Raw genomic sequence first — 47,881 nt, 5'->3', positions numbered from 1 at the left:
GCTTTGCCGTGGCGGTGCGGTTCGTGGCGGCCGTGTCCCGGATGGTCGCGGGACCGGTGGGCTTCGCCGTGGCGGTGCGGTTCGTGGCGTCTGCGTCCTCGACGGTCGCGGGACCGGTCGGCCGCACCGTGGGCGTGCGGCCCGTGGCGTCTCCGTCGTCGGCGGCCGGGGGGCCGGACGGCTCCGCCGTGGGCGTGCCGTTCGCGGCGCCCGTGCCCGCACCCGTGCCGGCACCTGCACTCGCACCCGTGCCCGCACCCGTGCCGGTGTCGGCGCCCGTGCCCGTCTCGTCCGTCGGCGGTGGCAGGGTCGCCGGGCCGCCCGTTGCTCCCTCGGCCCACGGGCCCGGCGGCCTCATGCGGCCGCTCCCGGCACCAGGAGGTCGGCCACGTCCAGGACGTGGTGGCCGGACATCGACGGCAGACAGCTGCCGCGGGCCGGGCCGATGGCCGCCGCCCAGTGCGGGGGGATCGCCGAGACGCCCTGGCCGGCGCCGGCCAGGGCGCCCGCCACCGCGGCCGTCGTGTCGGCGTCGCGGCCCATGTTGACGGCCGTGAGGACGGCCTGGACGAAGTCGCCGTCGGCCGCCGCGTACGCGCCGAAGGCGAGGGCGACCGCCTCGGGGGCCAGGTCGGTCCAGGGGTAGCCGCCGATGACGACGGCGGAGCGGACCGCGCGTTCGCCGCGGTGGGCCACCGCGACCGCGCGGCGCAGGGAGCGGGCCGTCCAGGAGTCGTCGGGGATCACGGCCAGGGCGGCGGCGACCACGGCGACCGGCGGCGCTCCCGCCATCGCGGCCGCGACGCCCGCCGCGACCGCCCGGCCGCCGTGGATGCCCTCGCCGTCGTGGCTCACCGAGCCGTCGATCGCCACCAGGCGGGCCGCCTCGGCCGGGCGGCCCGCGGCGAAGACGCCGAAGGGGGCCGCGCGCATCGCGAGGCCGTCGCTCCAGGCGTGCCGGTGCTGGGCGGAGATGGGCGCGGCCAGGCCCCGGCGCAGGTTCTCCAGGGTGCCGCGTTCGCTGAAGCCCGCCCCGCGGAACGGTCCCTCGTCGAGGTCGGCGATCCACCGGTGCCAGGCCGCCTCCACGTCGGCGGGGGTCAGCGCGGAGCCGTGCCGGGCCAGCAGGAGACCCGAGAAGATCGCGTACTCGGTGTCGTCGGTGCCGGCCGGGTGGTCGGCGACGTAGCCCGTGATCCGGCCCCAGCGGGCCCGGATCTCGGAGGGCTTGAGGTTCTCGGCCGGTGCGCCGAGGGCGTCGCCCACGGCCAGGCCGAGCAGCGCGCCGCGGGCCCGGTCGCGCAGGCCGGTGGCGTCCCCCGGCGTGGGGACCGGGGGCATGCAGGCGGTCGATGCCATACGGGGCCTCTCCTCCGGGGGCCGCGCACGGGTGCGGAGCCCTTTGCGGATGTGTCCCACCGTCGGCGGTTGACCTGAGCCTGCGAAGCCTCCATATCACCCGGTCGACATCTGTGCAGCCTCCCGATCGAATGAGCGTGCTCGGGTAAAACCGCAGGTTAGCGGAGCCTTTCCTTGCTGGCGGGAAGGAATGGGCGGGCATAGTCTGGGTGTTGTCAAAGAATGGAATGAGTCCAAAAGGCCTGTCCGGGCGACGTCCGGGCGGCGCGGAGACCCTTGGAGAACAGGCATGGCTCTCATCGAGACCGAGGCGGCGCTGCACGAGGCGCACCGCGACAATCACACCCACCGCGATGTGAACGGCGGTTGGCTGCGGCCGGCCGTCTTCGGCGCGATGGACGGCCTGGTCTCCAACCTCGCTCTGATGACCGGTGTCGCCGGGGGAGCGGTCGAGCGGCAGACCATCGTCCTCACCGGTCTCGCGGGCCTGGCCGCCGGCGCCTTCTCGATGGCCGCCGGAGAGTACACCTCCGTCGCCTCGCAGCGCGAACTCGTCGAGGCGGAACTCGACGTCGAGCGCCGGGAGCTGAGAAAGCACCCGAAGGACGAGGAGGCCGAGCTGGCCGCGCTCTACGAGGCCCGCGGCGTCGAGCCCGCTCTGGCCCGTCAGGTCGCCTCGCAGCTGTCGCGCGATCCCGAGCAGGCGCTGGAGATACACGCCCGCGAGGAGCTGGGCATCGACCCCTCCGACCTGCCCTCGCCGCTGGTGGCCGCGGTGTCCAGCTTCGGCTCCTTCGCGCTGGGCGCGCTGCTGCCCCTCCTGCCCTATCTGCTCGGCGCGACCGTGCTGTGGCCGGCCGTGCTGCTCGCCCTGCTCGGACTGTTCCTGTGCGGTGCCGTGGTGTCCCGGGTGACCGCGCGGACCTGGTGGTACAGCGGGCTGCGCCAGCTCGTCCTCGGTGGTGCGGCGGCCGGTGTGACGTACGCCCTGGGCACTTTCTTCGGAACGGCCGTAGGATAGATCGGCTGCTACTTATGCGATGGGCCGCATAAGTAGCCGTTACTCGCTGGTTTCGAACGCTTAACCACCGGGCATGAGCCGTACGCGCTGCGGGCAATGACGCCCGCGACGCACCCGCTGGGTGGGCTACGACGCCCGCTCCGCCCCCCTGCGGACCGACGGACACCGATCCGACCGAGGGTGTCCGGTCCGGTCCCCACACACTTTTCAGCCGCCCGTGCGGCACCCCGCCGCCACCCCACGGCGTCCGCATGTTGGAACGGAGTATCCGGTTCCCGAGAACCGCTCCATCATGTAACCTGCACGAAATTTTGCGTTACGCAGAGGGCCAACGTCGTCCCTTCGCCAGCAGATATGCCACTTGAGACGACGACGGGAGAGCCGATGCGTACGCCGCGCCAGCCGTCCCAGCATTCCGCGAATGGCCAGAACTGGTCTTTCATGGATGCTCGCCCTGCTGCGCAGGGTATGTACGACCCCCGCAACGAGCACGACGCCTGCGGCGTCGGCTTCGTGGCCAACCTCACCGGCGAGGCGAGCCACACGCTGGTCGAGCAGGCGCTGACCGTTCTGCGCAACCTCGAGCACCGCGGCGCCACCGGCTCCGAGCCGGACTCCGGCGACGGCGCGGGCATCCTCACCCAGGTCCCCGACGCGTTCCTGCGCGAGGTCACCGGGTTCGAGCTGCCCGAGGCCGGCGGTTACGCCGTCGGCATCGCCTTCCTGCCCGAGGACGGCCTCCAGGACGCCATCTCGCGCATCGAGACGATCGCCGCCGAAGAGGGCCTGACGGTCCTCGGCTGGCGCGAGGTCCCGGTCGCCCCCGAACTCCTGGGCGCCACCGCCCGCTCGACGATGCCCGCCTTCCGCCAGGTCTTCGTGACCGACGGCGCCTCGAAGGGCATCGACCTCGACCGCGCCGCGTTCGTGTTGCGCAAGCGCGCCGAGCGCGAGGCGGGCGTCTACTTCCCGTCGCTGTCCGCGCGCACCATCGTCTACAAGGGCATGCTGACCACCGGCCAGCTGGAGCCCTTCTTCCCGGACCTGTCCGACCGCCGCTTCGCCTCGGCCGTGTCGCTCGTCCACTCGCGCTTCTCGACGAACACCTTCCCGTCGTGGCCGCTCGCCCACCCGTACCGCTTCGTCGCGCACAACGGTGAGATCAACACCGTCAAGGGCAACCGCAACTGGATGGCGGCCCGCGAGTCGCAGCTCGTCTCCGACCTCTTCGGGGACCAGGAGCGCATCGACCGCGTCTTCCCCATCTGTACGCCGGACGCCTCCGACTCGGCGTCCTTCGACGAGGTGCTCGAGCTGCTCCACCTCGGTGGCCGCTCGCTGCCGCACTCCGTGCTGATGATGATCCCGGAGGCGTGGGAGAACCACGACTCCATGGACCCGGCCCGCCGCGCCTTCTACCAGTTCCACTCCAACCTGATGGAGCCCTGGGACGGCCCGGCCTGCGTCACCTTCACCGACGGCGTCCAGGTCGGCGCGGTCCTCGACCGCAACGGTCTACGCCCCGGCCGCTACTGGGTCACCGACGACGGCCTCGTCGTCCTCGGCTCCGAGGTCGGCGTCCTCGACATCGACCCGGCGAAGGTCGTCCGCAAGGGCCGCCTCCAGCCCGGCCGGATGTTCCTCGTCGACACCGCCGAGCACCGCATCATCGAGGACGACGAGATCAAGGCCCAGCTCGCCGCCGAGAACCCCTACGCGGAGTGGCTGGAAGCCGGCGAGATCGAGCTGAGCGACCTGCCCGAGCGTGAGCACATCGTGCACACGCACGCCTCGGTCACCCGCCGCCAGCAGACCTTCGGCTACACCGAGGAAGAGCTGCGCATCCTGCTCGCGCCGATGGCCAAGGCCGCCGCCGAGCCGATCGGCTCCATGGGCACCGACTCGCCGATCGCCGCGCTGTCCTCGCGCCCGCGGCTGCTCTTCGACTACTTCACCCAGCTGTTCGCGCAGGTCACCAACCCGCCGCTGGACGCGATCCGCGAGGAACTGGTCACCTCCCTGCGCTCCGCGCTGGGCCCGCAGGGCAACCTGCTCGAGCCGAGCGCCGCGTCCTGCCGCTCCGTCGTGCTGCCCTTCCCGGTGATCGACAACGACGAGCTGGCCAAGCTCATCCACATCAACGCCGACGGCGACATGCCCGGCTTCAAGGCCGCGACCCTGTCCGGCCTCTACCGGGTGCACGGCGGCGGGGACGCGCTGGCCGCGCGGATCGAGGAGATCTGCGTCGAGGCCGACGAGGCCATCGCCAACGGCGCCCGCCTCATCGTCCTGTCGGACCGCCACTCCGACGCCGAGCACGCGCCGATCCCGTCGCTGCTGCTCACCGCGGCCGTCCACCACCACCTCATCCGCACCAAGCAGCGCACCCAGGTGGGCCTGCTGGTCGAGGCCGGCGACGTCCGCGAGGTCCACCACGTCGCCCTGCTGATCGGTTACGGCGCCGCCGCGGTCAACCCGTACCTGGCGATGGAGTCCGTCGAGGACCTGCTGCGCGCGGGCACCTTCCTCGACGGCATGGAGCCCGAGCAGGCGATCCGCAACCTGATCTACGCCCTCGGCAAGGGCGTCCTGAAGGTCATGTCCAAGATGGGCATCTCGACCGTCGCCTCCTACCGCGGCGCCCAGGTGTTCGAGGCCGTCGGTCTCGACGACGCCTTCGTCGCGAAGTACTTCAACGGCACGGCCACCAAGATCGGCGGCGTCGGCATCGACGTCATCGCCAAGGAGGTCGCGGCCCGCCACGCCAAGGGCTACCCGGCCAGCGGCATCGCGCCGGCGCACCGCGCGCTGGACATAGGCGGCGAGTACCAGTGGCGCCGCGAGGGCGAGCCGCACCTGTTCGACCCGGAGACGGTCTTCCGCCTCCAGCACTCGACGCGTGCCAACCGCTACGACATCTTCAAGAAGTACACGGACCGCGTGAACGAGCAGTCCGAGCGCCTCATGACGCTGCGCGGCCTGTTCGGCTTCAGCTCGGGCCGCCAGCCGATCTCCATCGACGAGGTCGAGCCGGTCAGCGAGATCGTCAAGCGCTTCTCCACCGGCGCCATGTCGTACGGCTCCATCTCCAAGGAGGCGCACGAGACCCTCGCCATCGCCATGAACCAGCTGGGCGGCAAGTCCAACACCGGTGAGGGCGGCGAGGACGCGGACCGGCTGTACGACCCGGCGCGCCGTTCGTCGATCAAGCAGGTCGCCTCCGGCCGCTTCGGCGTGACCTCCGAGTACCTGGTCAACGCGGACGACATCCAGATCAAGATGGCGCAGGGCGCCAAGCCCGGCGAGGGCGGCCAGCTGCCCGGCCACAAGGTCTACCCGTGGGTCGCCAAGACGCGTCACTCGACGCCGGGCGTGGGCCTGATCTCCCCGCCGCCGCACCACGACATCTACTCCATCGAGGACCTGGCCCAGCTGATCCACGACCTCAAGAACGCCAACCCGCAGGCCCGCATCCACGTGAAGCTGGTCTCCGAGGTCGGCGTCGGCACGGTCGCGGCCGGCGTGTCCAAGGCCCACGCGGACGTGGTGCTCATCTCCGGCCACGACGGCGGTACCGGCGCCTCCCCGCTGACCTCGCTGAAGCACGCGGGCGGTCCCTGGGAGCTGGGCCTCGCCGAGACCCAGCAGACCCTGCTGCTCAACGGCCTGCGCGACCGGATCGTGGTGCAGACCGACGGGCAGCTGAAGACCGGCCGTGACGTGATCATCGCTGCGCTCCTCGGCGCCGAGGAGTTCGGTTTCGCGACCGCGCCGCTCGTCGTCTCCGGCTGCGTCATGATGCGCGTCTGCCACCTCGACACCTGCCCGGTCGGCATCGCCACCCAGAACCCGGTGCTGCGCGACCGGTTCAACGGCAAGGCCGAGTACGTGGTGAACTTCTTCCAGTTCATCGCGCAGGAGGTCCGCGAGCTCCTCGCCGAGCTGGGCTTCCGCTCGATCGAGGAGGCCGTCGGCCACGCCGAGGTCCTCGACGTCGAGCGTGCCGTCGACCACTGGAAGGCCCAGGGCCTGAACCTGGAGCCGCTGTTCCACGTGCCGTCGCTGCCCGAGGGCGCCTCGCTCCACCAGGTCGTCGAGCAGGACCACGGCCTGGAGAAGGCGCTCGACAACGAGCTGATCAGGCTCGCCGCCGACGCGCTGGCCGCGGACTCCGCGACCGACGCCCAGCCGGTCCGCGCCCAGGTCGCGATCCGCAACATCAACCGCACGGTCGGCACCATGCTCGGCCACGAGGTGACGAAGAAGTTCGGTGGCGCGGGCCTGCCCGACGACACCATCGACATCACCTTCACCGGCTCGGCCGGCCAGTCCTTCGGCGCCTTCCTGCCGCGCGGCGTCACGCTGCGCCTGGAGGGCGACGCCAACGACTACGTCGGCAAGGGCCTCTCCGGCGGCCGGGTCGTCGTCCGCCCGGACCGGGGCGCCGACCACCTCGCCGAGTACTCGGTGATCGCCGGCAACACCATCGCCTACGGCGCGACCGGCGGCGAGCTGTTCCTGCGCGGCCGGACGGGCGAGCGGTTCTGCGTCCGCAACTCCGGCGCGACGGTCGTCTCGGAGGGCGTGGGCGACCACGGCTGCGAGTACATGACCGGCGGTCACGCGGTGGTCCTCGGCGAGACGGGCCGCAACTTCGCGGCCGGCATGTCCGGCGGCGTCGCCTACGTGATCGACCTGAACCGCGACCACGTCAACGTCGGCAACCTCGGCGCGGTCGAGGCGCTCGACGACACGGACAGGGCCTGGCTGCACGACGTGGTGCGCCGCCACGCCGAGGAGACCGGCTCGACGGTCGCCGAGAAGCTGCTCGCCGACTGGTCCACGTCCGTGGAACGCTTCAGCAAGATCATCCCCAGCACGTACAAGGCAGTGCTCGCCGCCAAGGACGCCGCCGAGCGAGACGGTCTCTCCGAGACCGAGATCACCGAGAAGATGATGGAGGCGGCGACCAATGGCTGATCCCAAGGGCTTCCTCAACCACGGCCGCGAGGTCGCCAAGTCCCGCCCCGTCGAGGAGCGCGTCAAGGACTGGAACGAGGTCTACGTCCCCGGCTCGCTGCTGCCGATCATCGGCAAGCAGGCCAGCCGGTGCATGGACTGCGGCATCCCGTTCTGCCACAACGGCTGTCCGCTGGGGAACCTGATCCCCGAGTGGAACGACTTCGCCTACCGCGAGGACTGGTCGGCGGCCTCCGAGCGCCTGCACGCCACGAACAACTTCCCGGAGTTCACGGGCCGGCTGTGCCCCGCTCCGTGCGAGTCGGCGTGTGTGCTCGGCATCAACCAGCCGCCGGTCACCATCAAGAACGTCGAGGTCTCGATCATCGACAAGGCGTGGGAGACCGGTGACGTCGCCCCGCAGATCCCGGAGCGGCTGTCCGGCAAGACGGTCGCGGTCATCGGCTCGGGCCCGGCGGGTCTCGCCGCCGCCCAGCAGCTGACCCGGGCGGGGCACACCGTCGCCGTCTACGAGCGCGCGGACCGCGTCGGAGGCCTCCTGCGGTACGGCATCCCCGAGTTCAAGATGGAGAAGCGGCACATCAACCGCCGTATCGAGCAGATGCGCGCGGAGGGCACCCGCTTCCGTACCGGCATCGAGATCGGCCGCGACCTCAAGGCCACCGACCTGAAGAAGCGGTACGACGCCGTCGTCATCGCCGCCGGCGCCACGACCGCCCGTGACCTCCCGGTCCCCGGCCGTGAACTCAAGGGCGTCTACCAGGCCATGGAGTATCTGCCGTTGGCCAACAAGGTGCAGGAGGGCGACTTCGTGGCGCCCCCCATCTCGGCCGAGGGCAAGCACGTCGTGGTCATCGGCGGTGGCGACACCGGTGCCGACTGCGTGGGCACCGCCCACCGCCAGGGCGCGGCCTCGGTCACCCAGTTGGAGATCATGCCGCGGCCGAACGAGGACCGGAACCCGGTCGCCCAGCCGTGGCCGACGTTCCCGATGCTCTACAAGGTCACCAGCGCGCACGAGGAGGGCGGCGAGCGGGTCTACTCCGTCTCCACCACCCACTTCGAGGGCGACGAGGACGGCAACGTCCAGTGGCTGCACCTCACCGAGGTCGAGTTCGTCGAGGGCAGGCTGACCCAGAAGCCGGGCACGGAGCGCAAGATCCCCGCCCAGCTGGTCACCCTCGCCATGGGCTTCACCGGCACCGACCGGGAGAACGGCCTGGTCGAGCAGTTCGGCCTGGAGCTGGACGAGCGCGGCAACATCGCCCGCGACGCCGACTTCCAGACCAATGTGCCGGGCGTGTACGTCGCCGGTGACGCCGGCCGCGGCCAGTCCCTCATCGTGTGGGCGATCGCGGAGGGCCGCTCGGCCGCCCGCGGCGTCGACCGCTTCCTGACCGGCGTCAGCGACCTGCCGGCCCCGATCCGGCCGACCGACCGTTCCCTGATGGTCTGACGGCCGGTCACCAAGCGTCCCGTACAAAGGCGTACGGGCGGGATGTCCGGGGGCTCGCCCCCGGACACCCCCCGAGACGGCGTCTGCCCCACTGTCCCCGACCGGACGACCGGGCAGGCGCCGCCGCATGTCCCGGTGTGGGAAGGTGTGGCGCATGGTCGCGATCAGTCTCAGCAAGATCCAGGAGACGGCACCCGCGCTGGTCAGCCTGTACAAGAGCGCCGGGGTGTCCCTCACGAAGCACGGCCTGGACGGGCAGCGGGCCGCCGTCTACCTGGTCGTGGACTACTCGGGGTCGATGAAGCCGTACTACGGGGACGGCAGCGTGCAGGCGCTCGCCGACCGGGTCCTCGGTCTGTCGGCGCATCTCGACGACGACGGGCGGGTGCCGGTGGTGTTCTTCTCCACCGACGTGGACGCCGTCACCGACATCGCGCTCGCCGACCACCAGGGGCGGGTGGACCGGATCGTGGCCGGTCTCGGGCACATGGGCAGGACCAGCTATCACCTGGCGATGGACGCGGTCATCGACCACTATCTCGACAGCGGTGCCCGCGAGCCGGCTCTCGTCGTCTTCCAGACCGACGGCGGGCCCATCAACAGACTCGCCGCCGAACGGTATCTGTGCAAGGCGTCGACGCTGCCGCTGTTCTGGCAGTTCGTCGGGTTCGGGGACAAGGACAGCAAGCAGTTCGACTTCCTGCGCAAGCTCGACGACCTGCCCGTGCCCCGGAAGCGGGCCGTCGACAACGCCGGCTTCTTCCACGCGGGCGCCGATCCGCGCGGGATGTCGGACGCCCAGCTGTACGACCGGCTGGTGGGCGAGTTCCCCAAGTGGCTGGTGGCGGCGCGGGCGCAGGGCATCGTGGGCCCGCGCCGCTGATCCGCGCCGCTCATCAGGGCCGCCGAGCCGGGCGGCTGAGATGGACGGCTGAGCTGGGCCGCCGAGTCGGGCGGCTGATCCGCTCCGCGCTCACGCGGACCGCGGAGTCAGGCCGTGGAGAGGACGTCGTCGCGGCACTCCCGCGGGGTGCCCCAGGCGGTCCGCAGGGCACGGGCCCTGGTGAGCCAGAGCGACAGGTCGTACTCCGCGGTGTAGCCGATCGCGCCGTGCAGATGCAGCGCGGTCCGGGCGGTGGTGTACGCCGCCTCGCAGGCCGCGACCTTCGCCGCGGCCACGTCCGCCGGGTCCATGGTGAGGGCGGCGCCGAGGACGAGGGGGCGGGCGAACTCCAGCGCGATCTTCGCGTCGGCCAGCCGGTGCTTCACCGCCTGGAACGACCCGACGGGGACCCCGAACTGGGTGCGCCGGCCGACGTGCGCGACCGTGCGGTCCAGGAGCGCCAGGCCGACGCCGAGGGCCTGGGCCGCGGTGGTGAGACGGGCCAGGGCCGGCGCGTGCGGCGCGGGCGGGGCGAGGAGTTCGCCGCCCGGCAGCAGCGGGGTGAGGCGGCGGGCCGGGTCCAGGGAGCCGCGCACCGGGCCGTGGCCGGGGGCCAGCCGAAGACCGTCGGGGGAGAGGGAGAAGCGGTGCGTGGCCGCGTCGCCGTCCAGCGCGAGGAACCCCTCGCGGCTGAGGGTGGCCGTGCTGCGCCCGGCGGCGATACCGGGCAGGAACCGCTTCGCATGACCGGTGCCCCCCAGCAGCGAGGCCACCGTGACCGTCTCCACCAACGGTCCCGGCACCGCGTGGCGTCCCAACTCGACGAAGGCGACGGCCAGTTCGAGCGGCCGCAGCCCCAGGCCGTCATACTCCTCGGGGACCGCCAGCGCGAACACCCCGGCCTCCGCGACGCGACTCCACAGCGCCCGTCCGCGTCCGTGCTCGCCACGGCTCCAGTCCCGGATCGCGGCGGGGGTGTCGGAGGCGCCGAGCAGAGCGTCCAGCGAGCGGGCGAAGTCCCGCTGTTCGGAGTCGAGGAGGAAGCGCATCAGCGGCGCCCCTTCGGCAGGCCCAGCAGGCGCTCGGCGACGATGTCGCGCTGGATCTCGTTCGTGCCCGCGTAGATCGGGCCGGCCAGCGCGAACACGTACCGCTCGGTCCAGTCCGTGTCCGCGAACTCGCCCTCCTGGCCCAGGAGATCGAGGGCCGTCTCGTGCAGCGCGAGGTCGTAGTCGGACCAGAAGACCTTGTTCAGGCTGGACTCCGGGCCCAGCGGCTCGCCCGTCAGATACCGGGACGCCGCCGCGAAGGTGAACAACTGGTAGGCGCGGGCGCCGATCAGTGCGTCGGCGACCTTCTCCCGCGCCCACTCGGGGCTGCCCCGGTCCCGCCACAGCGCCCGCAGTCGGTCGGCGCTCGCCAGGAAGCGACCGGGGGAGCGGAGCGTGAGCCCCCGCTCGTCGGCCGCCGTCGCCATGGCGATCCGCCAGCCCCGGCCGGGCTCGCCGATCACGTCCTCCTCGGGTACGAAGACCTCGTCCAGGAAGATTTCGGCGAACGCCGGCTTCCCGTCCAGCCGGCCGATCGGACGGACCGTGACACCGGGGGCGCGCAGGTCGAACATGACGTAGGTCAGCCCCTGATGGGGTTTCGGGGCGTCCGGGTCGCTGCGGAACAGGCCGAAGGCGCGGTCGGCGAAGGCCGCCCGTGAGGACCAGGTCTTCTGGCCGCTCAGGAGCCAGCCGCCGTCCGCGCGCACCGCCCTGGACCGCAGGGACGCCAGGTCGGAACCGGCCTCCGGCTCCGACCACGCCTGCGCCCAGACCACCTCGCCGGTGGCCATCGGGGGCAGGACACGGATGCGCTGCTCCTCGGTGCCGTGGGCGAAGAGGGTGGGGGCGAGCAGGCTCACGCCGTTCTGCCCGACGCGGCCGGGGGCGCCCGCCGCGTGGTACTCCTCCTCGAAGACCAGCCGGCCGATCAGACCGGCGTCCCGGCCGCCGTACCGCTGCGGCCAGTCGACCACCGACCAGCGGTCCGCTGCCAGTTCGGCCTCCCACGCGCGGTGCGCGGCGAAACCCTCCGCCGTCTCCAGGGAGGGCGGCGGCACCGCCGGCACGTGTGCCGCGAGCCAGGCGCGGGCGTCGGCCCGGAAGGCCTCCTCGTCGCGCGTGAACCCGAGATCCATGACCCGACCCACCTTCCCTAACAAGTGTTTGGTAGGTTAGCGTGCTGCCATGACAGACGTCGAGAGTCCGTCGTACGTGCCGGGACACGGGCTGCTGCGCGGGCGTACCGCCGTGCTCACCGCCGCGGCCGGCGCGGGCATCGGCGGCGCGACCGCGCGGCGCTTCCTGGAGGAGGGCGCACGCGTCCTGATCAGCGACGCGCACACCCGGCGGCTCAAGGAGCACGAGGCCGCGCTGGCCGCCGAGTTCGGCGCGGCGGCGGTCGCGGCGGTGCCCTGCGACGTCACCGACGAGGACCAGGTGCGCCGGCTGTTCGGCGCGGCCGTCGACGCCCACGGTCGCCTGGACGTCGTCGTCAACAACGCGGGGCTCGGCGGGACCTCGGCGCTCGCCGACATGAGCGACGAGCAGTGGTCCCGGGTGCTGGACGTGACCCTGACGGGGACGTTCCGGTGCGTGCGGGCGGCGCTGCGGCACTTCCGCGACCAGGACGGCGGCGGCGTGATCGTCAACAACGCCTCCGTCCTCGGCTGGCGCGCCCAGGCCGGGCAGGCGCACTACGCCGCCGCCAAGGCCGGTGTGATGGCGCTGACCCGGTGCGCGGCGGTCGAGGCCGTGGCCTACGGGACGCGGGTCAACGCCGTGGCGCCGAGCCTGGCCATCCATCCCCACCTGGCGAAGGTCACGTCCCCGGAACTGCTGGAGGAACTCACCGCCCGCGAGGCCTTCGGGCGGCACGCCGAGCCCTGGGAGGTCGCCAACGCGATCGTCTTCCTCGCCTCCGGCTACTCCTCGTACCTGACCGGCGAGGTCGTGTCGGTCAGCGGACAGCGGGCCTGAGGCGGGGGCGACAATGTGCGCGTGCCTACGAAGAAGAAGTCCCAGGTGACCGCGGCGGAGCCGACCGCGGCCGCCGCCGCGCGCGACCGCCGCGGCGAACTCCTCTCCACCGCCGCCGAGGTCTTCGCCGAGCAGGGCTACAACGCCACCACGGTCCGCAAGATCGCGGACCACGCGGGCCTGCTCGCGGGCAGCCTCTACTACCACTTCGACTCCAAGGAATCGATGCTGGAGGAGATCCTGCGCACCTTCCTCGACGAGCTGTGGGACGGCTACGACACCGTCCTGGCCGCCCGCCTCGGCCCGCGCGAGACCCTCGAAGCCCTGGTCACCGAGTCGTTCCGGGAGATCGACCGGCACCGCGCCGCCGTGGCGATCTACCAGAAGGAGAGCAGGCAACTCGTCGCGCAGGAACGGTTCGCGTTCCTCGCCGAGTCGCAGCGCAGGTTCGAGAAGGCGTGGCTGTCCACGCTGGAGCAGGGGGTCGCCGCCCGGGTCTTCCGGGCCGACCTCGACGTCCGTCTCACCTACCGGTTCGTGCGGGACACGGTGTGGGTCGCCGCCTCCTGGTACCGGCCCGGCGGACAGCACAGCCCGGAGGAGATCGCCCGGCAGTACCTGTCGATGGTGCTGGACGGGATCGCCGTACGCACCTGACCCGCACGCACGCCACCCAACGGGGAGTCTGGGGAGTCGCCATGGCCGAGGCCTACATCGTCGAAGCGGTCCGAACGCCCGTCGGGCGGCGCGGGGGAGGGCTCGCCGGGGTCCACCCGGCCGACCTCGGCGCCCATGTGCTCAAGGAACTCGTCGCGCGCTCCGGCATCGACCCGGCCGCCGTCGAGGACGTCGTGTTCGGCTGTCTGGACGCCGTCGGACCGCAGGCCGGGGACATCGCCCGGACCTGCTGGCTGGCCGCCGGACTGCCCGAGGAGGTGCCGGGCGTGACCGTGGACCGGCAGTGCGGGTCCTCGCAGCAGGCCGTGCACTTCGCCGCGCAGGCCGTGCTGTCCGGCACCCAGGACCTGGTCGTCGCGGGCGGCGTGCAGAACATGTCCCAGATCCCGATCGCCTTCGCCACCCGGCAGGCCGCCGAACCGCTGGGCCTCACCCAGGGCCCCTTCGCCGGCAGCGAGGGCTGGCGCGCCCGCTACGGCGACCGGCCCGTCAACCAGTTCGCCGGCGCCGAGATGATCGCCGCGAAGTGGGGCATCACCCGGCAGGACCAGGAGGAGTTCGCGCTGCGCTCCCACCGGCGGGCGCTGCGGGCGATCGACGAGGGCCGTTTCGTCCGGGAGACCGTCGCCCTCGGCCGGACCACCGTCGACGAGGGGCCGCGCCGGGACACCTCCCTGGAGAAGATGGCCGCGCTGAAGCCCGTCCTCGACGGCGGGACCGTCACCGCCGCCTGCTCCTCGCAGGTCTCCGACGGCGCCGCCGCCCTGCTGCTCGCCTCGGCACACGCCGTCCGCGAGCACGGGCTGCGGCCCCGCGCCCGCGTCCACCACCTCTCGGTGCGCGGCGAGGACCCCATCCGCATGCTGACCGCGCCGATCCCCGCCACCGCGCACGCCCTGAAGAAGACCGGCCTGTCCGTCGACGACCTGGACCTCGTCGAGATCAACGAGGCCTTCGCGCCGGTGGTGCTGGCCTGGCTGAAGGAGACCGGCGCCGACCCCGCCCGGGTCAACGTCAACGGTGGCGCGATCGCCCTCGGCCACCCGCTCGGCGCCACCGGTGCCCGGCTGATGACCACCCTGCTGCACGAACTGGAGCGCACCGGCGGCCGGTTCGGCCTCCAGACCATGTGCGAGGGCGGCGGTCAGGCCAATGTGACGATCATCGAACGGTTGTGAGGGACGGGCCGTGCCATGTCGTGCGGCCCGCAGTCAGGCAGCGTTCAGGGGCGTCCGAAGTTCGAGTGGGTGCCGATTCGGCGCCAGACGACATACGGCCCTCGGTCCTGCGTGGGTGCGCCGTAGGGGAACGTGGCCCTGCCGTCCGGCGCCCAGGACATCTGGAGGAAATCCGTCCTGGCGTCCTGGTGTCCCGTCGCTCCGGTGTCCCGGAGCCCGGTCGTCGTGCAGTCCTACCCGTTCAGGAAGCGAAGGACCTGCCCGGCCTCTCGCATCACGCGCTCCACCAGCTCCGTACAGGAAGGCAGGTCGTCGATCACGCCGGCCACCTGCCCCGAGGCCATCACGGCCAGGTCCGTACGTCCCTCGACCATCGAGGCGCGCAGCAGCATGGGGGTGTTGGCGGCGAGCAGGACCTGGCTCCAGGACAGATCCTTGCCGTGTCTCATGGTGAGGCCCTCGCGGATCATCGCGGGCCAGGTGAGGCCGGACAGCCTCCGCAGGCCGGCGGCTCGGCGGACCGCGCGGGCCAGGGATCTCGTACGGCCCGCTCCCTCCAGGGCGTCGACCAGGTCCGTGCGGAGCATGCGATGAGGCAGTCCGTCCACGGCGGTCGTCACCGTGACGTCCTTGACCGTCGCCGCCAGGTACCGGGCCTTCACGGCGTCCGGCACCGTCGAGTCCGACGTCAGCAGGAACCGGGTGCCCATCGCGATCCCCGACGCGCCGTACGCCAGCGCGGCGACCAGGCCGCGCCCGTCGAAGAAGCCCCCCGCCGCCACGACGGGAATGTCCACGGCGTCCACGACCTGCGGCAACAGCACCGTCGTCGCGACCTCGCCGGTGTGACCACCGCCCTCCCCGCCCTGCACGAGGACGGCGTCCGCACCCCAGGCCGCGACCTTCTCGGCATGCCTGCGGGCCCCCACGGACGGGATCACGACGACGCCCGCCGCCTTCAGCTCCGCGATCAGCCCGGCGGACGGCGCGAGCGCGAAGGACGCGACCCGTACGCCCTCCTCGATCATGATCGCCACCCGCTCACCGGCGTCCGCCGCGTCGGCACGGAGGTTGACGCCGAAGGGCGCGTCCGTGCGGGACCGCACCTCGCGCACCGCCTCGCGCAACTGGTCGAGCGTCATGGTGGCGGACGCCAGGATCCCCAGCGCGCCCGCGTTCGCCGTCGCCGAGACCAGGCGCGGGCCCGCCACCCATCCCATCCCGGTCTGCACGATCGGGTGCCGCACCCCGACCAGCCGGGTCAGCGCCGTCTCCATCAGTGCCCGACCTCACGTGTCCGCGTGTCGGCCGGATCGATCACGTCCCGGATCAGCTCCAGTTCCGGGGCCGTCGGTCGCCGCGTGTACGGCACCTCGTCCGGGACCGTGAGCGTGAACCCGGTCGCCTCCCGCACCTGCGCGACGGTCACGCCGGGGTGCAGGGACGCCAGCCGCATCGACCGGTCCGCGGTGGCGAAGTCGAAGACGCCCAGGTCGGAGACGACGCGCGGGATGCGGTGGTACGGGGCGTCGAGGGCACGGTCGTACCCGACCCCGCAGACCATGTCGACCCGCTCGACGAAGACCCGCCGGGAGTGCCGGGGGACCCAGTAACTGGTCGGGTGATTGAGGGTGTTGACCGGTGCGCCGCGCACACCGAGCAGCTGCCGTCTCGGCTTCTCCCAGTCGCCGATGCAGGAGATGTTCTGGTTGCCGTACCGGTCGATCTGGCTCGCGCCCATCATCACGTGCCGCCGTCCGCCGGTGACCAGCGCCAGGTGCTGCCGGTACGGCAGCCAGCCCTCGACGGCGCCGTCCGGGCCGACCAGGAACGCCTCGCCGTCGGTGAGGAGGAGGTCCGGCGCGAAGGTGCGGCGGGCCAGGCGGGCGCCGATGGCGGGGATCACGCCCATGGGGGAGGCGAGGATCTCACCGGCGTCCCGCCAGGCCTCGGCGCAGGCGATCACGCAGTACTCGGCGCGGGTGACCTCCGTCATGCCCCCTCCCCGACGGCCGACCGCCAGGCCTGCTCGTCACCGGCCAGGTACCGCGCCGCGAACTCGGGCCAGGGCGTGGTCGCGTACATCCTCTGGAAATCCTCGTCCCGTCCGTAGTCGGGCGCGCAGGACGTGAAGTGCGCCCCGTGCGGAGCCTCCACGACACCGGTCACCGTGTGCCGTTTGAGCAGCAGCGTCTGCGGGGGCGCGTCCTTCGTCAGCTCGGCCGTCCCGACGATCCGCTCGCAGGACACGTAGGCCGTGGCCGCCGCCTCGCAGAAGAGGTCGTCGAAGTACGGGTCGGGGCCCAGGTACTGCCCGTTGCCCAGCCGGTCGGCACGGTTGACGTGGACCAGCGCGGCGTCCAGGCGCAGCGCCGGCACCGCCACGAACGTCTCCCCGTCGTCGTAGGGCGAGGTCACCGTCCGCAGCGCGGGGTTGACCCGCATGACGTCCGAGCCGATGCCGGCCCGCACCGGCAGGAAGGGCAGCCGGTGCGCGGCGGCGCGCAGTCCCCACATGAACATCGCCTCGTCGATCTCCGTCAGCTCCACGCCGCCGCGCTCGCGGGCCGCCCGGTAGTGCGGCTCGAGCGGGATCGAGTCGAGGGTGACGAACGGGGCGACCAGCCTGCGGACCCGTCCGGCGGCGACCAGCATGCCGACGTCCGGACCGCCGTACGAGACGATCGTGAGGTCGCCGATCCCTGCCCGGAGCACCGCTCTGACCAGGGCCATCGGCTTGCGGCGCGAGCCCCAGCCGCCGATGCCGAGGGTCATCCCGTCGGCCAGCCGGCCGGCCATCTCGTCGGCGGACATCGTCTTGTCAGCCACCCGCCCCCTCCTTCCCGAACCTGTCACGGACCCGGTCGGCCACCCCGAGCACGCTCGCCTCGAAGGTGAAGCCCTGCTCGAAGCGGTAGCTGCGGCGCACGTCGACCGGGTCGATGCCGTTGATGGCGGCCTTGGCGAGGCGGAGCAGCTCCCCGTCCTTGGCGGCGATCTCGCCCGCCAACTCCAGGGCGCTGGAACGCAGTTCGCCGGCAGGTACGACCCGCCACACCGAGCCGTGCGCGTGCAGCTCGGCCGCGCTCGCCGTGCGGGAGGTGAAGTACAGGGCGCGCATGAGGTGCCGGGGCACCAGCCGGGCGAGATGCGTGGCGGCGCCCAGGGCGCCCCGGTCGAGTTCGGGCAGCCCGAACACGGCGTCCTCGGCCGCCACGATCGCGTCCGCGTTCCCCACCAGGCCGATGCCACCGCCCAGACAGAAGCCCTGCACGGCGGCGACCACGGGCACCTCGCACTCGTACACCGCCGCGAAGGCCTCGAAGCAGCCGCGGTTGGCGGCGACGAGCGCGGCCGCACCGCCCGCCTGGAGTTCCTTGATGTCCACGCCCGCGTTGAAGCCCCGTCCCTCCGCGGCCAGCACCACGCACCGCGCCCGTGGGTCCCGGCCCGCCCCGCGCACGGCGTCGGCCAGCGCGAACCAGCCGTCCGCCGGAAGGGCGTTCACCGGCGGGACGTCGACGGTGACCAACGAAATCCCCTTTTCCGGGGACGAGGTGGAGACACCCATGGAAGCATCAGCTACCTTTCCACCAAACGTTTGTTAGGCGGAAGGTAGCGCGGATGGAGCTGGACGGGAAGGTCGCCGTCGTCACCGGCGGCACCCGCGGCATAGGCGCCGGGATCGCACGCTCCCTCGCGGCCGCGGGGGCCCAGGTCGTCGTCTGCGCCCGTCACCCACCCCGAGTCCCCGTCCCCGGCACGGAGTTCATACCGCTCGACGTGCGCGACGGCGACGCCGTCCACCGCGCCCTCAGCGCCCTGCCCCGACTCGACGTCCTCGTCAACAACGCGGGCGGCGCCCCCCACCGCCCGCTCGCCCGTGCCGACACCGGCCATCACCTGCGCGTCCTGGAACTCAACCTCCTCGCCCCTCTGACGGTGTCCCTCGCCGCCCACGCACACCTGCGCCGCGCCCGCGGCTCGATCGTGATGATCGGCAGCGTCAGCGGGAGCCGCCCCTCGCCCGGCACGGCCGCGTACGGCGCGGCCAAGGCGGGCCTGGAACACCTCGCCCGCTCGATGGCCGCGGAATGGGCGCCGGAGATCCGCGTCAACACCCTCGTCGTCGGCATGGTCCGCACCGACCGCTCCGCCCTGCACTACGGGGACGCCGACGGCATCGCGGCCGTCTCCCGCACCGTCCCGCTCGGACGCCTGGCCGAACCGGCGGACGTCGGCGCCGCGGCCCTCTTCCTCGCCTCCGACGCCGCCGCCTACATCAGCGGGGCGAGCCTCCTCGTCCACGGCGGCGGGGAGCGGCCCGCGTTCCTCGACGCGGCCACGGCCGCACCCGCCGACAAGGAGCCATGACATGAGCGGAATCTGCGCGGGCCGGGTCGTCGTCGTCACCGGCGCCGGCCGGGGCCTCGGCCGCGCCCACGCCCTCGCGTTCGCCGCCGAGGGCGCCCGGATCGTCGTCAACGACCTCGGCGTCGGACTCGACGGCACCCCGGACCCCGGCAGCCCGGCCGCCCGCGTCGTCGACGAGATCCGCGCGGCGGGCGGCCACGCCATCGCCCACGGCGCCGACATCGCCACGAACGAGGGCGCCGCGTCCCTGGTCACGGCGGCCCTGGAGACGTACGGGCGGCTCGACACCCTCGTCAACAACGCCGGTTTCCTGCGCGACCGGATGCTGGTCAACCTCGACGAGGACGACTGGGACGCCGTCGTACGGGTCCACCTCAAGGGCCACTTCCTCCCGCTCCGGCACGCGGCCGCACACTGGCGCGCCGAGGCCGGGGCCGGCCGCACCCCCACCGCCCGGATCGTCAACACGAGCAGCGGGGCAGGCCTGCTGGGCTCGGTCGGACAGGGCAACTACAGCGCCGCCAAGGCCGGCATCGTCGCCCTCACCCTGGTCGCCGCCGCCGAACTCGCCCGCTACGGCGTCCACGTCAACGCCGTCGCCCCCGCCGCCCGCACCCGCATGACGGAACGCGTCTTCGCCACCACCATGGCCGCGCCCGCCACCGGCTTCGACGCGATGGCCCCCGAGAACGTCTCCCCCCTGGTCGTCTGGCTCGGCTCCGCCGCGAGCGACGGCGTCACCGGCCGTGTCTTCGAGGCGGAGGCCGGCCGCATCACCGTCATGGAGGGCTGGCGCCCCGGCCCGACGGCCGACAAAGGGGCCCGGTGGACCCCCGGCGAGGTGGGGGAGGGGGTGCGGAAACTGCTGAGCGAGGCGGAGCGCCCGGGGCGGGTTCACGGAACGTAGGCCGTTCGTCGCGGCGGACCGCGCCGGCACCACCGTCGGGGTCCGGCCCGCCGACCGTGCTTCGCTCCGGGGGCCGGAGGCCTCAGGTGTCACACTCCAGCACCGTCCGGCACAACCCGCACCGCGCCCGCACCCGCCCCCGTACCGGCACCCTGATCCGCTGGAGGCAGGTGGGGCAGGGAAACGTCACCCGCAACGGCCCCCGCGCGTCCGGCACGAAGGCGTACGGAGCACCCGGCGCGGCGGCCGGCGCCGGGGTCTCCTGGGCGTGCCGCCGGTCACGCGCGTAGCGCCGCCGCCCCGCCCACCCCGCGGCCGTCAGCGGCGGCTGCCGCTCGTCCGAGCCGGCCCGCTCCCTGCCCTTCGCGTACGCCGTGTACGCCTGCGCGCTGGTGAACCACGTCGACGGGTCCTCGCCGAAGACCAGCGCCCGCTTGGCCAGCACGTACCCGAACTCCTCCGGCGTCAGATACCCCAGCTTCTGCGAGGAGGAGGCGTCCTCCCGGTAGGCGTCGAGCAGCAGCCACCCGGCGCCCAGATAGGCGGTGGCCGTGTCCGTGAGGATCTCGTTGTCGCGGGTGCCGGGGAACGTCAGATCCACGCGGTGCAGGAAGACATGCGCGATCTCGTGCGCCAGGGCCGCGCCGATGTCCCGCCGATGGGTACGGAACCGGTCGTTCAGCTCGATGAAGTACTCGGGCCCCGCCGTCAGTTCGACGTTGGCCGCGTGCCGCATCTCGCGGAACCCGACGATCATCCGGGCATCCGGCAGCCGGAAGTGCCGCACCAGCTCCCCCGCCACCCGCTGCGCCCCCAGATGCAGGTCGTCGGTGTCGCAGAACGCCACGTCGACGGGGGCGACACTGGTCGCGAACCGGTGGACGGTGTCGTACGACAGCCGTCTGTACAGCGCGGTGACGGCCTCCCGCACCGTGTCCAGGTGTGGATAGCCGTGCTGAACCGGTCCGCCGTTCGCCACGCCCGCACCCCCAAGACGCCGTGCACCCGCTTCCACTGTACGAGGAACCGGTGCCGGCGGGCCCGGCGAGGACCGCCGGGACAGCGCCCCACGAGGCCCCGGCGACGGGGATCACGCGGCCGCCGGCCCTCCGGAGCGACGCACTAGGGTGAACGCTCATGACCACCAGCAACACCGGAACCGGTGACGCCGACCCCGCCGTCCACGAGGAACTCGCCCGGCTGCGCGACAGCATCGACAACATCGACGCCGCCGTCATCCACATGCTCGCCGAGCGCTTCAAGGCCACGCAGCAGGTCGGCCACCTCAAGGCCCGCCACCAGCTGCCGGCCGCCGACCCGGCCCGCGAGGCCCGCCAGATCGCCCGCCTGCGCGCCCTCGCCGAGAGCGCCAAGCTGGACCCGGCGTTCGCCGAGAAGTTCCTCAACTTCATCATCGCCGAGGTGATCCGCCACCACGAGCGCATCGCCGAGGACGCCGTCCACGGCGTCTGACGGCCACGGCCGGTCCCCAAGCCGCCGCACCGGATCCCGACGGGTACGCCGCCGACGGTCCACGGCGTCCGACCGCCGGGGCCGGTTCCACAGGCGCACCCGGCCCGCGTGGGCGCCCCGCGGGCCGTCCACGATGTCCGACCTCGGCCCCCGTGGGTGCCCCGCCGGCCGCCCACGGCGTCCGCGTCCGACCGCCGCCGGTCGCGATACGGCGCACCCGTGCCCTGCCAGGACCCCGCGGACCGTCCACGGCGTCTGACGGCCACGGCCGGTCCCCAAGCCGCCGCACCGGATCCCGACGGGTACCCCGCCGAGGTCCGCGGCGTCCGACCGCCGGGGCCGGTTCCACAGGCGCACCCGGCCCGCGTGGGTAGTCCGCAGGCGGCCCACGGCGTCCGACCGTCTCGGTCGGCCCGCGGACGGGGCACCCGTCTGACCGCTTCGGTCGGTCCCGGACGGCGCACCCGTTCCGGACCGTCTCGGTCGGCCCGCGGACGGCGCGCCCAGGCCCCGCCGAGGCGGGCGCCGTACGCGCCTTCGCGGGTGCCGCGCGTCGGCCGGCGGGCGCCCGCGCGGGAGGACACGCGGGCGAAGGCCGGGCCGCCGTGGGGGCGGCGTCACGGGGCTCCTTCTCCCTCCCCGCGACCGCCGGCCGGTCCAAGCTGGTCGTCCCATCGCGGGAGGGACATCGGTCATGCCGCCGGATGCCAGGATCCTGATCGTGGACGACCACCAGGACACGTGTACGCCCTGGAGAACGCCCTGGCCCCGCTGGGCCACCGCATCGCCCGCGCCACCGACGGCGACGAGGCGCTCAAGCAGGTGCTGCGCGGCCGGGTCGGCCTCCTCGTGCTCGACGTGCGGATGCCCGGCGTCAGCGGCCTGGACGTGGTCCGCTACCTGCGCCGTCTCGAACAGACCCAGCACATACCGGTCATCCTCCTCACCGGCTTCGGCCCCGACCAGGAGCTGACCTCCACCGCGTTCGGCCTCGGCGTCGCCGACCTGGTCATGAAACCGGTCGACCCGCTGGCCCTGCGCACCGAGGTCCGCCACCTCTACGACGCCCACCAGCGCTACGTCGCCCTCCAGGAGGAGACGCGCGCGCTGCGGACCCGGGTGCGGGAAGCCGAGAGGCAGGACCCCCGAGTCCCCGTCCAGCGCGACACGGAGGCCCGCGCGACCGGCCCGTGCAGAACGCCGTCGGCCACCCGCGACTCGTCGCCGAGCGGCTGACCGGGACGTCCATGGGCCCCACGGCGCCGTAGCCCCGACCGGTCGCCGCCACCACCGGAATCCCGCCGTCCGGGCGCCCGCGCGAAGGGTGGACAAACGGCGCGTACCGGATCCGCCCCTGTGCCCGGCCTGCGGTATCGGGCAGCATGGCCTGCATGTCCGTACTGACGCGCGACGAAGCGCAGACCCGTGCCCAGCTCCTCGACGTCCACCGCTACACCGTCGCGCTGGACCTGACCACCGGCGACGAGACCTTCGAGTCCGTCACCGTGATCCGGTTCGCCGCGCGCACGGGCGCCGACACCTTCGTCGAGCTGAAGCCGGCCGAGCTGCGCTCCGTCCTCCTCGACGGCCAGACCCTCGCCCCGGAGACCCTGGACGACAACCGGCTGCCCCTGAAGAACCTCGCCGCCGGCGAACACGAACTGCGGATCGCCGCGAGCATGCGCTACTCCCGCACCGGCGAGGGCATGCACCGCTTCACCGACCCCGCCGACGGCGAGACCTACGTCTACACCCAGATGTTCATGGACGACGTCCAGCGCGTCTTCGCCGCCTTCGACCAGCCCGACCTCAAAGCCGTCTTCGAGCTGTCGGTCAAGGCCCCCGAAGGCTGGACCGTCCTCGCCAACGGCATCACCGAGCACCTCGGCGAGGGCCGCTGGCGGGCCGCCCCCACCCCCCTGATCTCCACCTACCTCGTCGCCGTGGCCGCCGGGCCCTGGCACTCGGTGCGCACCGAACACCGCGACCTGCCCTTCGGCATCCACTGCCGCCGCTCCCTCGCACCCCACCTCGACGCCGACGCCGACGAACTCCTCGACGTCACGCGCGCGTGCTTCGACCGCTACCACGAGAAGTTCGAGGAGCCCTACCCCTTCGACTCCTACGACCAGGCGTTCGTCCCCGAGTTCAACGCCGGCGCCATGGAGAACCCCGGCCTCGTCACCTTCCGCGACGACTTCGTCTACCGCTCCGCCGTCACCGACACCGAACGCCAGACCCGCGCCATGGTCATCGCGCACGAGATGGCCCACATGTGGTTCGGCGACCTCGTCACCCTCAGGTGGTGGGACGACATCTGGCTGAACGAGTCCTTCGCCGAGTACATGGGCTACCAGACCACCGCGGAGGCCACCCGCTTCACCGACACCTGGACCGAGTTCGGCGTCGTGCGCAAGGCCTGGGGCTACGACGCCGACCAGCGCCCCTCCACCCACCCCGTCGCCCCCGAGGACGTCCAGGACACCGCCTCCGCGCTCCTCAACTTCGACGGCATCTCCTACGCCAAGGGCGCCTCCGCCCTGCGCCAACTGGTCACATGGCTCGGCGAGAAGGACTTCCTGGCCGGCATCAACACCCACTTCGCGCGCCACAGGTTCGGCAACGCCACCCTCGCCGACTTCATCGACTCCCTCGCCTCCTCCACCGAGCGCGACGTCCACGCCTGGGCCGACGCCTGGCTGCGCACCACCGGCGTCGACACCCTCACCCCCACCCTCACCACCGAGACCGGCACCTGCGCCCTCACCGTCGAGCACACCGGCAGCCGCCCGCACCGCATCGCCGTGGGCCTCTACGACCAGGACCTCTCCGACGACGAGGGCCGCCTCACTCTGCGCGAACGCCTCGACGTCGACATCCCGCAGAGCGCCCCGCAGCCCATCGGCAAGCCCCCGGCGCTGCTCCTCCTCAACGACGGCGACCTCACCTACACCAAGGTCCGCTTCGACGCCGCCTCCGCGCAGGCCGTCGGCACCAGCCTCTCCCGGCTGCCCGACCCGCTCACCCGCGCCGTCGTCTGGAACGCCCTGCGCGACGCGGTCCGCGACGGCGAACTCGCCCCCGCCGCCTACCTGGAGACCGCCCGCGGCCACCTCCCGCGCGAGACCGACCTGGCCCTCGTCCAGGGCGTCCTCGCCTTCGCCTCCACGCAGGTCGCCGACCGCTACCTCGCCCCCGAGGAACGCCCCGCCGCCCTCGCGACCCTGTCCTCCCTGTGCCGCGACCTCATCCGCCGCACCGAGGACGGCGACCATCCCGGCCTGCGCCTGATCGCCGTACGCCACTTCATCGCCGTCGCCGCCCACCCGGACACCATCGCCGCCTGGCTCGCCGACGGCACGGTCCCCGGCGGACCCGAACTCGACCCCGACCTGCGCTGGCGCGTCCTCGCCCGGCTGGCCGTCCTCGGCGCCACCGACGAAGGCGCCATCGCCGCTGAACTGAAGCGCGACCCCTCCGCCAACGGACGGGAAGGCGCCGCCCGTTGCCGTGCCGCCCTGCCCGACGAGGAGGCCAAGAGGGCGGCCTGGTCCGCGATGTTCGACAGCGACGACCTGTCCAACTACCTCTTCACCGCCACCGCCCAGGGCTTCTGGCAGCCCGAGCAGGCCGACCTGGTACGCCCGTACGTGCCCCGCTTCTACGACGACGCGCTCGCCGTGGCCGCCCGCCGCGGCCCCGCCATCGCGGACGCCGCCGGACGCTGGGCCTTCCCCGCGTACGCCGTCGACACCGAGAGCCTGGCCTTGGGCGAAGCCTGCCTGCGCGAGGCCGACCCGACCCCGTCCCTGCGCCGCAAGCTGGCGGACCAGCTGGACGACCTGGGCCGGGCACTGCGGGTGAGGCAGGGCTGACCACCGCCCCGCCGGGCGCCTGAGGACGGGACCCGTCCACCGGCGGAACCGGCTGGTCCGGGGGCGGCGGCCCCCGGACCGGCCGCGCGACGCCCGGTGGAACCTCCCACTTTCGGGTCCAGAAACCGTACAGCCAGGGCACCTCGTCGTAACCACCGACAAACTGGGACTCCCCGCCCTCCGGAGGAGCCCATGCGCACGCCGCCCCTCGCCTCAGGCCCCGAAGGCGCGGCCGCCCTACGGCCGTTGCTCGCCACCGTCCTCGACGCGCTGGAAGCCGGTGCCCGCGCCCGCGGCGGCCCCCTGCCCGCGGGCGGCCCCGACGCGGTGGCCGCCAGGCTGCGCGCGGCCGTCGGGGAGGTCCTGCCGGAGCGGGGCGACCCCGCCGCCCCGCACACCCTGATCCGTGCCCTGGCCGAAGGCTCCGCCGACCCCGCCCACCCGCTGTGCGCCGCGCACCTGCACGGCCCGCCCCTCGCCGTCGCGGCCGCCGCCGACCTGGCCGCGAGCGTCCTCAACCCGTCCCTCGACTCCTGGGACCAGGCCCCGGCCGCCTCGGAGCTGGAGGCGCTGGTCACCCGCGCGCTCGCCGCCGAGGCGGGCCTCGCGGACGCCCTCGTCACCACCGGCGGCACCGAGTCCAACCACCTCGCCCTCCTCCTGGCCCGCGAACGGCTCGGCGCCGGCCCACGCCTCGTGCACGGCGCCAACGCCCACCACTCGCTGCCCCGCGCCGCCTGGCTCCTCGGGCTGCCCGAACCTGTCGTCGTGCCCGCCCCCGCCGGCACCCTCGACCCCGTCGCCCTCGACGAGGCCCTCACCCGCCTGCCCGGCCCGCTGCTCGTCGCGGCCACCGCCGGCACCACCGACGCCGGGCTCATCGACCCCCTCCCCGACATCGCCGCCCGCTGCTCCGCACACGGCGCCCGACTCCACATCGACGCCGCCTACGGAGGCGGCCTGCTGTTCAGCGACCGCCACCGCGCCCTGCTCACCGGCCTCGACGCCGCCCACACCGTCACCCTCGACCTGCACAAACTCGGCTGGCAGCCGGCCGCCGCCGGCCTCCTCGCGGTCCGCGACGCCGACGACCTCACCGCCCTGCACCAACGCGCCGACTACCTCAACGCCGACGACGACACCGAGGCGGGCCTCCCCGACCTCCTCGGCCGGTCCCTGCGCACCACCCGCCGCCCCGACATCCTCAAGATCGCCGTCACCCTCAAGACACTCGGCCGCACCGGCCTCGGCGCCCTCGTCGACCAAGTCTGCGCCCAAGCCCAGCAGTTCGCCGCCCTGGTCGCCGCCGACCCCGCCTTCGAGCTGTACGACACCCCCACCCTCAGCACCGTCCTCTTCCGCCCCACGGGCGCCGACGACGAGACCGTGGCCCTGATACGCCGCCGGCTCCTCACCGAAGGCCGCGCCGTCCTCGGCCGGGCCCGGCCCGACGGCCGGCTCTGGCTCAAGACCACCCTCCTCAACCCCCACACCCGGCCCGACGACCTGGCCGCCCTCCTGAAAACGGTGGAAGGACACACCCCCGCATGAACACCCCCGCCCACCAGGCCCCCGACGCCCCCCGCTCCCTCGTCGGCATCGGCATCGGCCCCAGCAACCTCTCCCTCGCCGCCCTCGCCCAGCCCCTCGCCGAACTCGACGCCGTCTTCTACGAACAGCGCCCCGCCTTCCACTGGCACCCCGGCCTCCTCATCGACGGCGCCCGCGTCCAGGTCCCCTTCCTCGCCGACCTGGTCACCCTCGCCGACCCCACCAGCCCCTGGACCTTCCTCAACTACCTCAAGACCCACGAACGCCTCTTCCCCTTCTACTTCGCCGAACGCTTCCACACCCACCGCGCCGAGTACGACGCCTACTGCCGCTGGGTCGCCGAGAGCCTCCCCGCACTGCGCTTCGGCCACCAGGTCGACGCCGTCCGCTGGAACCCCCAGAACGACGTGTTCGAGGTCGACCACACCCAGCTCGACGCCGACGGCCAAGCCCAGGCCCTCGGCCGCACCCACACCAGGAACGTCGTCCTCGGCATCGGCACCGAGCCCTACGTCCCCGACCCGCTGCGCCCCCTCACCGACGCCCCCGGCGTCCCCGTCCTGCACGCCTCCGACTACCTCGACCACCGGGCCGCCCTCCTCACCGCCGGCCATGTCACCGTCGTCGGCTCCGGACAGTCCGGCGCCGAGGTCTTCCTCGACCTCCTGCGCCACCGCCCCGCCGGCCGCGAACGGCTCCACTGGATCGGCCGCACCGAGGCCTTCGCCCCCATGGAGTACTCCAAACTCGGCCTCGAACACTTCACCCCCGACCACACCCGCTACTTCCACGCCCTGCCCGAGAACGCCCGCAACCACCTCGTCGACGCCCAGTGGCAACTCCACAAGGGCATCGACGCCGACACCCTCGCCGCCATCCACGAGGAGCTGTACCGCCGCACCCTGCACGGCGGCTGGCCCGACACCGTCCTCACCCCCGGCGTCCGCGTCCGCACCGCGGGCCGCATCGCCACCACCAAGATCGAACTCCATCTCGAACACATCCGGCAGAACACCCGCAGCCGCCTCACCACCGACGCCGTCGTCCTCGCCACCGGCCACCGCGAACGCCCCCTGGACCGCGTCCTCGCCGGACTCGACCCCTACCTCCGCCGGGACAGCGCCGAACGCCCCCGCGTCGACGAGCACTTCCGCCTCGTCCTCGACCCGTCGGTGACCGGCTCCGGCTGCCACGTCTACGTACAGAACGCCGAACGCCACACCCACGGCGTCGGCGCCCCCGACCTCGGCCTCGCCGCCTGGCGCAGCGCCACCATCCTCAACACCCTCACCGGCAAGGAGAACTACCCCCTCCCGCGCCGCACCGCCTTCACCACCTTCGGCCTCGACCCCCAGCCCCACATCCCGCCGGCCCGCCGGCCGTCCACCCTCACCCCCCTCCTCGAAGGCCGCTGACCGACGACGAAGGGGCGGTGGGAGACCCTCCCCACCGCCCCCGCGTCCGCGCCGGAACACAACCGCTAGAACACCGGCGTACCGTTGCGCGTCAGCCTCCAGTCCACCGACGCGAAGTCCTTCGGGTCCAGCACGCCCTTCGCCGTCGCCCACTCCGAGATCCGCGTCCGGATCTCCGTCGACTCCGCCCACAGCTCCCGCGCCGACGCCACGTGCGGGAAGGCTCCACCGCCGTTGGCCCGGTAGTTGTTCACCGCCAGCACGAACTGCCGGGCGTCGTCCAGCGCCACCCCGCCGTACGTCAGGTTCTTGATCCGCGAGCCGGCCGGCTGCGCGATGTCGATGTCGTACGACAGCCCCGACACGTAGTCGTAGTTGTAGTCCGGACGGCCGCCGGCGTTCGTCAGCCTCTCCACGTCCACGACCGCGTCCGCCGCCGTCTGCACGAAGTACTCCGCCGAGTACTCCAGGTACGCCCGCATCTGAGCACCCGTCATCAACTTCGCGACCAGCGTGTTGTCGTACACGTACAGACTCGACAGGTCCCGGATCGTCACGTCGCCGGCCGGGATCTCCGAGGTCCGCGAGAACGGCGACGCCTGCGCGATCACCGGCAGGGACGCGTACGCCGTCCCCGCCAGGGCCGCCTTCACCACGTCCTCCTGCACCTTGGTGATCAGGTCGATGATCGGGGCGTCCCGGTAACGGGCCTCGACCGTGGTCAGCGTCTCGGTCGCCGTGCCGACCACCTGGTTGACGTACTCCACGACCTTGGCGTGCTCGTCGGACAGCAGCTCGGTGATCTTCGGGTCGTCGGCGACCGAGCTGGAGTTCAGCACCGACGCCGCCACCGACTCGACACTCCAGCGGCCCTTGGCGAAGACCAGCTCGATGTCGAACAGCGACAGCCGCTCGGCATAGGCCAGCGGCTCCGACAGCACGACCGTCCTCCCGGTCTTCGCGTTGACGACCTTCAGCTCCGGGATCTCCACGTGCGCGTGCCCGACCAGGATCGCGTCGATCCCCGGCACCTGCTGCGCCACCAGCGCCGCCGAGTTCTCGACGTACGGCAGCTGGTCACCGTACGACGACGTGCCCGAGGAGCCCGAGTGCGCCGACACGACGACGACGTCCGCGCCCATCGACCGCAGCTTCGGCACCCACTTCGCCGCCTGCTCCTCCAGACCCGGGAAGGTCAGCTTCCCCTGCACGTACGCCTTGTCCCAGATCGCGATGCCCGGATTGGTCAGGCCCAGCACCGCCACCTTCACCGGCGGCGCGCCCTTCACACAGAACGTCTTCATGAAGTACGGCGGGAACGCCGGCTTCAGCGTCCTGGCGTCCAGCGCGTTCGCCCCGAGCAGCGGGAAGTCGCACTGCTCCTCGAACTTGCGGAGCGTCTCGATGCCGTAGTTGAACTCGTGGTTGCCGAGCGCCACCGCGTCGTACCCGATCGCGTTCATCGCCTGCGCCATCGGGTGCACCGGACCACCCTTGGCGGTGATCGGGTCCACCTTGGCGTAGTAGTACGTCAGCGGCGTGCCCTGGATCGTGTCACCGGCGTCCAGCAGCAGCGTGTTCTCCCGGCCCCGCTCCGCACGGATCCCGTTCACCAGGGTCGAGATGCGCGCCAGGCCCTGCGCGTTGCCCTTGGCGTCCGTGTACTCCGCGTCCTTGAAGTAGTCCCAGTTGAAGACATGCCCGTGCAGGTCCGTCGTACCCAGCACGGTCAGCGAGTACCGCTTGGCGGGCTTGGCCCGCTTCTCCGAGTTCGCCGCCTGCGCCGCCGGCGCCGCGACCGCGCCCGCGATCGCCACCCCCGCCCCGGTCACGGCGGACTTCTTCAGGAACTTCCGGCGGTTCAACGGCATGCTGTGCTCCTCGGGACGACCAATGACGCGCGTAGAACGAACGCGCGCGGACAGGGGCGCGCGCAGACGAACGCGCGTAGATTCTGACCCGCCCGCGGCGAACGACAACAGACCCCAGAGGTTTCGATCTGGTGACCGGACCTTCCCCGGACCCACCCCATAACCAAGTAAGGCCTGCCAGAGTGGGGCGTATGGCCACCCCCGCCGCCCACGGCACCCCGGACGCCCCCCTCCTCGTCGTCCGAGGCGAGAGCACCCTCGAGGTCGACCCCGAGATCGCCCGCCTCGGCATCACCGTCACCGCCCGCGGCCGCGACCGCCGCACCACCCTCGACGACCTCACCCGCCGCAACACCGAGGCCCTGAACCTGATCAGGTCCTACGGCGACGCCGTGACCGACGTGTCCACCGGCGCCGTCTCCCTCACCCCCGAACTCGCTCAGCACGGCCGCGGCGAACGCGTCCGCACCCACCACGGCCGCGTCCACCTCACCGCCGAGCTGACCGACTTCACCGCCCTCGGCGAACTCACCACCCGCCTCGCCGACCTCGACCTCACCTGGATCGACGGACCCTCGTGGGAGCTGCGCCCGGACTCACCCGTCCACCGCGAGGTCCGACGACAGGCGGTACGGGACGCCGTACGGCGCGCGACGGAGTACGCCGAAGCACTGGACACCTCGGTGGCCGCCCTGATCGAGCTGGCCGACACGGGCACCGAATCCGCGACCGGACGCCCCCGGAGCGCCTTCGGCCGCCGGGCCCTGCGGATGTCCGCCGCCGCCACGGAGGACACACCGCCCGAGCCCCTGGACCTCGAACCGCAGCGGATGCGGATACGGGCCGAGGTGAAAGCGCAATTCACGATGGTCCCCCCGCCCCTCTGAATTCACCCGTTCGAGCAAACCGGGCCACCGTGCGGATGCTCATCGGAGCGGCCGGCCGCACAATTCAACACTTGTCAACGGCGCTTCACCCAAAGGTGGTTGAGCGCTCACCTCCGCCGAATTCGCTACCGCCCGGTAAGCCATAGGCTCGTCTCATGCGCCGAGCCAAAATCGTCTGCACACTGGGCCCCGCCACCGACTCCTACGACCGGATCAAATCCCTGGTCGAAGCCGGAATGGACGTCGCCCGCCTCAACCTCAGCCACGGCGACCACGCAGAGCACGAGGAGCGCTACCGCCACGTCCGCCAGGCCTCCGACGAGACCGGCCGCAGCGTCGGCACCCTCGCCGACCTTCAGGGTCCGAAGATCCGCCTCGGCCACTTCGCGGAAGGACCCGTACTCCTCGAACGCGGAGACACCTTCACCGTCACCGTCGAGGAAGGCGTCACCGGCGACCGCCGGATCTGCGGAACCACGTACGCGGGCCTCGCCGAGGACGTGTCACCCGGCGAACGCATCCTCGTGGACGACGGCAAGGTGTGCCTGGAGGTCACCGAGGTCGACGGCCCCCGCGTCCACACCCGCGTCCTCGAGGGCGGCGTCATCTCCGACCACAAGGGCCTCAACCTGCCCGGAGTCGCCGTCTCGGTCCCCGCCCTCTCCAAGAAGGACGAGGAGGACCTGCGCTGGGCCCTGCGCACCGGCCTCGACGTCATCGCCCTCTCCTTCGTCCGCAGCGGCCGCGACATCCTGGACGTCCACCGGATCATGGACGAGGAAGGCCGCCGCCTGCCCGTCATCGCCAAGGTGGAGAAACCGCAGGCGGTCGAGAACATCGACGACATCGTCGCCGCCTTCGACGCAATCATGATCGCCCGCGGCGACCTCGGCGTCGAGATGCCCCTGGAACAGGTGCCCATCGTCCAGAAGCGCGCCATCAAGCTGGCCAGGCGCAACGCCAAACCGGTGATCGTCGCCACCCAGATGCTCGACTCGATGATCGAGAACTCCCGCCCCACGCGCGCCGAGGCCTCCGACGTCGCCAACGCCGTCATCGACGGCACCGACGCCGTGATGCTCTCCGGGGAGACCAGCGTCGGCAAGTACGCGGTGGAGACCGTCCGCACCATGGCGAAGATCGTCGAGGCCGCCGAGGAGGACATCCTCGCGGCCGGCCTCCCACCCCTCACCGAACGGAACAAGCCCCGCACCCAGGGCGGCGCCGTCGCCAGGGCCGCGGCCGAGATCGGCGACTTCCTGGGCGCCAGGTTCCTCGTCGCCTTCACCCAGTCCGGCGACACCGCCCGCCGCCTGTCCCGCTACCGCTCCCCGATCCCCCTCCTCGCCTTCACCCCGGAACCGGCGACCCGCTCCCAGCTCAACCTCAGCTGGGGCGTCGAGACGTTCCTCGGCCCGCACGTCGACTCCACGGACGCGATGGTCGACCAGGTCGACGACCTGCTCCTGCGATACGGCCGCTGCGAGAAGGGCGACGTGGTGGTGATCACGGCCGGCTCACCGCCCGGAGTCTCCGGCTCCACGAACCTGGTGCGCGTACACCACATCGGGGAGGACGACAGTCCGGAATAGGGGCTGGTCGGGTCAGTGCTTGGGACCTACGTGGGTGTCGAGCAAGGCTACGTGCGCCTTCTTGGCCACGGAGATGCTGTAGGGGTTTCCGTCGCGGAGGCAGTGTGTCCACTCGACGCTCAGCTTTTCCAGGGTGTCGGTGAAGAGTCGCCGAATGTCGTCGGAGACGTTGGTGAAGAAGTACCGGGGGTATTCGTAGCGTTTCCGCTCGCCGGCCACGATGCGCGTCGTCCAGTTGGTGATGCGGCATCCGTCGGAGTGGATGAGGCCCCGGATCAGTTGCCAGGGGTGAGCGTCGACGATGGCTTGCTGCCAGGGTTCGAGGACGATTGGCCGCTCGTGTTTCCTGCCGGGACCGTGCTGGGGGAACAGGCACCAGAGGTGCTTGGAGTAGAACTTCACCTCGTGGCAGCCCTTCCGGGACACCCGGCAGACCGAGTTCCTAGAGAAGACTGACCGCATGGCTTGCTCGCATTCGTCCATGAGTCCGGGATGAGCATCGGCGCAGGAGATGGACAGGCTGGGGACTCGCATCGTGCGGTTCTGGACGATGTGGCCGTCGCCGAGGTAGAGGCCAAGGAGGTAGCAGTACGCCAGGGAGTTCAATTCGCCTTCGCATCGCGGGCATGGCGGTTGGACGCGTCCGGGACACTCGCCGCGCTTCGCGCGATCCATGTACTTCCAGTAGCTGACTGTGCCCAAAGGGATGTTGAACTGGCGGGCCACGTCAGCGTTCCTACTACCGTTGCGCAACAACGTGACGGCAGTCTGTCGCACCTGGGCGCTGTGGATGTTCATGGGAACACTTTGCGTGACAGGTAGTGACCATACGCAGCAAAAAGCGGAGGATCGCGCGAACGTGATCCTCCGCTTATCAGTGCCGGGTGCGGGACTCGAACCCGCAAGCCCTCTCAGGCAGATGTGTTTGAGACATCCGTGTATGCCATTCCACCAACCCGGCAGGCCTGGCTGTTGGGAAGCATACCGGGTCACCGTAGTTGCCCGCCGCTAGGTAGGCTGCATAAGCAGCAGTACCTGCCCGGCCCGCAACAAGGAGCCCCCGTGACCGCCCCCGAGTCGCCCCAGCCCGTAGACGCGCCCGACGAGGTCCAGTCGCACGTGCCTCCGCTGACGACCCGTGTCGTCATCGCCGAGGACGAGGCGCTGATCCGCCTCGACCTCAAAGAGATGCTGGAGGAGGAGGGCTACACCGTCGTCGGCGAGGCCGGTGACGGCGAGCAGGCCGTCGAACTCGCCCGTGAGCACAAGCCCGATCTCGTCATCCTCGATGTGAAGATGCCCAAGCTGGACGGCATCTCCGCCGCGGAGAAGATCGCCGAGGAGCGCATCGCGCCCGTCCTGATGCTGACCGCCTTCTCCCAGCGCGACCTCGTCGAGCGCGCCCGTGACGCCGGTGCCATGGCGTACCTGGTGAAGCCGTTCAGCAAGAGCGACGTCGTCCCGGCGATCGAGATGGCCGTCTCCCGGTTCACGGAGCTGCGCGAGCTGGAGAACGAGGTCGCGGACCTCACCCTGCGTCTGGAGACCCGCAAGCTCGTCGACCGGGCGAAGTCGATCCTCCAGACGGAGTACGGGCTGACGGAGCCGGCCGCGTTCCGGTGGATCCAGAAGACGTCGATGGACCGGCGGATGTCGATGCAGCAGGTCGCCGAGGCCGTGATCCAGGACGCGGACGAGAAGAAGGCGTCCAAGGGCTAGGCGACGCCCCCCCCCGCATTCACGAAAGGGCCCGCGCCCCCGGTTCGACCGGGAGGCGCGGGCCTCTTCGTGCGCGGGTGAGGGCTGGTGCCGGGGCCTCAGTCCTCGCCGAGGTAGGCCTTGCGGACCGACTCGTCGTGCAGGAGGTCCCGGCCCGTGCCGGAGAGCACGATCTTGCCGATCTCCATGACATGGCCGTGGTCGGCCAGGGAGAGGGCGGCCTGGGCGTTCTGTTCGACGAGCAGGATCGTCGTGCCCTGGGACTTCAGCTCGGCGATGGTCGCCATGATTTTCTGCATCATGATCGGGGAGAGACCCATCGACGGTTCGTCCAGCATGAGCAGCTTCGGCTGCGACATGAGCGCGCGGCCCATCGCCAGCATCTGCTGCTCACCGCCGGAGAGGGTGCCCGCGGCCTGCTTGCGGCGCTCGCCCAGGATGGCGAAGAGGTCGTAGGCGCGCTGGATGTCCTTCTCGATGCCCGCCTTGTCGCTGCGCAGGAATGCGCCGAGCCGCAGGTTGTCCTCGATCGTCATGCGGGGGAAGATGTGCCGCCCCTCGGGGGAGTGGGCGAGTCCCAGGGAGACGATCTGGTGGGCGGGGACCTTCTTGAGCGAGCGGCCGTCGAACTTGATCTGGCCGCCGACGGGCTTGAGGAGTCCGGACAGGGTGCGCAGCGTGGTGGTCTTGCCGGCGCCGTTGGTGCCGATGAGGGTGACCACCTCGCCGGCGTCGACCTTGAAGGAGATGCCCTTGACGGCTTCGATCTTGCCGTAGGCGACCCGGAGGTCCTCGACTTCGAGCAGTGCGGTCATCGGTCGTTCTCCTTGGCGGGCGCTGCGTCCGTCGTGGTCTTGGCCTGTGTCTCGGCGGCCTCCACTTCGGCGACTTCCTCGGCGCCGGGCGCGTCCTCGAAGGGTTCGCCGAGGTAGGCGGCGATGACGCGTTCGTCGCCCTGGACGGTGGCGCTGTCGCCCTCGAGGAGTTTCTCGCCCTGGACGAGGACGGCGACGCGGTCGCACAGGTTGAAGATGAACCGCATGTCGTGCTCGATCACGAGGACGGCGATGCCCTGGTCGCGGATGGCGAAGACCAGTTCCTCCGTCACCCGCGTCTCCTGCGGGTTCATGCCGGCGGTCGGTTCGTCGAGGAGCAGCAGGCCGGGTTCGCTGGCCAGGGCTCGTGCGATCTCCAGCTTGCGCTGCTCGCCGTAGGGGAGGTTGCGGGCGAGGTGGTCGGCCTTGTTCGCGAGGCCGACGAACTCGAGGAGTTCCATGGCGCGTTCGCGGGAGGATGCCTCGGCCTTGTGGAAGCCGGGGCCGCGCAGGATGGCGGACCAGAAGCCTTCCTTGGTGCGGGTGTGGCGGCCGACGAGCACGTTTTCCAGGACTGTCATGTTGGCGAACAGGCGGATGTTCTGGAAGGTGCGGGCGATGCCGGCGGCGGTCACCTTGAAGGACTGGGGCGGCAGGACGTTGCCCTGGAAGCGGACCTCTCCCTCGGTGGGGGTGTAGAGGCCGGTGAGGCAGTTGAAGAAGGTGGTCTTGCCGGCGCCGTTGGGGCCGATGAGGCCGACGATCTCGCCGCGGTTGACGGTGAGGTTGACGTCACGGACGGCGGTGAGGCCGCCGAAGCGCATGGTCACACCGCGGGCGTCGAGGACGGGTTCGCCGACGGGTGCCGTCTTGGTGGTGGTGTCGGTGGTGGTCATCGTGGTCAGGCCCCTGCCTTCGTGAGGACGGTGGGTGCTTCCGCGTCCTCGTGGAACTCGAGCTGGCGGCGCCGGTTGGGGATGAGGCCCTCGGGGCGGAAGCGCATCAGCAGGATGAGTGCGAGACCGAAGGCGAAGAGCTGGTAGTCGCCGAGGAACTGAAGCTTGTTCGGGATGAGGAACAGCAGCGAGGCGCCGATGAGGGGGCCGCCGATGGTGCCCATGCCGCCGAGGACGACCGCGGCGAGGAGGAAGGCGGAGTTGGGCGGGATGGCGCCGGCGAAGACGTACTGCTCGGGGGTCACGGTGTAGGTGACGTGTGCCTGGACGGTGCCGGCGAGGCCGGCGAGGGAGGCGCCGACGGCGAAGGCGATGAGCTTGACGCGGAAGCCGTTGATGCCCATGGCGAGGGCGGCGGTCTCGTCCTCGCGGATGGCGACCCAGGCGCGGCCGATGCGGGAGTCACCGCTGCGTCGGAACACGGTCACGACGACGGCGGTGATGATGAGCATGAGGAAGAAGTAGTTGGCGAAGCGGCCGATGCTGAAGCCGCCGATCTCGTGGGCGGTGCCGAAGTCGAATCCGAGGATGTCGAGGTTGGGGATGGAGGAGACGCCGTTGGAGCCGTTGGTGATGTCGGGTCCTGAGGTGCCGTCGAGGTTGTTGGCGGTGATCCGGAAGATCTCTCCGAAGCCGAGGGTGACGATGGCGAGGTAGTCGCCGCGCAGTCGCAGGGTCGGAGCGCCGATGAGGACGCCGAAGACGAGGGAGGCGCCGGTGCCGACGAGGGCGGCGGCCCAGAACGGGAAGTGGACGTCGAAGGGGGAGTTGGGGGAGCCGGAGACGAGGGAGGCGGCGTAGGCGCCGACGCCGAGGAAGGCGACGTAGCCGAGGTCGAGGAGGCCGGCGAGTCCGACGACGATGTTCAGGCCGAGGGCGACGGTGGCGAAGATGAGGATGTAGACGCCGACGGTCGCGTACTGGTCGTCGGTCTGGGTGAAGGGGAACAGCGCCGCGGCGACGAAGGCGCCGCAGACGGTGATGTTCTGGTGCCGGGCGGTGATCTGGGCTGCCTGGGCGACGAGGCCGGACTTCTGGAGGGCGGCGAAGCCGAAGCCGGCGGTGATGAGGAAGCCGACGAACAGTTCGTCGTACTCGGTGCCGATGCCGTAGGTGAAGACGGTCAGTCCGAGGGCGAGTACGGCGACGATGATCAGGATCTCGGCATACGAGGGGAGCTTGCCGACGGGGCGGGCCGTGCCGGAGGCGAACGCCGCCTTCACGGTGGTCCACTGGTGGGCGGCCTGGTGCTTGCGGTGCTCCCACGAAGAGTCGTCGGGGTCGATCGGGTCGGGCTCGGGGTGCTCGAAGGGCAGGGCGAGGGCGCCGAGGAGGGCGGCGAGGCTGCCGAGGGCGACGAGGTAGCCGCCGATTTCGAGGTTGACTACGCCGCCGAGCTTCGTGCTGATCGCGATGACCGTGTACCAGCTGGTGGCGAAGGTGGCGAGGGCGGCGAACTTTATGGCGCCGTCGGCTCCGGCGGGGGTGAGCCAGCCGAGACCCTTGATGCCGTAGGAGGCCAGGGCGAAGAGGGTGGTGAGAGCGCCACCGATGAGGACGAGGACCTGGAGGCCGCCCGGGTAGCCGTAGACGGTCAGGTCGCCGGGGAAGGCGGAGGTCCACGTCCAGGCGAGGAAGGTGGAGACGATGGTGAGGAGGGCGCCGCCGGTGGCGAGGGCGCGGGCGATGTTCTCGGGGATGCCGATGAGGCCGGCCCGTGTGGGGGCGGTTCCGCCGAGTGCTTCGGGTGTGGTGGTCTGTGTCGTCATCGGTGTCACGCCCTGTCAGCGACGCGCTCGCCGAGCAGGCCCTGGGGCCGCAGCAGGAGCACGAGGATGAGGAGTACGAAGGCCCAGACGTCGGCCCAGGCGTTGCTGCCGAACTGGCCCATGCCGGGGATGTCGGCGATGTAGGCGGTGGCCAGGGTCTCGACCACGCCGAGGACGACGCCGCCGATCATGGCCCCGTAGATGTTGCCGATGCCGCCGAGCACGGCCGCGGTGAAGGCCTTGAGCCCGAGGAGGAAGCCCATGGTGAAGCTGATCTGGCCGTACTTCAGGCCGTAGGCGACGGCGCCGACGGCGGCGAAGGTGGCGCCGAGGGCGAAGGCGACCACGATGATGCGGTCGGTGTTGACGCCCATGAGCTTGGCGGTGTCGGGGTCCTGGGCGGTGGCCTGCATGCCGCGTCCGGTGCGGGTCTTCATGACGAAGTAGCCGAGGAACGCCATGCTGATCGGGGCGGCGACGAGGAGGAAGACGTCGCCGGTCTGGATCGTGACGCTGCCGATCTCGAAGGGTCCGCCGTCGATCTGGGGGAAGACGCGGGCGGACTTGGCCTCGGGGTACCAGGCCCAGACGGCCTGCTGGAGGGCGAGGGAGAGGCCGATGGCGGTGATGAGCGGGGCGAGGCGTGGGGCGTTGCGCAGGGGCCGGTAGGCGAACCTCTCCGCTCCCACGGCGATGGTGACGGAGACCATCACGGCGCCGACGAGCATCAATGGCAGGGCGATCGCCATGGAGGTGCCGTCGGGAAGTATGTAGAGGTAGACCGTCAGAGCGCCGAACGCTCCGGTCATGAAGATCTCGCCGTGGGCGAAGTTGATGAGCTGGACGATGCCATAGACCATTGTGTAGCCGATGGCGACAAGCCCGTACATGGATCCCAGTAGCAGGCCGTTGACCAGCTGCTGCGGCAGTTCGTTCACCGCATGTCCTCCGAGACGGTTCGGATGTTTCGACGGGGGGCCGGATGTGAGTCCGCGCGGGGCGCCAGTGGAACAGCGCCCCGCGCGGCTCTGAGTGGTGCGGGTGTGGGTCAGCCGGTGTAGGTACCGGACTTGACGGCCTTCCAGGCACCGTTCTCGACGGCGTAGACGGTGAGCTGCTTGTTGGTGGCGTCGCCGTACTCGTCGAAGGAGACCTTGCCGGTCACGCCGTCGAAGGAGACGTTCTGGACGGCGGCGGTGACCTTGGCGCGGGCGTCGTCGGGGAGCTTGCCGTCGTTGTCGTCGACGACCTTCTTGACGGCCTCGATGATCGCCCAGGCGGAGTCGTAGGAGTAGCCGCCGTAGGCCGCGTACTCCTCCTTGTAGCCGGCCGCCTTGTAGTTGGCCACGAACTCCTTGGCCGAGGGGAGCTGCTCGACCGGGGCGCCGACGGAGGTGGCGAGGTCGCCGGTGGCGTCGGTGCCGGCCAGCTTGATGAAGGTCGGGTCGAAGATGCCGTCGCCGCCGACGACCGGGATCTTGGCCCCGGCGGCCTTGATCTGCTTGCTGAGCGGGCCGGCCTGCGGGTACTCGCCGCCGTAGTAGACGACGTCGGCGCCGGAGTTCTTGACCTGGGTGGCGACCGCGGAGAAGTCCTTGGAGTCGGGGTTGATGTGCTGGGTGCCGGCGATGGCGCCGCCGAGCTTCTTGAACTCAGCGGTGAAGGTGCTCGCGAGGCCGGCGCCGTAGGTCTTCTTGTCGTCGATGACGAAGACCTTCTTCTTCTTGGCGTCGTTGAAGACGTACTGGGCGGCGAACGGGCCCTGGATGGCGTCCGTGGTCGCGGTGCGGAAGTACGACGTGTAGGTGCGCTTCTTGCTGGTCGCCCAGTCGGTGCCCTGGGTCAGCGCGGGGTTGGTGTTGGCCGGGGAGATCTCGACGAGTTTGGCGTCGTCGAAGACCTTCTGCATCGACTCGGCGACCGAGGAGTTCAGCGGGCCGACGACGCCGAGGACGCTCTTGTCGGCGACGAGGGCGGTGGCGTTCTGCTGGCCGGCCGAGGGCTGCGCCTGGTCGTCCTTGGCGATGACCTTGAAGGTGACGCCGTCGACGTACTTCTGCTTGTTGGCCGTTTTGGCGGCGAGGTCGACGGAGTTCTTGATGCCGAGGCCCAGCGCGGACAGGTCACCGGTCAGCGGGGCGTCGACGCCGATGGTGACGGTGGTGCCGCCGCTGTCGGAGCCCTTGTCGTCGCTGTCGCGCGAGCCGCAGGCAGTGAGGGTGAGTGCTCCCGCGGACAGCGCAGCGGTGATGGCGATGAGCGAACGTTGACGCACGTTCCAGTCCTTTCCGTGGGCGGCCCTCCCCCCTGGAAGAGGCCGAGTCGATCGCTGCGGCCGAAGGGGTATTCCAGCTGCGCGGTGACTGGCCGTGACTCTAAACGGGTGAAGGTAACGCGGAGGAGGCTCTGGCCCATGCTGTGACTCTCTTGTTATGACACGAGGTAATGCAGAGCGGTGCTGAGAGGGCGGAACCGTGGAATTAAGGCTGATTCGCCCTGTCCGCATGGTGAGAATCCGCAGGACGGGCCCTGATGGTTTCAGGCGTCTCAGGCGTTTTGGTGATTACGAGATTTCGTTGCTACAGGCGACTTGTAGGGCCTGGGAGAGGTCCTGTGCGTACCGGGAGCCGAGGATGAAACTGTGCTCCTGGATTGCGCGCGCATTACGCAGAGTTACGTCCAGGAAAGGGAGCCCGGCATCCGCCGGCACTTTTCCGCAATCCGTCACGTGCATCGTGACGACGATCTTGGCGGTGGAGCCCGCTTCCGTGCGGAAAGGTGCTCGCGGCGCCGACGTCAGGGCGATTCCGTCGTACGGCTGCGCCAGCCGCGTCGTCGTGACCGGCGGGCCCGAATCCACACTGAGCAGCACCTCCAGCGCGAACGTCCGGGGCCGGGTGCCCGCCGGCACCGGAAGCGGCCCCAGATACTCGACGTCCACGACCTGGGAGGGGAACGGCGGCTTGGGAGCGGCCTGTTGACGCTCCTGCGGCCGGGTCGCCCAGAGCAGACCGGCACCGGCCAGGAGGACGACGGCCGTCAGCGCCCCGAGCACTACGCGACGGTGACGACGCCCGTGGAACAGGACCGGCCGGGCGCGCGGAACGCCCGTTCCCCGGGCGTCCCCGGCCTGCCGTGCGCGCGTACCCTCGCCCGGTTCGACGGGGCCGACACCGCCGCTCACTGCCACGGACCCGCGCCCGGACCGCCGGAGCGGTACCAGGCGACACAGCCCGCACGCGACTGACGGCTTATCAACTCGCCCGCCGCCCGCGCGCCCTCACGCCTCTCCTCGGCCCTCGCGGCGTCCACGACCGACCGCAGGATCTCGTACTGGCCGTTGGAGAGACCCATGGACTGGTAGTCCCCGTACGTGCCGCCGTCCAGCACCTCGCGCGCCCAGTGGGCGACGATCCGGGCGCACAGCACCTCGGGGGGAGTGACGGAAGGCGAGGGAGTGCCCCGCGCGTCCGTGGCGCCGGAACCGGCGCACGCCGTCGCCAGCAGGCCCGCCCCCACGGCCGTCCCGAGCCGCCGTGCCGTCCCGAGTCGCCGTGCCATTCCGAGCCGCCGTGCCCTCGGGGGTCGTGCCGCCGACCCGGGCCGTCGCACCGCCCCCGGCCGGAGGGGCCCTCCCGTTGTCATGCCCCGACGCTAGGCCGCGGAGGCGGCGGCGGGCAACGGGGCGGGGCGGACGGGCTGGCCGGGGAGAGGGCGTCGGTGGTCTCAGCCGGCCGCAGGCGCGGCGTCGCCCGGGTTCACGTCCCGCAGCAGACACGTCAGCCGTGCCGTGCACACCCGCTTGTCCGCCTCGTCGCTGATCACGATCTCGTACGTCGCCGTGGTCCGGCCGCGGTGCACGGGTGTGGCCACGCCCGTGACCAGGCCGGAGCGGGCGCCGCGGTGGTGGGTGCAGTTGAGGTCGACGCCGACGGCGAGCCTGGAGCTGCCGCCGTGGAGCATGGCGCCGACCGAACCGAGTGTCTCGGCGAGCACCGCCGAGGCACCGCCGTGCAGGAGTCCGTACGGCTGGGTGTTGCCCTCGACCGGCATCGTCCCGACGACCCGCTCGGCGGACGCCTCGACGATCTGCACCCCCATGCGGGTGCCCAGGTGCCCGGCGGAGAAGAGGGCGCGCAGGTCGACGCCGAGCGCCGCGTACTCGTCGATGACCTCTTGCGGGAACTTCACGTGCTGCTGCTCGCCCATCGGAACCTGCTCCGTTCGTCGTGACCCGTGTCGTGACCAGTACGGTGACCGTGCTGCTGAGCAAACGCTCAGTCGGTCGCCGATTGTTCCAGACGGACGACGACGGACTTGCTCGCCGGGGTGTTGCTCGTGTCCGCGGTGGCGTCCAGCGGCACCAGGACGTTGGTCTCCGGGTAGTACGCCGCCGCGCAGCCCCGCGCCGTCGGGTAGCGCACCACCCGGAAGCCGGGCGCCCGTCGCTCGACGCCGTCCCGCCACTCGCTCACCAGGTCCACGTACGAGCCGTCGGCGAGGCCGAGCGCCTCGGCGTCCTCGGGGTTGACGAGGACGACCCGACGGCCGTTCGTGATGCCCCGGTAACGGTCGTCCAGCCCGTAGATGGTGGTGTTGTACTGGTCGTGCGAGCGCAGCGTCTGGAGCAGCAGGCGGCCGGCGGGCAGCTGCGGGAACTCGACCGGCGCGGCGGTGAAGTTGGCCTTGCCGGTGGCCGTGGGGAAGCGACGCTCGTCGCGCGGGGCGTGCGGCAGCGCGAAGCCGCCGGGGTGGGCGACGCGCGCGTTGAAGTCCTGGAAGCCGGGGATCACGCGCGCGATGCGGTCCCGGATCGTCGCGTAGTCCCTCTCGAACTCCTCCCACGGCACCCGGCTGTCCTCGCCCAGCACCCGGCGCGCCAGCCGGCACACGATCGCCGGCTCCGACAGCAGGCGCGCGCTCGCGGGCGCCAGCCGGCCCCGGGAGGCGTGCACCATGCCCATGGAGTCCTCGACGGTCACGAACTGCTCGCCACCGCCCTGCACGTCGCGCTCGGTCCGCCCGAGCGTCGGCAGGATCAGGGCACGCGCGCCCGTGACGACATGCGAGCGGTTGAGCTTCGTCGACACGTGCACGGTCAGCCGTGCCCGCCGCATCGCCGCCTCGGTGACCTCCGTGTCCGGGGAGGCGGACACGAAGTTGCCGCCCATGGCGAAGAAGACCTTCGCCTCCCCGTCCCGCAGCGCGCGGATGGCCCGTACGACGTCGAAGCCGTGCCGGCGCGGCGGCGCGAAGCCGAACTCCCGCTCCAGGGCGTCCAGGAAGGCCGGGGCCGGACGCTCGAAGATGCCCATCGTGCGGTCGCCCTGCACGTTCGAATGACCGCGCACCGGGCACACGCCCGCGCCCGGACGGCCGATGTTCCCGCGCAGCAGGAGGAAGTTGACCACCTCGCGGATGGTCGGCACGGAGTGCTTGTGCTGGGTGAGGCCCATCGCCCAGCACACGATGGTGCGCTCCGAGGCGAGGACCATGCGCAGGGCCTCCTCGATCTCCGCGCGCGTGAGCCCCGTCGCGGCGAGCGTCTCGTCCCAGTCGGCGGCACGCGCGGCCGCGGCGAACTCCTCGTAGCCGTGGGTGTGCTCGGCGACGAACCCCTCGTCGACCGCACCCTCCGTCTCGAGGATCAGCTTGTTGAGGAGACGGAACAGGGCCTGGTCGCCGCCGAGGCGGATCTGGAGGAAGAGGTCGGTGAGGGCGGCGCCCTTGAGCATGCCCTGCGGGGTCTGCGGGTTCTTGAAGCGCTCCAGGCCTGCCTCGGGCAGCGGGTTCACGCTCACGATCCGCGCGCCGTTGGCCTTGGCCTTCTCCAGGGCGGAGAGCATGCGCGGATGGTTGGTGCCCGGGTTCTGACCGGCGACGATGATCAGGTCGGCCTGGTAGAGGTCCTCCAGCAGGACGCTGCCCTTGCCGATACCGATCGTCTCCGTGAGGGCCGAACCGGACGACTCGTGGCACATGTTGGAGCAGTCGGGCAGGTTGTTGGTGCCCCACTCGCGCGCGAACAGCTGGTAGAGGAACGCGGCTTCGTTGCTCGTACGGCCCGAGGTGTAGAACACGGCCTCGTCGGGAGAGGCCAGGTCGGCCATCTCCTCGGCGATGATGTCGAAGGCCCGCTCCCAGGAGACCGGCTCGTAGTGCTCGCCGCCCTCCGGGAGGTACATCGGGTGCGTGAGCCGGCCCTGCTGGCCCAGCCAGTAGCCGCTCCGGTTCGCCAGGTCGGCGACCGGGTGCGCGGCGAAGAACTCCGGGGTGACCCGGCGCAGGGTGGCCTCCTCGGCGACGGCCTTCGCGCCGTTCTCACAGAACTCCGCCGCGTGCCGGTGGTCCGGCTCGGGCCAGGCGCAGCCCGGGCAGTCGAAGCCGTCCTTCTGGTTGACCCGCAGCAGCGTCAGCGCGGTCCGCCTCACACCCATCTGCTGCCGCGCCATCCGCAAGGTGTGCCCGATGGCCGGCAGCCCCGCCGCCACGTGCTTCGGCTCGGCGACCTGCGGCGCGTCCTGGACCGGGTCCGCCTTGGGCGGCTTCGTTGCCATCGCGGCGCTCCTTCACTGGCACGGGTGACCACTCCCACCGATCCTCGCACGCGGCACCGACACGGCGGGCGGACGGGCGGACGGGCGCCGAGGGGGGTGGGGGCGGCGGCCGCGCGGTGGTGGGGCTGTTCCGCGAACAGTCGGCCGCCTCCCCGATGCCGGTGCCGGTGCCGGTGCCGGCCTGATGGGTGCCGTGCCGCACGGGCCGCCGACGCCGACCGGGCTCCCGCCGGGGGACTCGGAGCGAACGACCCACGCTGCCCGGTTGCCCGGTTGCCCGGTGCCGCACGGTGCTCCCCAGCGTTGGGGGCTCGGTGGCGATGGGGGAGGGGCCGTGGGGGTGGGGGCTCGGTGGCGTCCGTGCAGTCGCGGTGACCGATCGTGGCCGGGTGCCGTCCCGAACCGCCGTCCGACCGCCGGAGGCTCACGTGGGTCGGAGTGTCAGTGGGGCGTGGCAGGATCGGGGGCGTGGCAGAAACAGCATCGAAGAAGACCGAGAACACCTCCGGCGCCGACCGGCCCCGCCTGATGCTCATGGACGGGCACTCGCTGGCCTATCGCGCGTTCTTCGCGCTGCCCGCGGAGAACTTCACCACCGCGACCGGCCAGCCGACGAACGCGATCTACGGCTTCGCGTCGATGTTGGCGAACACGCTGCGTGACGAGGCGCCCACGCACTTCGCGGTGGCCTTCGACGTCTCCCGCAAGACGTGGCGATCCGAGGAGTTCACCGAGTACAAGGCGAACCGTTCCAAGACCCCGGACGAGTTCAAGGGCCAGGTCGAGCTGATCGGTGAGCTGCTCGACGCGATGCACGTCTCGCGGTTCGCGGTCGACGGGTTCGAGGCCGACGACGTGATCGCCACACTCGCCACCCAGGCCGAGTCCGAGGGCTTCGACGTGCTGATCGTCACCGGCGACCGGGACTCGTTCCAGCTCGTCAGCGAGCACACCACGGTGCTGTATCCCACGAAGGGCGTCTCCGAGCTGACCCGCTTCACCCCGGAGAAGGTCGTCGAGAAGTACGGCCTGACGCCCGCCCAGTACCCCGACTTCGCGGCACTGCGCGGCGACCCGTCGGACAACCTCCCCGGCATCCCGGGCGTCGGCGAGAAGACGGCCGCGAAGTGGATCAACCAGTTCGGTTCCTTCGCGGACCTGGTCGAGCGGGTCGACGAGGTCAAGGGCAAGGCCGGGCAGAACCTCCGCGACCATCTGGAGTCCGTCAAGCTCAACCGTCGTCTGACGGAGATGGTCCGCACCGTCGAGCTGCCCAGCACCGTCCACGACCTGGAGCGCGCCCCGTACGACCGCACGGCCGTCGCGATGGTCCTGGACACCCTGGAGATCCGGAACCCGTCGCTGCGTGAGCGGCTGCTGGGCGTCGACCCAGGCGCCCAGGAGGCCGAGGCGACCCCGGCCGCCGCCCCCGGCGTGGCACTGGACGGCACGGTGCTGGGCACGGGCGAGCTGACCGGCTGGCTCACCGAGCACGGCGGCGAGGCCCTCGGCGTCGCCACCGTCGACACGTGGGGCCTGGGCACCGGTTCGGTCGCGGAGGTCGCGCTCGCCGCGGCGGGCGGTCCGGCCGCCTGGTTCGACCCGTCGGAGCTGGACGAGTCCGACGAGAACACGTGGGCCGCCTGGCTGGCCGCCGAGGACCACCCCAAGGTCCTGCACAACGTCAAGGGCGCCATGCGCGTCTTCGCCGAGCACGGCTGGAGCGTCGCCGGCGTCTCCATGGACACCGCCCTCGCCGCCTACCTGGTCAAGCCGGGCCGCCGTTCCTTCGACCTCGACGCGCTGTCGCTGGAGTACCTGGGCCGCGAGCTGGCCCCGCCCGCCGCGGCCGACGGCCAGCTCGCCTTCGGCGCGGACGACAGCGCCGAGGCCGACGCCCTGATGGTGCAGGCCCGCGCGATCCTCGACCTCGGCGAGGCCTTCCGGGGCCAGCTGGAGGAGGTCGGCTCGGCGGACCTCCTCCAGGACATGGAGCTGCCCACCTCCGCTCTCCTCGCCCGTCTGGAGCGGCACGGCATCGCGGCCGACCGCGCCCACCTGGAGGCCATGGAGCAGATGTTCGCGGGCGCCGTCCAGCAGGCGGTGAAGGAGGCGCACGCCGCCGCCGGACACGAGTTCAACCTCGGCTCGCCCAAGCAGCTCCAGGAGGTCCTCTTCGGTGAGCTGGGCCTGCCGAAGACGAAGAAGACCAAGACCGGTTACACGACGGACGCCGACGCCCTGGCCTGGCTCGCCGCACAGACGGACAACGAGCTGCCGGTGATCATGCTCCGCCATCGTGAGCAGGCCAAGCTCCGCGTCACCGTCGAGGGCCTGATCAAGACGATCGCCGCCGACGGCCGCATCCACACCACCTTCAACCAGACGGTCGCCGCGACCGGCCGCCTGTCGTCCACGGACCCGAACCTCCAGAACATCCCGGTCCGCACGGACGAGGGCCGGGCGATCCGGCGCGGGTTCGTCGTCGGCGAGGGCTTCGAGTCCCTGATGACGGCCGACTACAGCCAGATCGAACTGCGGGTGATGGCACACCTCTCCGAGGACGCGGGCCTCATCGAGGCGTTCACCTCCGGCGAGGACCTGCACACCACGGCCGCCTCCCAGGTCTTCGGCGTCGAACGGGACGCCGTGGACGCGGAGATGCGCCGCAAGATCAAGGCGATGTCGTACGGCCTGGCGTACGGCCTGTCGGCGTTCGGCCTGTCCCAGCAGCTGAACATCGACGCGGGGGAGGCCCGCGCGCTGATGGACGCCTACTTCGAGCGCTTCGGCGGTGTGCGGGACTATCTGCGCCGGGCGGTCGAGGAGGCACGGGCGACGGGCTACACGGCGACGCTCTTCGGACGCCGCCGCTATCTCCCCGACCTCAACAGCGACAACCGTCAGCGCCGCGAGGCGGCCGAGCGGATGGCCCTCAACGCCCCGATCCAGGGCACGGCGGCGGACATCGTCAAGATCGCCATGCTCAAGGTGGACGCGGCCCTGCGGAAGGCCGACCTGAGGTCCCGCATGCTCCTCCAGGTCCATGACGAGATCGTCCTGGAGATCGCCCCCGGCGAGCGGCCGGCCGTGGAGGAACTCGTCCGCCGCGAGATGGCCGGCGCGGTCCACCTCAGGGCGCCCCTGGACGTCTCCGTGGGCGCGGGCCCCGACTGGGAGTCGGCGGCCCACTGACCACAGCACGCGCTCCAGAGGGACCCTGCCGGACGTGGCGGGGTCCCTCCTCTTCCCGCGCCGCCTGGTCGGCGCCGTTTCCCGCCGCCTCCCGCGCTGCCTGGTCGACCGTCGCCGCCTCGGACCGTCCACGCCGCCGTGCCGGTTCGCGCGACCGCTCGCCCCCCGCCGCACCCGCCCGGCCCGTCTGCTCGTGCGACCCCCGCCGCTGGACTCGCCGTGGCCCGTCTGCTTGTGCTGCTCCCGCCGCTGGACTCGCCGTGGCCCGTCTGCTTGTGCTGCTCCCGCCGCTGGACTCGCCGTGGCCCGTCTGCTTGTGCTGCTCCCGCCGCTGGACTCGT

36 protein-coding genes, 1 tRNA gene and 2 pseudogenes are annotated in these 47,881 nt (G+C 71.7%); 18 read left to right on the top strand and 21 right to left on the bottom strand.

Going from position 1 to position 47,881, the window contains the following annotated elements:
- A pseudogene (locus ACFYO5_RS01300) lies at positions 1-358 on the bottom strand (hypothetical protein); the annotation flags it as partial.
- The gene (locus ACFYO5_RS01295; RefSeq protein ID WP_388702835.1) at positions 355-1,359 is read right to left on the bottom strand and encodes an ADP-ribosylglycohydrolase family protein; all 1,005 of its coding nucleotides are present in this window, start codon (positions 1,357-1,359) and stop codon (positions 355-357) included. The gene ACFYO5_RS01295 and the pseudogene ACFYO5_RS01300, both read right to left, overlap by 4 nt.
- 289 nt (positions 1,360-1,648) lie before the next feature.
- Between ACFYO5_RS01295 and ACFYO5_RS01290 the strand changes: the two genes are divergently transcribed.
- The 4 genes from ACFYO5_RS01290 (at position 1,649) to ACFYO5_RS01275 (ending at position 9,699) form a co-directional block, all read left to right on the top strand.
- Positions 1,649-2,380 carry a VIT1/CCC1 transporter family protein gene (locus ACFYO5_RS01290; protein ID WP_356558812.1) on the top strand — a complete coding sequence of 244 codons (732 nt, stop codon included), beginning with the start codon at positions 1,649-1,651 and terminating at the stop codon, positions 2,378-2,380.
- Between the two features lie 384 nt (positions 2,381-2,764).
- Entirely contained in the window at positions 2,765-7,360 is a 4,596-nt protein-coding gene (gene gltB, locus ACFYO5_RS01285; protein WP_388702832.1) for a glutamate synthase large subunit, read from the top strand.
- Positions 7,353-8,816: a glutamate synthase subunit beta gene (locus tag ACFYO5_RS01280; RefSeq protein ID WP_388702830.1), complete on the top strand. Its 1,464-nt coding sequence runs from the start codon at positions 7,353-7,355 to the stop codon at positions 8,814-8,816. The genes gltB and ACFYO5_RS01280 overlap by 8 nt, the downstream gene beginning before the upstream one ends.
- A gap of 154 nt (positions 8,817-8,970) precedes the next feature.
- Entirely contained in the window at positions 8,971-9,699 is a 729-nt protein-coding gene (locus tag ACFYO5_RS01275) for a vWA domain-containing protein (protein ID WP_388702828.1), read from the top strand.
- A 107-nt stretch (positions 9,700-9,806) separates the two neighbouring features.
- Here ACFYO5_RS01275 and ACFYO5_RS01270 read toward each other — a convergent pair whose 3' ends face one another.
- Both ACFYO5_RS01270 and ACFYO5_RS01265 read right to left on the bottom strand, forming a co-directional pair.
- Positions 9,807-10,748, bottom strand: coding sequence for an acyl-CoA dehydrogenase family protein (locus ACFYO5_RS01270; RefSeq protein ID WP_388702825.1), 942 nt, complete (start codon positions 10,746-10,748; stop codon positions 9,807-9,809).
- Positions 10,748-11,887 carry an acyl-CoA dehydrogenase family protein gene (locus ACFYO5_RS01265; protein WP_388702822.1) on the bottom strand — a complete coding sequence of 380 codons (1,140 nt, stop codon included), beginning with the start codon at positions 11,885-11,887 and terminating at the stop codon, positions 10,748-10,750. The genes ACFYO5_RS01270 and ACFYO5_RS01265 overlap by 1 nt, the downstream gene beginning before the upstream one ends.
- A gap of 49 nt (positions 11,888-11,936) precedes the next feature.
- Between ACFYO5_RS01265 and ACFYO5_RS01260 the strand changes: the two genes are divergently transcribed.
- The 3 genes from ACFYO5_RS01260 to ACFYO5_RS01250 are packed head-to-tail and all read left to right on the top strand — an operon-like array spanning position 11,937 to position 14,584.
- Positions 11,937-12,728, top strand: a complete 792-nt coding sequence (locus ACFYO5_RS01260) for an SDR family oxidoreductase (RefSeq protein WP_388702819.1) — start codon at positions 11,937-11,939, stop codon at positions 12,726-12,728.
- A gap of 21 nt (positions 12,729-12,749) precedes the next feature.
- The gene (locus tag ACFYO5_RS01255; RefSeq protein WP_388702817.1) at positions 12,750-13,385 is read left to right on the top strand and encodes a TetR/AcrR family transcriptional regulator; all 636 of its coding nucleotides are present in this window, start codon (positions 12,750-12,752) and stop codon (positions 13,383-13,385) included.
- 41 nt (positions 13,386-13,426) lie between these two features.
- A complete protein-coding gene (locus ACFYO5_RS01250; RefSeq protein WP_388702814.1) occupies positions 13,427-14,584 on the top strand; it encodes an acetyl-CoA C-acetyltransferase in 1,158 nt (385 codons plus the stop codon).
- A gap of 233 nt (positions 14,585-14,817) precedes the next feature.
- Here ACFYO5_RS01250 and ACFYO5_RS01245 read toward each other — a convergent pair whose 3' ends face one another.
- The 4 genes from ACFYO5_RS01245 to ACFYO5_RS01230 are packed head-to-tail and all read right to left on the bottom strand — an operon-like array spanning position 14,818 to position 18,155.
- A complete protein-coding gene (locus tag ACFYO5_RS01245; protein ID WP_388702811.1) occupies positions 14,818-15,861 on the bottom strand; it encodes an NAD(P)H-dependent flavin oxidoreductase in 1,044 nt (347 codons plus the stop codon).
- On the bottom strand, positions 15,861-16,580 hold the full coding sequence (locus tag ACFYO5_RS01240; protein WP_388702809.1) for a CoA-transferase subunit beta: 720 nt from the start codon (positions 16,578-16,580) through the stop codon (positions 15,861-15,863). The genes ACFYO5_RS01245 and ACFYO5_RS01240 overlap by 1 nt, the downstream gene beginning before the upstream one ends.
- Complete coding sequence (locus tag ACFYO5_RS01235; RefSeq protein ID WP_388702807.1) at positions 16,577-17,413, bottom strand: CoA transferase subunit A; 837 nt, start codon at positions 17,411-17,413, stop codon at positions 16,577-16,579. Before ACFYO5_RS01235 ends, ACFYO5_RS01240 begins: the two co-directional genes overlap by 4 nt.
- A complete protein-coding gene (locus ACFYO5_RS01230; RefSeq protein WP_388702805.1) occupies positions 17,406-18,155 on the bottom strand; it encodes an enoyl-CoA hydratase family protein in 750 nt (249 codons plus the stop codon). Before ACFYO5_RS01230 ends, ACFYO5_RS01235 begins: the two co-directional genes overlap by 8 nt.
- A gap of 53 nt (positions 18,156-18,208) precedes the next feature.
- On the opposite strand from ACFYO5_RS01230, the gene ACFYO5_RS01225 reads away from it, so the two are divergent.
- Both ACFYO5_RS01225 and ACFYO5_RS01220 read left to right on the top strand, forming a co-directional pair.
- A complete protein-coding gene (locus tag ACFYO5_RS01225; protein WP_388702803.1) occupies positions 18,209-18,958 on the top strand; it encodes an SDR family oxidoreductase in 750 nt (249 codons plus the stop codon).
- A gap of 1 nt (position 18,959) precedes the next feature.
- Positions 18,960-19,865, top strand: a complete 906-nt coding sequence (locus tag ACFYO5_RS01220) for an SDR family oxidoreductase (RefSeq protein ID WP_388702800.1) — start codon at positions 18,960-18,962, stop codon at positions 19,863-19,865.
- A gap of 82 nt (positions 19,866-19,947) precedes the next feature.
- Here ACFYO5_RS01220 and ACFYO5_RS01215 read toward each other — a convergent pair whose 3' ends face one another.
- On the bottom strand, positions 19,948-20,844 hold the full coding sequence (locus tag ACFYO5_RS01215; protein ID WP_388702798.1) for a hypothetical protein: 897 nt from the start codon (positions 20,842-20,844) through the stop codon (positions 19,948-19,950).
- Positions 20,845-21,002: 158 nt separating this feature from the next.
- On the opposite strand from ACFYO5_RS01215, the gene ACFYO5_RS01210 reads away from it, so the two are divergent.
- The 5 genes and pseudogenes from ACFYO5_RS01210 (at position 21,003) to ACFYO5_RS01190 (ending at position 28,179) form a co-directional block, all read left to right on the top strand.
- On the top strand, positions 21,003-21,338 hold the full coding sequence (locus ACFYO5_RS01210; protein ID WP_356558782.1) for a chorismate mutase: 336 nt from the start codon (positions 21,003-21,005) through the stop codon (positions 21,336-21,338).
- A 694-nt stretch (positions 21,339-22,032) separates the two neighbouring features.
- A pseudogene (locus tag ACFYO5_RS01205) lies at positions 22,033-22,574 on the top strand (two-component system response regulator).
- A gap of 155 nt (positions 22,575-22,729) precedes the next feature.
- Positions 22,730-25,213, top strand: coding sequence for an aminopeptidase N (pepN, locus tag ACFYO5_RS01200; protein ID WP_388702795.1), 2,484 nt, complete (start codon positions 22,730-22,732; stop codon positions 25,211-25,213).
- A 192-nt stretch (positions 25,214-25,405) separates the two neighbouring features.
- Positions 25,406-26,764 carry a pyridoxal phosphate-dependent decarboxylase family protein gene (locus ACFYO5_RS01195; protein ID WP_388702793.1) on the top strand — a complete coding sequence of 453 codons (1,359 nt, stop codon included), beginning with the start codon at positions 25,406-25,408 and terminating at the stop codon, positions 26,762-26,764.
- The gene (locus ACFYO5_RS01190; RefSeq protein WP_388702791.1) at positions 26,761-28,179 is read left to right on the top strand and encodes a lysine N(6)-hydroxylase/L-ornithine N(5)-oxygenase family protein; all 1,419 of its coding nucleotides are present in this window, start codon (positions 26,761-26,763) and stop codon (positions 28,177-28,179) included. Before ACFYO5_RS01195 ends, ACFYO5_RS01190 begins: the two co-directional genes overlap by 4 nt.
- 65 nt (positions 28,180-28,244) lie before the next feature.
- Here ACFYO5_RS01190 and ACFYO5_RS01185 read toward each other — a convergent pair whose 3' ends face one another.
- Positions 28,245-30,050, bottom strand: coding sequence for a bifunctional metallophosphatase/5'-nucleotidase (locus ACFYO5_RS01185; protein WP_388702788.1), 1,806 nt, complete (start codon positions 30,048-30,050; stop codon positions 28,245-28,247).
- Positions 30,051-30,241: 191 nt separating this feature from the next.
- On the opposite strand from ACFYO5_RS01185, the gene ACFYO5_RS01180 reads away from it, so the two are divergent.
- A complete protein-coding gene (locus ACFYO5_RS01180; protein ID WP_388702785.1) occupies positions 30,242-30,937 on the top strand; it encodes an SIMPL domain-containing protein in 696 nt (231 codons plus the stop codon).
- A gap of 155 nt (positions 30,938-31,092) precedes the next feature.
- Entirely contained in the window at positions 31,093-32,529 is a 1,437-nt protein-coding gene (gene pyk / locus ACFYO5_RS01175; protein ID WP_388702783.1) for a pyruvate kinase, read from the top strand.
- 12 nt (positions 32,530-32,541) lie between these two features.
- Here pyk and ACFYO5_RS01170 read toward each other — a convergent pair whose 3' ends face one another.
- Entirely contained in the window at positions 32,542-33,327 is a 786-nt protein-coding gene (locus ACFYO5_RS01170; RefSeq protein ID WP_388702781.1) for a helix-turn-helix domain-containing protein, read from the bottom strand.
- 80 nt (positions 33,328-33,407) lie between these two features.
- Positions 33,408-33,490, bottom strand: a tRNA-Leu gene (locus tag ACFYO5_RS01165).
- Positions 33,491-33,591: 101 nt separating this feature from the next.
- Between ACFYO5_RS01165 and ACFYO5_RS01160 the strand changes: the two genes are divergently transcribed.
- Entirely contained in the window at positions 33,592-34,248 is a 657-nt protein-coding gene (locus tag ACFYO5_RS01160) for an ANTAR domain-containing response regulator (protein WP_388702778.1), read from the top strand.
- A gap of 98 nt (positions 34,249-34,346) precedes the next feature.
- Here ACFYO5_RS01160 and ACFYO5_RS01155 read toward each other — a convergent pair whose 3' ends face one another.
- From ACFYO5_RS01155 to ACFYO5_RS01115, 9 genes are all read right to left on the bottom strand, one after another.
- Positions 34,347-35,063 carry an ABC transporter ATP-binding protein gene (locus tag ACFYO5_RS01155; protein WP_388702776.1) on the bottom strand — a complete coding sequence of 239 codons (717 nt, stop codon included), beginning with the start codon at positions 35,061-35,063 and terminating at the stop codon, positions 34,347-34,349.
- A complete protein-coding gene (locus tag ACFYO5_RS01150; protein ID WP_388702774.1) occupies positions 35,060-35,959 on the bottom strand; it encodes an ABC transporter ATP-binding protein in 900 nt (299 codons plus the stop codon). The genes ACFYO5_RS01155 and ACFYO5_RS01150 overlap by 4 nt, the downstream gene beginning before the upstream one ends.
- A gap of 5 nt (positions 35,960-35,964) precedes the next feature.
- Positions 35,965-37,788 carry a branched-chain amino acid ABC transporter permease gene (locus tag ACFYO5_RS01145; RefSeq protein WP_388702772.1) on the bottom strand — a complete coding sequence of 608 codons (1,824 nt, stop codon included), beginning with the start codon at positions 37,786-37,788 and terminating at the stop codon, positions 35,965-35,967.
- Between the two features lie 5 nt (positions 37,789-37,793).
- The gene (locus ACFYO5_RS01140) at positions 37,794-38,726 is read right to left on the bottom strand and encodes a branched-chain amino acid ABC transporter permease (RefSeq protein ID WP_388702770.1); all 933 of its coding nucleotides are present in this window, start codon (positions 38,724-38,726) and stop codon (positions 37,794-37,796) included.
- Between the two features lie 110 nt (positions 38,727-38,836).
- Positions 38,837-40,063, bottom strand: coding sequence for a branched-chain amino acid ABC transporter substrate-binding protein (locus ACFYO5_RS01135; RefSeq protein ID WP_388702769.1), 1,227 nt, complete (start codon positions 40,061-40,063; stop codon positions 38,837-38,839).
- 288 nt (positions 40,064-40,351) lie between these two features.
- The gene (locus ACFYO5_RS01130; RefSeq protein WP_388702767.1) at positions 40,352-40,843 is read right to left on the bottom strand and encodes a Tat pathway signal sequence domain protein; all 492 of its coding nucleotides are present in this window, start codon (positions 40,841-40,843) and stop codon (positions 40,352-40,354) included.
- 125 nt (positions 40,844-40,968) lie between these two features.
- On the bottom strand, positions 40,969-41,349 hold the full coding sequence (locus ACFYO5_RS01125) for a hypothetical protein (RefSeq protein WP_388702765.1): 381 nt from the start codon (positions 41,347-41,349) through the stop codon (positions 40,969-40,971).
- 165 nt (positions 41,350-41,514) lie between these two features.
- Positions 41,515-41,997 (bottom strand): PaaI family thioesterase, encoded by a 483-nt coding sequence (locus ACFYO5_RS01120; RefSeq protein ID WP_388702763.1) that lies wholly within the window; start codon positions 41,995-41,997, stop codon positions 41,515-41,517.
- A 68-nt stretch (positions 41,998-42,065) separates the two neighbouring features.
- Positions 42,066-44,345, bottom strand: a complete 2,280-nt coding sequence (locus ACFYO5_RS01115) for an FdhF/YdeP family oxidoreductase (RefSeq protein WP_388702760.1) — start codon at positions 44,343-44,345, stop codon at positions 42,066-42,068.
- 468 nt (positions 44,346-44,813) lie between these two features.
- On the opposite strand from ACFYO5_RS01115, the gene polA reads away from it, so the two are divergent.
- A complete protein-coding gene (gene polA / locus ACFYO5_RS01110) occupies positions 44,814-47,540 on the top strand; it encodes a DNA polymerase I (protein WP_388702758.1) in 2,727 nt (908 codons plus the stop codon).
- The last annotated feature ends 341 nt before the right edge of the window (positions 47,541-47,881 follow it).

It is taken from the genome of Streptomyces sp. NPDC006259 (assembly GCF_042870975.1).
Lineage (GTDB): Bacteria > Actinomycetota > Actinomycetes > Streptomycetales > Streptomycetaceae > Streptomyces.
Note: the sequence above shows the minus strand (reverse complement) of the source record. Positions and strands in the feature narration are given on the sequence as shown.

Excerpts from the sequence above, each read along its gene's own strand:
- ACFYO5_RS01225 (WP_388702803.1), top strand. The coding sequence starts at position 18,209 with ATGGAGCTGGACGGGAAGGTCGCCGTCGTCACCGGCGGCACCCGCGGC.
- ACFYO5_RS01230 (WP_388702805.1), bottom strand. The coding sequence starts at position 18,155 with ATGGGTGTCTCCACCTCGTCCCCGGAAAAGGGGATTTCGTTGGTCACC.
- ACFYO5_RS01240 (WP_388702809.1), bottom strand. The coding sequence starts at position 16,580 with ATGACGGAGGTCACCCGCGCCGAGTACTGCGTGATCGCCTGCGCCGAG.
- ACFYO5_RS01265 (WP_388702822.1), bottom strand. The coding sequence starts at position 11,887 with ATGGATCTCGGGTTCACGCGCGACGAGGAGGCCTTCCGGGCCGACGCC.
- pyk (WP_388702783.1), top strand. The coding sequence starts at position 31,093 with ATGCGCCGAGCCAAAATCGTCTGCACACTGGGCCCCGCCACCGACTCC.
- ACFYO5_RS01170 (WP_388702781.1), bottom strand. The coding sequence starts at position 33,327 with ATGAACATCCACAGCGCCCAGGTGCGACAGACTGCCGTCACGTTGTTG.
- ACFYO5_RS01290 (WP_356558812.1), top strand. The coding sequence starts at position 1,649 with ATGGCTCTCATCGAGACCGAGGCGGCGCTGCACGAGGCGCACCGCGAC.
- ACFYO5_RS01275 (WP_388702828.1), top strand. The coding sequence starts at position 8,971 with ATGGTCGCGATCAGTCTCAGCAAGATCCAGGAGACGGCACCCGCGCTG.
- ACFYO5_RS01155 (WP_388702776.1), bottom strand. The coding sequence starts at position 35,063 with ATGACCGCACTGCTCGAAGTCGAGGACCTCCGGGTCGCCTACGGCAAG.
- ACFYO5_RS01180 (WP_388702785.1), top strand. The coding sequence starts at position 30,242 with ATGGCCACCCCCGCCGCCCACGGCACCCCGGACGCCCCCCTCCTCGTC.
- ACFYO5_RS01145 (WP_388702772.1), bottom strand. The coding sequence starts at position 37,788 with ATGACGACACAGACCACCACACCCGAAGCACTCGGCGGAACCGCCCCC.
- ACFYO5_RS01120 (WP_388702763.1), bottom strand. The coding sequence starts at position 41,997 with ATGGGCGAGCAGCAGCACGTGAAGTTCCCGCAAGAGGTCATCGACGAG.
- pepN (WP_388702795.1), top strand. The coding sequence starts at position 22,730 with ATGTCCGTACTGACGCGCGACGAAGCGCAGACCCGTGCCCAGCTCCTC.
- ACFYO5_RS01260 (WP_388702819.1), top strand. The coding sequence starts at position 11,937 with ATGACAGACGTCGAGAGTCCGTCGTACGTGCCGGGACACGGGCTGCTG.
- ACFYO5_RS01195 (WP_388702793.1), top strand. The coding sequence starts at position 25,406 with ATGCGCACGCCGCCCCTCGCCTCAGGCCCCGAAGGCGCGGCCGCCCTA.
- gltB (WP_388702832.1), top strand. The coding sequence starts at position 2,765 with ATGCGTACGCCGCGCCAGCCGTCCCAGCATTCCGCGAATGGCCAGAAC.
- ACFYO5_RS01270 (WP_388702825.1), bottom strand. The coding sequence starts at position 10,748 with ATGCGCTTCCTCCTCGACTCCGAACAGCGGGACTTCGCCCGCTCGCTG.
- ACFYO5_RS01190 (WP_388702791.1), top strand. The coding sequence starts at position 26,761 with ATGAACACCCCCGCCCACCAGGCCCCCGACGCCCCCCGCTCCCTCGTC.
- ACFYO5_RS01280 (WP_388702830.1), top strand. The coding sequence starts at position 7,353 with ATGGCTGATCCCAAGGGCTTCCTCAACCACGGCCGCGAGGTCGCCAAG.
- ACFYO5_RS01185 (WP_388702788.1), bottom strand. The coding sequence starts at position 30,050 with ATGCCGTTGAACCGCCGGAAGTTCCTGAAGAAGTCCGCCGTGACCGGG.
- ACFYO5_RS01150 (WP_388702774.1), bottom strand. The coding sequence starts at position 35,959 with ATGACCACCACCGACACCACCACCAAGACGGCACCCGTCGGCGAACCC.
- ACFYO5_RS01295 (WP_388702835.1), bottom strand. The coding sequence starts at position 1,359 with ATGGCATCGACCGCCTGCATGCCCCCGGTCCCCACGCCGGGGGACGCC.
- ACFYO5_RS01125 (WP_388702765.1), bottom strand. The coding sequence starts at position 41,349 with ATGGCACGGCGACTCGGGACGGCACGGCGGCTCGGGACGGCCGTGGGG.
- ACFYO5_RS01210 (WP_356558782.1), top strand. The coding sequence starts at position 21,003 with ATGACCACCAGCAACACCGGAACCGGTGACGCCGACCCCGCCGTCCAC.
- ACFYO5_RS01115 (WP_388702760.1), bottom strand. The coding sequence starts at position 44,345 with ATGGCAACGAAGCCGCCCAAGGCGGACCCGGTCCAGGACGCGCCGCAG.
- ACFYO5_RS01250 (WP_388702814.1), top strand. The coding sequence starts at position 13,427 with ATGGCCGAGGCCTACATCGTCGAAGCGGTCCGAACGCCCGTCGGGCGG.
- ACFYO5_RS01245 (WP_388702811.1), bottom strand. The coding sequence starts at position 15,861 with ATGGAGACGGCGCTGACCCGGCTGGTCGGGGTGCGGCACCCGATCGTG.
- ACFYO5_RS01220 (WP_388702800.1), top strand. The coding sequence starts at position 18,960 with ATGAGCGGAATCTGCGCGGGCCGGGTCGTCGTCGTCACCGGCGCCGGC.